This is a genomic window from Microbacterium sp. NPDC091676 (assembly GCF_044756645.1).
Lineage (GTDB): Bacteria > Actinomycetota > Actinomycetes > Actinomycetales > Microbacteriaceae > Microbacterium > Microbacterium paraoxydans_D.
On sequence record NZ_JBIVTI010000001.1, the window covers coordinates 1988586 to 2045572 of the forward strand.

49 protein-coding genes (2 of these 49 cut by a window edge) are annotated in these 56987 nt (G+C 71.8%); 22 read left to right on the forward strand and 27 right to left on the reverse strand.

From position 1 onward, the window contains the following. The 3 genes in view from ACIQID_RS09690 to ACIQID_RS09700 are tightly spaced (at most 24 nt apart) and all read left to right on the forward strand, a layout consistent with a single transcriptional unit that may run on beyond the window. On the forward strand, nt 1-377 hold the 3' portion of the coding sequence (locus ACIQID_RS09690) for a GntR family transcriptional regulator (protein ID WP_060922906.1). Its footprint begins 274 nt before the window's first position; only the last 377 of its 651 coding nucleotides appear in the window; its start codon lies beyond the left edge, outside the window; its stop codon occupies nt 375-377. Between the two features lie 8 nt (nt 378-385). Then, nucleotides 386-1228 (forward strand): SDR family NAD(P)-dependent oxidoreductase, encoded by an 843-nt coding sequence (locus ACIQID_RS09695; RefSeq protein ID WP_400284291.1) that lies wholly within the window; start codon nt 386-388, stop codon nt 1226-1228. 24 nt (nt 1229-1252) lie between these two features. Further along, on the forward strand, nt 1253-2164 hold the full coding sequence (locus ACIQID_RS09700) for a phosphotransferase (RefSeq protein WP_400284294.1): 912 nt from the start codon (nt 1253-1255) through the stop codon (nt 2162-2164). A 28-nt stretch (nt 2165-2192) separates the two neighbouring features. Here ACIQID_RS09700 and ACIQID_RS09705 read toward each other — a convergent pair whose 3' ends face one another. Next, nucleotides 2193-2780, reverse strand: coding sequence for a helix-turn-helix domain-containing protein (locus ACIQID_RS09705; protein WP_400284297.1), 588 nt, complete (start codon nt 2778-2780; stop codon nt 2193-2195). 77 nt (nt 2781-2857) lie between these two features. Here ACIQID_RS09705 and ACIQID_RS09710 point away from each other — a divergent pair, with 77 nt between their 5' ends. Genes ACIQID_RS09710 through ACIQID_RS09720 form a run of 3 tightly spaced genes read left to right on the forward strand, consistent with a single transcriptional unit; the run spans nt 2858 to nt 5572 of the window. Continuing rightward, entirely contained in the window at nt 2858-3772 is a 915-nt protein-coding gene (locus ACIQID_RS09710; RefSeq protein ID WP_400284300.1) for an NAD(P)/FAD-dependent oxidoreductase, read from the forward strand. A 25-nt stretch (nt 3773-3797) separates the two neighbouring features. Then, nucleotides 3798-4064: a hypothetical protein gene (locus tag ACIQID_RS09715; protein ID WP_400284302.1), complete on the forward strand. Its 267-nt coding sequence runs from the start codon at nt 3798-3800 to the stop codon at nt 4062-4064. A gap of 32 nt (nt 4065-4096) precedes the next feature. Further along, the gene (locus tag ACIQID_RS09720) at nt 4097-5572 is read left to right on the forward strand and encodes an APC family permease (protein ID WP_400284305.1); all 1476 of its coding nucleotides are present in this window, start codon (nt 4097-4099) and stop codon (nt 5570-5572) included. A 55-nt stretch (nt 5573-5627) separates the two neighbouring features. Here ACIQID_RS09720 and ACIQID_RS09725 read toward each other — a convergent pair whose 3' ends face one another. The 8 genes from ACIQID_RS09725 to ACIQID_RS09760 all read right to left on the reverse strand — a co-directional run bounded on the left by ACIQID_RS09725 (nt 5628) and on the right by ACIQID_RS09760 (nt 15076). After that, nucleotides 5628-7781, reverse strand: coding sequence for a peptidase C14 (locus ACIQID_RS09725; protein ID WP_400284308.1), 2154 nt, complete (start codon nt 7779-7781; stop codon nt 5628-5630). A gap of 104 nt (nt 7782-7885) precedes the next feature. Next, nucleotides 7886-8812 carry a GNAT family N-acetyltransferase gene (locus ACIQID_RS09730; RefSeq protein WP_400284311.1) on the reverse strand — a complete coding sequence of 309 codons (927 nt, stop codon included), beginning with the start codon at nt 8810-8812 and terminating at the stop codon, nt 7886-7888. Further along, nucleotides 8809-9822 carry a hydroxyacid dehydrogenase gene (locus ACIQID_RS09735; RefSeq protein ID WP_400284314.1) on the reverse strand — a complete coding sequence of 338 codons (1014 nt, stop codon included), beginning with the start codon at nt 9820-9822 and terminating at the stop codon, nt 8809-8811. The genes ACIQID_RS09730 and ACIQID_RS09735 overlap by 4 nt, the downstream gene beginning before the upstream one ends. Further along, nucleotides 9819-10904: a dihydrodipicolinate synthase family protein gene (locus ACIQID_RS09740; protein WP_312674198.1), complete on the reverse strand. Its 1086-nt coding sequence runs from the start codon at nt 10902-10904 to the stop codon at nt 9819-9821. Before ACIQID_RS09740 ends, ACIQID_RS09735 begins: the two co-directional genes overlap by 4 nt. After that, the gene (locus ACIQID_RS09745; RefSeq protein ID WP_400284317.1) at nt 10904-11938 is read right to left on the reverse strand and encodes an NAD-dependent epimerase/dehydratase family protein; all 1035 of its coding nucleotides are present in this window, start codon (nt 11936-11938) and stop codon (nt 10904-10906) included. The genes ACIQID_RS09740 and ACIQID_RS09745 overlap by 1 nt, the downstream gene beginning before the upstream one ends. 21 nt (nt 11939-11959) lie before the next feature. Beyond that, nucleotides 11960-12865 (reverse strand): carbohydrate ABC transporter permease, encoded by a 906-nt coding sequence (locus tag ACIQID_RS09750; protein WP_312674201.1) that lies wholly within the window; start codon nt 12863-12865, stop codon nt 11960-11962. Then, a complete protein-coding gene (locus tag ACIQID_RS09755) occupies nt 12862-13767 on the reverse strand; it encodes a carbohydrate ABC transporter permease (protein WP_101847765.1) in 906 nt (301 codons plus the stop codon). Before ACIQID_RS09755 ends, ACIQID_RS09750 begins: the two co-directional genes overlap by 4 nt. 67 nt (nt 13768-13834) lie before the next feature. After that, on the reverse strand, nt 13835-15076 hold the full coding sequence (locus ACIQID_RS09760; RefSeq protein WP_312674203.1) for an extracellular solute-binding protein: 1242 nt from the start codon (nt 15074-15076) through the stop codon (nt 13835-13837). 186 nt (nt 15077-15262) lie between these two features. On the opposite strand from ACIQID_RS09760, the gene ACIQID_RS09765 reads away from it, so the two are divergent. The 5 genes from ACIQID_RS09765 to corA all read left to right on the forward strand — a co-directional run bounded on the left by ACIQID_RS09765 (nt 15263) and on the right by corA (nt 20843). Next, nucleotides 15263-16432 (forward strand): ROK family protein, encoded by a 1170-nt coding sequence (locus tag ACIQID_RS09765; protein ID WP_400284322.1) that lies wholly within the window; start codon nt 15263-15265, stop codon nt 16430-16432. Beyond that, the gene (locus ACIQID_RS09770; RefSeq protein WP_312674205.1) at nt 16429-17448 is read left to right on the forward strand and encodes a Gfo/Idh/MocA family oxidoreductase; all 1020 of its coding nucleotides are present in this window, start codon (nt 16429-16431) and stop codon (nt 17446-17448) included. The genes ACIQID_RS09765 and ACIQID_RS09770 overlap by 4 nt, the downstream gene beginning before the upstream one ends. Further along, a complete protein-coding gene (locus tag ACIQID_RS09775; RefSeq protein ID WP_400284325.1) occupies nt 17445-18467 on the forward strand; it encodes a Gfo/Idh/MocA family protein in 1023 nt (340 codons plus the stop codon). Before ACIQID_RS09770 ends, ACIQID_RS09775 begins: the two co-directional genes overlap by 4 nt. A 290-nt stretch (nt 18468-18757) precedes the next feature. Next, complete coding sequence (locus ACIQID_RS09780; protein WP_400284328.1) at nt 18758-19552, forward strand: SDR family NAD(P)-dependent oxidoreductase; 795 nt, start codon at nt 18758-18760, stop codon at nt 19550-19552. A 289-nt stretch (nt 19553-19841) separates the two neighbouring features. After that, nucleotides 19842-20843: a magnesium/cobalt transporter CorA gene (gene corA / locus ACIQID_RS09785; RefSeq protein ID WP_025104158.1), complete on the forward strand. Its 1002-nt coding sequence runs from the start codon at nt 19842-19844 to the stop codon at nt 20841-20843. A 69-nt stretch (nt 20844-20912) separates the two neighbouring features. Here the strand turns inward: corA and ACIQID_RS09790 are convergent, their stop codons facing one another. Then, on the reverse strand, nt 20913-23096 hold the full coding sequence (locus ACIQID_RS09790; RefSeq protein WP_400284332.1) for a S8 family serine peptidase: 2184 nt from the start codon (nt 23094-23096) through the stop codon (nt 20913-20915). Between the two features lie 152 nt (nt 23097-23248). On the opposite strand from ACIQID_RS09790, the gene ACIQID_RS09795 reads away from it, so the two are divergent. Continuing rightward, on the forward strand, nt 23249-23776 hold the full coding sequence (locus ACIQID_RS09795; protein WP_400284335.1) for a cytochrome C5: 528 nt from the start codon (nt 23249-23251) through the stop codon (nt 23774-23776). 88 nt (nt 23777-23864) lie between these two features. On the opposite strand, the gene ACIQID_RS09800 is transcribed toward ACIQID_RS09795, so the two are convergent. The 9 genes from ACIQID_RS09800 to ACIQID_RS09840 all read right to left on the reverse strand — a co-directional run bounded on the left by ACIQID_RS09800 (nt 23865) and on the right by ACIQID_RS09840 (nt 35078). Further along, on the reverse strand, nt 23865-25607 hold the full coding sequence (locus tag ACIQID_RS09800; protein WP_400284338.1) for a DUF11 domain-containing protein: 1743 nt from the start codon (nt 25605-25607) through the stop codon (nt 23865-23867). 34 nt (nt 25608-25641) lie between these two features. Beyond that, nucleotides 25642-26313 carry a hypothetical protein gene (locus tag ACIQID_RS09805; RefSeq protein WP_312674213.1) on the reverse strand — a complete coding sequence of 224 codons (672 nt, stop codon included), beginning with the start codon at nt 26311-26313 and terminating at the stop codon, nt 25642-25644. 77 nt (nt 26314-26390) lie between these two features. Then, on the reverse strand, nt 26391-26984 hold the full coding sequence (locus ACIQID_RS09810) for an exosortase/archaeosortase family protein (protein ID WP_400284341.1): 594 nt from the start codon (nt 26982-26984) through the stop codon (nt 26391-26393). Next, nucleotides 26984-28342, reverse strand: coding sequence for a glycosyltransferase (locus ACIQID_RS09815; protein ID WP_400284344.1), 1359 nt, complete (start codon nt 28340-28342; stop codon nt 26984-26986). The genes ACIQID_RS09810 and ACIQID_RS09815 overlap by 1 nt, the downstream gene beginning before the upstream one ends. Further along, entirely contained in the window at nt 28342-28566 is a 225-nt protein-coding gene (locus ACIQID_RS09820; protein ID WP_400284347.1) for an LPXTG cell wall anchor domain-containing protein, read from the reverse strand. The genes ACIQID_RS09815 and ACIQID_RS09820 overlap by 1 nt, the downstream gene beginning before the upstream one ends. Further along, nucleotides 28566-29660 carry a non-hydrolyzing UDP-N-acetylglucosamine 2-epimerase gene (gene wecB, locus ACIQID_RS09825; RefSeq protein WP_400284350.1) on the reverse strand — a complete coding sequence of 365 codons (1095 nt, stop codon included), beginning with the start codon at nt 29658-29660 and terminating at the stop codon, nt 28566-28568. The genes ACIQID_RS09820 and wecB overlap by 1 nt, the downstream gene beginning before the upstream one ends. Nucleotides 29661-29770: 110 nt before the next feature. Further along, nucleotides 29771-31867 carry a DUF11 domain-containing protein gene (locus ACIQID_RS09830; RefSeq protein WP_400284353.1) on the reverse strand — a complete coding sequence of 699 codons (2097 nt, stop codon included), beginning with the start codon at nt 31865-31867 and terminating at the stop codon, nt 29771-29773. 103 nt (nt 31868-31970) lie between these two features. Then, a complete protein-coding gene (locus ACIQID_RS09835; RefSeq protein ID WP_400284356.1) occupies nt 31971-33392 on the reverse strand; it encodes a sigma-70 family RNA polymerase sigma factor in 1422 nt (473 codons plus the stop codon). A 117-nt stretch (nt 33393-33509) separates the two neighbouring features. Further along, nucleotides 33510-35078: a DUF5979 domain-containing protein gene (locus ACIQID_RS09840; protein ID WP_400284359.1), complete on the reverse strand. Its 1569-nt coding sequence runs from the start codon at nt 35076-35078 to the stop codon at nt 33510-33512. Between the two features lie 527 nt (nt 35079-35605). Here ACIQID_RS09840 and ACIQID_RS09845 point away from each other — a divergent pair. From ACIQID_RS09845 to ACIQID_RS09860, 4 genes are all read left to right on the forward strand, one after another. Further along, nucleotides 35606-36343 (forward strand): SGNH/GDSL hydrolase family protein, encoded by a 738-nt coding sequence (locus tag ACIQID_RS09845; protein ID WP_312674224.1) that lies wholly within the window; start codon nt 35606-35608, stop codon nt 36341-36343. 97 nt (nt 36344-36440) lie between these two features. After that, on the forward strand, nt 36441-37181 hold the full coding sequence (locus tag ACIQID_RS09850; RefSeq protein WP_400284362.1) for a Type 1 glutamine amidotransferase-like domain-containing protein: 741 nt from the start codon (nt 36441-36443) through the stop codon (nt 37179-37181). Next, on the forward strand, nt 37178-38533 hold the full coding sequence (locus tag ACIQID_RS09855; RefSeq protein ID WP_187662909.1) for an anaerobic C4-dicarboxylate transporter family protein: 1356 nt from the start codon (nt 37178-37180) through the stop codon (nt 38531-38533). Before ACIQID_RS09850 ends, ACIQID_RS09855 begins: the two co-directional genes overlap by 4 nt. 1 nt (nt 38534) lies before the next feature. Further along, nucleotides 38535-39869, forward strand: a complete 1335-nt coding sequence (locus ACIQID_RS09860) for a threonine/serine exporter family protein (protein WP_312674229.1) — start codon at nt 38535-38537, stop codon at nt 39867-39869. Here the strand turns inward: ACIQID_RS09860 and ACIQID_RS09865 are convergent. The 5 genes from ACIQID_RS09865 to ACIQID_RS09885 all read right to left on the reverse strand — a co-directional run bounded on the left by ACIQID_RS09865 (nt 39866) and on the right by ACIQID_RS09885 (nt 42132). After that, nucleotides 39866-40120 carry a type II toxin-antitoxin system RelE/ParE family toxin gene (locus tag ACIQID_RS09865; protein WP_315638288.1) on the reverse strand — a complete coding sequence of 85 codons (255 nt, stop codon included), beginning with the start codon at nt 40118-40120 and terminating at the stop codon, nt 39866-39868. The two genes, ACIQID_RS09860 and ACIQID_RS09865, sit on opposite strands and share 4 nt — an antisense overlap. Then, nucleotides 40117-40380 carry a type II toxin-antitoxin system Phd/YefM family antitoxin gene (locus ACIQID_RS09870; RefSeq protein WP_268777520.1) on the reverse strand — a complete coding sequence of 88 codons (264 nt, stop codon included), beginning with the start codon at nt 40378-40380 and terminating at the stop codon, nt 40117-40119. Before ACIQID_RS09870 ends, ACIQID_RS09865 begins: the two co-directional genes overlap by 4 nt. A 101-nt stretch (nt 40381-40481) precedes the next feature. Next, complete coding sequence (locus tag ACIQID_RS09875; RefSeq protein ID WP_400284368.1) at nt 40482-41075, reverse strand: DUF305 domain-containing protein; 594 nt, start codon at nt 41073-41075, stop codon at nt 40482-40484. A 66-nt stretch (nt 41076-41141) separates the two neighbouring features. Then, the gene (locus ACIQID_RS09880) at nt 41142-41537 is read right to left on the reverse strand and encodes a DUF6153 family protein (RefSeq protein WP_400284372.1); all 396 of its coding nucleotides are present in this window, start codon (nt 41535-41537) and stop codon (nt 41142-41144) included. Between the two features lie 40 nt (nt 41538-41577). After that, nucleotides 41578-42132 carry an ECF transporter S component gene (locus tag ACIQID_RS09885; RefSeq protein ID WP_400284375.1) on the reverse strand — a complete coding sequence of 185 codons (555 nt, stop codon included), beginning with the start codon at nt 42130-42132 and terminating at the stop codon, nt 41578-41580. Between the two features lie 132 nt (nt 42133-42264). Here ACIQID_RS09885 and ACIQID_RS09890 point away from each other — a divergent pair, with 132 nt between their 5' ends. Continuing rightward, nucleotides 42265-44772: a LuxR C-terminal-related transcriptional regulator gene (locus tag ACIQID_RS09890; protein ID WP_400284378.1), complete on the forward strand. Its 2508-nt coding sequence runs from the start codon at nt 42265-42267 to the stop codon at nt 44770-44772. A gap of 50 nt (nt 44773-44822) precedes the next feature. Here the strand turns inward: ACIQID_RS09890 and ACIQID_RS09895 are convergent, their stop codons facing one another. From ACIQID_RS09895 to ACIQID_RS09905, 3 genes are all read right to left on the reverse strand, one after another. Next, nucleotides 44823-50021 (reverse strand): isopeptide-forming domain-containing fimbrial protein, encoded by a 5199-nt coding sequence (locus ACIQID_RS09895; protein ID WP_400284381.1) that lies wholly within the window; start codon nt 50019-50021, stop codon nt 44823-44825. A gap of 238 nt (nt 50022-50259) precedes the next feature. Beyond that, nucleotides 50260-52764, reverse strand: a complete 2505-nt coding sequence (locus tag ACIQID_RS09900) for an ABC transporter permease (protein ID WP_400284384.1) — start codon at nt 52762-52764, stop codon at nt 50260-50262. Then, nucleotides 52764-53531 carry an ABC transporter ATP-binding protein gene (locus tag ACIQID_RS09905; RefSeq protein WP_400284387.1) on the reverse strand — a complete coding sequence of 256 codons (768 nt, stop codon included), beginning with the start codon at nt 53529-53531 and terminating at the stop codon, nt 52764-52766. The genes ACIQID_RS09900 and ACIQID_RS09905 overlap by 1 nt, the downstream gene beginning before the upstream one ends. A gap of 108 nt (nt 53532-53639) precedes the next feature. On the opposite strand from ACIQID_RS09905, the gene ACIQID_RS09910 reads away from it, so the two are divergent. The 5 genes from ACIQID_RS09910 to ACIQID_RS09930 all read left to right on the forward strand — a co-directional run. After that, a complete protein-coding gene (locus ACIQID_RS09910) occupies nt 53640-54884 on the forward strand; it encodes a sensor domain-containing protein (RefSeq protein ID WP_400284390.1) in 1245 nt (414 codons plus the stop codon). Then, complete coding sequence (locus tag ACIQID_RS09915) at nt 54872-55510, forward strand: response regulator transcription factor (protein WP_312674242.1); 639 nt, start codon at nt 54872-54874, stop codon at nt 55508-55510. The genes ACIQID_RS09910 and ACIQID_RS09915 overlap by 13 nt, the downstream gene beginning before the upstream one ends. Nucleotides 55511-55557: 47 nt before the next feature. Then, nucleotides 55558-56328: a LysM peptidoglycan-binding domain-containing protein gene (locus ACIQID_RS09920; RefSeq protein WP_400284394.1), complete on the forward strand. Its 771-nt coding sequence runs from the start codon at nt 55558-55560 to the stop codon at nt 56326-56328. Nucleotides 56329-56555: 227 nt separating this feature from the next. Further along, nucleotides 56556-56900, forward strand: a complete 345-nt coding sequence (locus ACIQID_RS09925; protein ID WP_312674244.1) for a PadR family transcriptional regulator — start codon at nt 56556-56558, stop codon at nt 56898-56900. 1 nt (nt 56901) lies between these two features. After that, nucleotides 56902-56987, forward strand: partial view of a DUF1048 domain-containing protein gene (locus ACIQID_RS09930; protein WP_071327951.1) — the start only. 283 nt of this gene lie beyond the right edge of the window; 86 of the gene's 369 nt are visible here — the first part of the coding sequence; its start codon is at nt 56902-56904; its stop codon lies off the right edge, out of view.

A 56987-nucleotide genomic window follows, 5' to 3' on the forward strand; every position in this document is an offset into this window, starting at 1 on the left:
TCATGGCGATCCGGGTGCAGGAGCGGTGGAACGACGAGTCGGCGGCGCGGCTGGAAGCCATCATCCAGGCCATGGCGGCGGCGGCTCCGGGCGATGTGGCCGAGGTCCTGCGCCAGGACCGCCTCTTCCACGAGACCCTCGCCGACCTCGCCGAGCACCGGTTCCTCGACGAGCTCAGCGCCCAGCTCCGCGGCCGGATCGCCGGGTTCATCCAGGCGGCCAACTCCGCCCTCGACCCCGCCGAGCAGGAGGAGCACGTGCGCAGCCACCAGCAGATCGTCGACGCCATCGCGACCGGCGATCCGGAGCAGGCGCGCGCGGTGATCGCCGAGCACGTGACCAGGGCCGTCCGCCGCATCACGCCGTCGGCCGAGTGAGCGCCGCCGTGGCCGCACGCACCATCGTGCTGACCGGAGCCTCGGACGGGATCGGCGCCGCCGCCGCCCGCCAGCTCGCCGGCTCCCCGCACCGCCTGTTCCTCGTGGGCCGCTCGCCCGACAAGATGCGGGCCGTGGCGGAGGAGACCGGCGCGGAGTGGTTCACCGCCGACTTCGCGCGTCTCGACGACGTGCGCGCCCTCGCCGCGCAGCTCGCGGACGCCGTGGGCGCAGAGGGCATCGACGTGCTGGCCAACAACGCCGGCGGCATCTTCGGCGACCGCACCCCCACGGTCGACGGGCACGAGAAGACGATGCAGGTGAACCACCTCGCCCCGTTCCTGCTGACGAACCTCCTGCTCCCGCAGCTGCTCACCGCCGGCGGCGCGGTCGTGAACACCTCCAGCGTCGCCCATCGCCTCTTCGGGCATCTCGACGTCGACGATCTCGACAACACCCGCCGGTACTCCCCGAACAAGGCCTACGGCGACGCCAAGCTCGCCAACGTCCTGATGGCGAAGAGCCTGCACGGGAAGTTCCCTGCGCAGGGGCTCAGCGCGGTGGCCTTCCACCCCGGCACCGTGGCGACGAACTTCGCCGCCGAGTCGTCGAGCATCATGCGCCTCGTCTACCGCACCCCGCTGCGCCGCCTCGTCCTCATCGGCAGCGACCGCGGTGGCGAGACGCTGCGCTGGTTCCTGGAGGGCACGCCGGGCGAGACCTGGATCTCCGGCGGCTACTACGACGAGCGCGTCCTCAGCACCCGCGTGAACCCCCAGGTGCACGACCCCGCTCTCGCCGAGGCCCTCTGGCGGCGCAGCGCCGAGCTCGTCGGCGTGGCCGGGGACTGAGCGCCGTCCGTCTACGCTGGGGCGATGGCGCGCCTCGACTGGACCCGACTCCCTCCCGCTCTCCGAGCCCGGATCGAGGAGTTCGCCGGTTCCCCGGTGACACGCGCGCAGTCGCAGGACGGCGGCTTCTCCGCGGGACTGGCCTCACGGCTGACCTTCGCCGACGGACGACGGCTGTTCGTCAAGGCGGTGCAGGAGTCCGCGGAAGGCACGTTCGCGCTCTACGTGCGGGAGGCCGAGGTGCTCGGCGCGATCCCCCGCTCCCTCCCCGCCGCGCACCTCGTCGACGCCTTCACCGCGGACGGGTGGGCGGTGCTTCTCATCGAAGACGTCGAGGGTCGTCATCCGGTTCGCTCGGCCACCGCGCCCGACACCGCGCACGTCCTGGACGCGATCGCCGCCCTCGCCACCGCCCCGGCGCCGCGCACGCTTCCCCGCCTCGCCGACGAGCTGTACGAGGACTCCGGATCCTGGCGACGGCTCGAGGAAGGAGGGCTCCTGGAGACGACCACCCCGTGGTGCGCGCAGAACGTCGACCTCCTCCGCACGGCGGCGGAGCGAGTGGGCACCGCCGTCGCGGGGGATCGGCTCCTGCACGGCGACCTCAGGGCCGACAACATCCTCATCGACGCCTCCGGGCGGGCGCGCCTGCTCGACTGGCCGTGGGCGGCCCGAGGTGCGGGGTGGGAGGACGCCCTCCTGTATCTGCTCGACCTCCGCGTCGAGGACGCCGCGGCCGAGGTCGGGCCCCTGCTCGATCACCCCGCCTTCGCCGGGTCCACCACGGAGGACCACATCGCCCTCCTGTCCGCCGCGGGCGGCGCCTGGTTCGAGAAGTGCCGTCTTCCCGCGCCGGACGGGATGACGACGCTCCGCGACTTCCAGCGCCGGGAGGCGGTCATCTCCACCGACTGGATCGCCGAGCTCCTCCGCTGATCCCCGCGGAGGCTCGGCGCGCCCGCCGTCATCCCTCCGGCTGTGCGCGCGCATCGCCCGCGTGGACGCGTTCGCCCTGTCGGCCGAACAGGCTGAGCACCTCGGCGGGTTCCCCGTCCGCGCTCCCGAACCAATGCGGCACGTGCGTGTCGAACTCGGCGACCTCTCCGGCTCCCATGCGCAGGTCGCGCGTGCCGAGGATCAACCGCATGGTGCCGCTGAGCACGTAGAGCCATTCGCGCCCCTCGTGCGCCCGGGGACGCGGAGTCACCTGGCTCCCCGGGATGAGGATCTTCCAGGCCTGGACCGGGCCGGCGTGCGGGGTCAGCGGCACGACGATCCGGCCGTGCACGCCGCGCGGCTTCAATCGCACGCGCGGATCGCCGACGTCGGGCGCCCCGACGAGGTCGTCCAACGGCACCCGGTGGGCGCGGGCGAGCGGGAGGAGAAGCTCGAGGCTCGGTCGGCGTTGCCCCGTCTCCAACCGTGAGAGCGTGCTCGTGGAGATCCCCGTCGCGTCGGCCAGGTCGGTCAGCGTCATCCCCCGCTGCTTCCGCAGCCACCGCAACCGCGGGCCCACGCCGTCGAGCGTCGCGTCGATCTCGTCCCCCTGCACGTCCTCAGTCTGGCCGCAGTTCCCGGAAGCGGCAAAGAAGTTTGCCGCTCCGGCACCTCCGGCGCGACTCTCGTGGCATGAAGAGATTCGATGTGCTCATCGTCGGCGGCGGTGCCGCCGGCCTCAGCGCCGCCCTGGTCCTGCTCCGTGCTCGACGCTCGGTCGCGGTCGTCGATGCCGGAGAGCCCCGCAACGCCCCTGCCGCGCACCTCCACGGCTTCCTCTCCCGCGACGGCGCCGCGCCCGCCGCGCTGCTCGCGAGCGGCCGCGACGAGGTCGCGGGCTACGGAGGCACGATCATCGACGGACGCGTCGCCGCTCTGTCCCCGGGCTTCACGGCCACCCTCGACGACGGGCGCCGGCTGGAGGCCCGGCGAGTACTGGTCACCACAGGCCTGCGCGACGAGATCCCCGACATCCCCCAGCTACGCGAGCGCTGGGGGCGTGATGTGCTGCACTGTCCGTACTGCCACGGCTACGAGGTGCGGGATCGCCCCCTCGGGGTGATCGGCGGCAGCGCCGCGTCCGTCGCGCACGCGCTCCTCATCGCCCAGTGGTCCGCCGACGTCGTCTACTTCCCCCACACCCGCTCGCTCACGGCCGACGAGCAGGAACGTCTCGATGCGCGCGGCGTCCGCGTGCATCCGGGGGTGGTCTCCGGCCTCATCGTCCGCGCCGACCGCCTCCAGAGCGTGGAGCTGAGCGACGGCACCCGCGTCGAGCGCGCCGCGGTGTTCGTCCGCCCCGAGATGCGCCCCCGCGACGCCCTCCTTCGCGCCCTCGGCTGCGAGACCGATGAGAACGGGTGGGTCCGGCACGATGCCGGCGGGCGCACGAGCGTGCCAGGGGTCTCCGTCGCCGGGAACGTCGCCGATCCGCGTGCGCAGCTCATCACCGCGGCCGGACAGGGCTCCGCCGCCGCGATCGCCCTCAACGCCGACCTCACCGACGACGACCTCGCCGCCCAGCTCGCCGCCCACCGCAATGCCTGAACCCCGAGAGAGAAGGGACACAGCAATGTCCGCAGCACCCGCCCCCACGCCGACCCCCGTTCCTCCGCCCACGCAGCACCAGCTCGCGCTGATGATCTGGATCGCCGTCTTCCCGACCCTCACGGTCTTGAACCTGGTCCTCGCCGCCCCGCTCTCCGGACTCCCGATCGTCGTGCGCACGCTGGTGCTCGTCACCATCGCCGTCCCCCTCGTGATCTACCTGGAGATGCCGCTGCTGCACCGCGTCCGCCGTCGGATCCACGGTCTTGTGACGGCGCGTCGGCGAAGGTAACGTTCTCCCGTTCCTGACGAGAGAAGGCGACGATGCCCCGGACAGATCGACCCCGTTCCACGACGTCCGTGTGGCGCCGCAAGCCCGTCAGCGACATGACGGAGGAGTCGGGCGGGAGCGGTCTGTTCCGGACGCTCGGGCTCTGGCAGCTCACCGCGATCGGCGTGGGCGGCATCGTCGGCGTCGGGATCTTCTCGCTCGCCGGGCTCGTCGCCCACGGCGATGCGACGACTCCCGCCGTGGGTCCCGCCGTCGTCCTCTCCTTCCTCATCGCCGGGCTCGCGTCGGCAGCGGCCGCGCTGTCGTACGCGGAGTTCGCCGGCATGATCCCGCGGGCCGGTTCCGCCTACAGCTACGGCTACGTCGCGCTCGGCGAGCTCGTCGGCTGGTTCATCGGCTGGGACCTCCTCCTGGAGTACGTCGCCATCGTGGCCGTCGTCGCGATCGGCATCTCCGGCTATCTCGACGCGTTCCTCTCCGGATTCGGGCTGGAGCTGCCGACCGCGATCACGGAGACCGCCGACCAGCCGGGCGGCGTGGTCAACATCCCGGCCATCCTCATCTGCCTGTTCGTGACGTTCCTGCTGAGCCGAGGCACCCGCACCTTCGGCCGCTTCGAGCTCGTCGCCGTCGCCATCAAGATCCTCCTCGTGGTGTTCATCGTCGTCCTCGGCGTCTTCTTCATCGACCCCGCCAACTACGACCCGTTCCTGCCGAACGGCTTCGGCCCCGTCTTCACCGGCGCCGCGACGGTGTTCTTCGCGGTGTTCGGCTACGACGCGATGAGCACGGCCGCCGAGGAGGCGAAGGACGGGCGTCGGCACATGCCGAAGGCGATCATCCTGTCCCTCGTCATCGCGATGGTGCTCTACGTCGCCGCGACGCTCGTGCTCACGGGCATGCAGAACTACCAGGACATCGATCCGAAGGCGGGCTTCGCCTCGGCGTTCACGGGTGTGGGGCTCCCGGTCGTCGCCTCCGTCATCTCGGTGTTCGCCGTCGTGTCGATCCTCACCGTGATGCTCACGTTCCTGCTCGGCGCCACTCGCGTGTGGTTCAGCATGAGCCGCGACGGACTGCTCCCCGGCTGGTTCGCGCGGGTCGACCGCCGCGGCGTCCCGCAGCGGGTCACCTGGATCGCGGGGCTGGGCGCGGCGTTCTTCGCGGGGGTGTTCCCCATCCGCGCCGTCGCCGACCTCACGAACATCGGCATCCTCGCCGCCTTCGTCGTCGTCTGCATCGCGGTGATCGTGTTCCGTTACACCAAGCCGGATGCGCCGCGGACGTTCCGGCTGCCGTTCATGCCCGTGGTCCCGATCGTCGGCGTGGGCTTCTCGCTCTTCCTCATCTCGCAGCTCCACCCGGAGACGTGGCTCCGGTTCGGGGTGTGGCTCGTGATCGGACTCGTCGTGTACTTCGCCTACAGCCGTCGGCACTCGCTCCTGAACCCGGACAGCCCCCGGCACCGCTCGGGCACGACTTCGGAGACCCCCGGCGACACGCCGTAGGTGGGGCCGGGGAGGCTGCGGGTCGCGCCGCAGCTCCGAAGTCGTGCCCGGCGGGTCAGCCGACGACGAGGTTGGCGGTGTCGACGACGCGGTCGCCCTCGCCGGGGAACGCCGTGCGGGTGACGCCGGCCTCCACGTTGCCGGTGTGCAGCAGCGTCGAGCCGGTGCCGAAGGCGTCGTCGCGGAGCTCCAGGGCGCCGCCCTCGAACCGGTTGCCGACCGCACGGTAGTGGGTCGCGCCGCTCGTCACGGCGACGTGCGTGGCCGCCCCCTCCGCCCGGAACGTGCTGTCGGCGAGCGTCAGGTGCAGCTCGCCCGCACCTGACCGCGACACCGTCGTCCCGCCCTTCGCCGACACCTCGGATCCCGCGATCTCGACGACCTGACGGTCCTTCCCCGCGGCCGCGATGCGGGCGTTGCGGAGCGTGGAGCCTTCGACCCGCAGCTTCGCCGTCGCCGAGGAGATGGGGGCGGCATCGTCCGCCGCGCTGAGGGTCGAGCCGCGGAAGGTGACCGCTCCAGGACCGTTGATCTTCATGCCGCCGACGCGGTCCAGCACCGTGTCGACGAAGGTCACGGGCGTCGTCACCGTGGCGTTGGTGAGCTCGCCGGGGGCCACGAACGTGAAGTGCGAGTCGGCGATGACGGTCGGCCGTGCCGAGTTGTCGGAGGCCTGGGTGATGACGAGCGTGTCGGACGCGGTGCAGCCGCGCAGCTGCGCACCGTCCGCGTTGATCCACAGCATGCCGGAGCCCGAGAGCGCGGGTTTGCCGATCACCTGCACGTCCTCCAGCGTCAGGTCGGTGATGCGCACCCGCGCGACGAACCACGAGCACACGTGCTTGCGGACGGTGATGCGCTTGGCCGCCGACCCCCAGGCGGCGCCGGAGTTCGCGAAGGTCATGAGACCGGAGTTGCCCGTGTAGGTGAGGTCGTGCTCGTACTGGCCGTGCGTGACGAAGGGACCCTGGTCGTCGCCGTCGCCGTGGCAGTTCTCCACGAGGCAGTAGGCGCTCGCGGTGAAGTCGTTGAGGTGCCGGGCGTTGGCGGTGTGGCAGTTGGCGACATACCCGTACAGGCAGTAGATCTGCTGCGTCAGGTAGCCCGCCCCGCCCCAGGTGACGGAGGTCGGGTTCTTCAGCGTGCAGCTCTCCGTGGTGAAGTACGTGTTCCACCGGCGCTGGATCAGCGGCCAGAAGGTCGCCGTGCCGTCGATGTGGTCCACGTCGCAGCGCACCGCGTACTCGAAGGCCAGCGGGTGTGACCCCGTGTACTCGTCCGTCCCCTTGCCGAGGAACTTCAGGTTCGACACCGTCACGTCCTGCACCGGCTTCACGTGCCGCCACGTCATCGTGCGGTCCTTGCCGAGCGGCCAGCCGTTCTTGTAGTTCACGCGGATGTGCCGGCCGTCGACGATCTGGGTCACCTGGACCAGCCGCTGCAGCTCGCGCTCCCAGCGACCAGACAGCGCGTTGACCTCGGCGGCGTACCACTCCCCGACCGCGAAGAACGACGAGTCGGCGACGGGGAAGATGTCGGCGAGGTCGGGCACGTCCTCACCGAGCTTCGCCTCCTGCACCGCGTCGGTCACCTCGCCGCGGAAGAACATGACGGCCGCGAAGGGGTCGTCCTTCCCGGCGTTCTCGATGCCCTCGGTCGTCATCAGGTGGTGCCCGAAGTCGAAGGCGATGTTCGACCGGGAGAACTTGTGACGACGCACGAAGTTGAGGTCGGTGTGCGCCTCCACGCGCCGGACCCGGGCGTCGCCCACCATCGCGTCGAGCGCGTCGTCCGCGGGGGCGGAGGCGTCCATGATGCCGAACTTCCGGAAGTCGACCGTCCCGTCGTGCACGAGCACCCAGGCGCCGCCCTTGGGACCCGCGAGCACCGTGCCGCCGTTGGCCGCAGGGGCGTCCTTCTTCACGAACCGGTAGAGCCCGTCGCCCCCGTCGCCGGGGGCCGCGTAGCCGCTCGTGCGCACGAGGTCGCCGTCCTTGCCCTTGCGCGTCGCGAGGGCGGTGGCGACGCCTCCGTGCGCGACGTTCTTCGAGCCCGACGACTCCTGCGGCACGGCGGGTCCCGCGGCCTGGGCGGCAGCGGGGGCGCCGATCGCGGCGACCCCGCCCAGGGCGGCGGCGCCGAAACCGGCGAGCAGCATCCGACGACTGCGCAGCGCCGCGGTCTCGGTGGTGGTGTCCAGCTGGGTCATGCTCATCCTCCTTGCGGCGTCCTCGCCGCGGTCAGGCGTCCGGCCCTCGGCCGGATCGCGGTCACCGATCAGTCCCCGATCCCCAGCGCTCTCCGAGCGGATGCTCAGAAGTAGTCGCCCGCCGTGAAGTGGCGGATGCCGTCCACCCGGGCCTCGCGGCGCAACGGGCGGATCATCCCGGTGCGGTCGTCCTGCCGCACGGCCGCCGGAGCGAACGCGCGGACGGCGCGCTCCTCTGCGGCGAGCGCGGGGACGGCCAGCTCGCAGGTGCGGACGCCCGCCGCGGCCCAGTCCGCGGCCACGGCGTCCAGCACGGCGCGACGCACCGCGTCCGGATCGGCCACGGTGGGATCGGTCGCGCTCTCGTGCAGCAGCCCGACGCCGTCGCGCACCTCCGCCACCGCGTAGCCGACGGTCGTATCCGCCTCGTCGAGCCGGTACAGCGTCGCGCCCCGCAGCCGCACCTCCGCCATCGTCCAGTCGCGGTCGCCGCGCACCGGGGCGAGCACGACCACACCGGTGCGGGAGCGCTCGTAGACCTCGCGCAGCCGGCCGAGGACACCGAGTCCCACGGACTCACGCGCGACCGAGGCGGGCTCCACGGCCGTCGCCGACGCCGCCCACGGCCCGGCCATCGTGCGGGGCATCGAGAAGGTCGTGAAGCCGCTCGACCGGTACACCTCGGGGGTTCCGGTGAACAGCAGGGCCCAGTCGGCGTCACCCGCCGCGTCCAGGGTGGCGGCCACGAGCCGGCGGGCCAGTCCCCGGCCACGAGCCCGCTCGGCGACCGCGACGCTGCCGATCGCGTGCACCTGCGCCACCCCGCCGTCCGACTCCCGCAGGCGCTTCGGCAGTCCGTAGATCGACCCGCACACGCCCTCGTCGTCTTCCGCGACGAGCGTGTGGCTCAGCCGCTCGTCGTCCACGAGCCACTGGTCCGGCGCGAGGGGCGGCGTGAAGGCGGTGGCCCACAGTGCCGCGAGGGCGGGCTGGTCCTCCGCACGCGCCGACCGCACGACCACGGCGCTCATGCCATCGAGGAGAGCTGGGCGCGGTCGACGGCGTGTTCGAGCGGCCGCCCCGCGGCGAAGGCGTCGAGCTCGTCGGCGACGATCCGCCCCTGTCGCAGCCGGCCCTCCCTGGTGCCGGCCGCGCGGTGCGGGGTGAGCAGCACGCGCGGTGCCGAGCGGAAGGGACTCTCCGCAGACAGCGGCTCCTCGTCGAACACGTCGATCGCGGCACTCAACCGGCCACGACGCAGTTCGGCGAGCAGGGCGGCCTCGTCCACCAGCCAGGAACGCGCCGTGTTGACCAGGCCCGCACCGTCCGGCATCAGCGCGAGTTCGCGTGCACCGATCAGGTGATGCGTCTCCGGCAGGGTCGGGGCGTGCACCGCGACGATCTGCGCACGGCGCAGCGCCTCGTCGAGCGTCACGAGCTCCGCCCCGAGGGACGACGCCTCGGCCGCGCCGAGCGTGGGATCGACGAGCAGCGGCTCGGCGCCCAGGGCACGGAGCAGGTCGAGGTACGCCCGCCCGGTCCGGGAGGCACCGATGACCGCGATGGGCGCGCCGAGGATCTCGTGCTGCACCCCGACGGCCTCCGCGTCCCACCAGCCGTCACCGGCGCGCAGCGCGTCGTGCATCTCCGGCACCCGGTGCAGCAGGGCGAGCGTGAACGTCAGCGACACCTCCGCCACCGACCGGGCCATCCCCGCCCCGGCCTGCGTCACCCGCACGCCGCGGTCGAAGAGCGCGTCGGTCGCGAACGGCTTGATCGTGGCCCCGGTGTGCGCGATGAGCTCGAGCTTCGGAAGCGTGGCGAGCACCGCGTGGTCGAAAGGACCCACGCCCCAGCTCGTCACCACGACGCGCGCCTCGTCGAGCACCGCATCCGCGAGCCGGTCCACCCGCGCGAACGTCCCGCCGAGCCGCGCCGCGACGGTCTCCAGCCGGGCCGCGTCCTCGGGCGAGAAGAACTCGGCGAACAGCTCCGCGGAGACGACCGCGACCACGGTCGGAGCGCTCGTCCCGGCGGTCATCGCAGCCAGGCCTCGAGGTTCTCGGCGATGAACGCGTCGTCGTTGAGCTCCGGATACGCCTGCCGGACGCGGGCGATCTCCTCCGCCTGCCCCGGGGAGAGGCCCTCGGCCGGGTCGAGGCACCAGATGCCTTCCAGGAGGCCCTGCTGGCGGAGCATCTCGTGCACCCCGGCGATGACCCCGTGGAAGTCGTTGCCCGGGTCGAACACGGCCTGGTTCACGTCCACCATGTCCGAGGCACGGCGTCCCACCTCGCGGTAGGCCTCCGCGTCTCCCGCCAGGGCGCGGTGCACACGCTCCAGCAGCGCGACCGCCGCGTGCGTGCCGACCGCCCACTGGCCGAGCAGCCCGCCGACGAACCGGAGGGTGCGCCGCCCGGACGGGGAGTCCACGTGGAACTCGGAGAGCAGGTCGGCGACGATCGCGTCGTCGTTGCCGGTGTACAGCGCGATCTCGTCGGCGCGCCCCGAGGCGGCCACGCCCCGCACGAGCTCGAGGGTGCGGTAGCGGTCGAAGGGCGCCGCCTTCACGGCGACGACGGACGGGATCGCGGCGAACTCCCGCCAGAACTCGCGGTCGAGCACGGGTCCGCCGATCGCGGTCTGCAGGTAGAAGCCGACCAGCGGCAGCACCTCGCCGACGGCGCGGGCGCGGTCGAGCAGGGCACGCTCGTCCGCACCCGCGACGCGGGGACTCACCAGCACGGCGTCGTAGCCGAGGGAGCGGGCGAGCTCCGCCTCGGCGACCGCCTGGGCCGTGTCGCCCGCCACGCCGGCGATGCGCACGAGGGTCGCGTCGTCGCGGGCGTCCATCTCCTCCGCGGCCAGCGCGAGCACCGGCTCGAAGAGCGCGTGCTCCGGGTCGCGGATCTCGAACTGCGTCGTGTGCACGCCGACGGCGAGGCCGCCGGCTCCGGCGTCGAGGTAGTAGCGGGAGAGCGCCCGCTGCCGCCGCTCGTCGAGCGTGCGCGCGGCGGTGAGGGCGAGCGGATGGGCCGGGATCACAGCACCGCGGGCGAGGGTCGCGGCGGCCTCAGGGCGCAGCGACGGCACGGTCGCCGTGTGCGCAGCGGCGTCGGTCATCAGAACTTCCCGTCCCGCACGGCCCACTTCGTGGGCTTGGCGATCATCGGCAGCCCGTCGCGGATCCAGCCGGCCTGCATGCGGATGAGCTCCTCGGCGGAGACGGACGGATAGCCGAACAGGGCCATGCAGCGGCGGGCGTCGCTGAGCAGCGCGGTCGGCTGCGGCTCGTCGACGATCTCGACCTCCCGCTCGAACAGTTCGCCGAAGCGATGGGCGATGGAGGAGACGCTCAGCAGCTCCGGACCGGTGAGGTTGATCACGAACGGGTCGGTGGAGGCATGCACGAGGCTGCGCAGCACGACCTCGTTCGCGTAGCCCTGCCAGATCACGTTGACGTTGGCGGTGGCGACCGAGACCGGCTCCCCCGCGTGCACGGCGCTGCCGATGTCGGCGAGCACCCCGTAGCGGAGGTCGACGGCGTAGTTCAGACGGATGATCGCGACCTTGGTGCCGCGTTCCTGCGCCCCGAACTCGAACACGCGCTCCCGACCGAGGCAGGACTGCGCGTACTCGCCGATCGGCGCGGGCGTGGTCTCCTCCGCGGCGCCGCCCGAGGCGGCCGGGACGAACGGGTACACGTTCCCGGTGGAGAGCACCGAGATCGCGCTGTCGCGGTAGCGGCGGGCGATGCGGTCGGGAAGGGCCGCGTTGACCTCCCACGCCCAGGAGGCGTTGGTCGCGGCGCCGAACTTCGCGCCCACCATGAACACCACGTTCGGCGCGTCGGGGAGACCGGCGAGGTCGTCGTTCTCGATGAGGTCGAACGGCACGACGCGGACCCCCGAGGCTTCCAGGCGCTCGCGGATGGCGGCGTCGCCGAAGCGGGAGACCGCGTACACGGCGTCGTCCGTGCGGCCGGCGGCGTCCAGGCCGCGCCGGGCGAGCATCGCCAGGGTCGGTCCCATCTTGCCGCCGGCGCCGAGGATCACGAGGTCTCCGGACGCCTGGGCGAGGTCGGCCACGAGCCCGTCGCTCGGGGTGGCCAGCGCCTCCTCGAGTTCGGCCTCGGAGGCGAATGCGTACTGCGTCATTGTGGTGCGGTTCCCTTCTTCTCAGCCCTTGATCCCGGTGCCGGTGACGCCCTCCTGCACGTACCGCTGAGCGATGAGGTACGCGAGGAAGATCGGCAGCAGCGCCACGACGGAGCCGGCGAGCATGGTGCTGAGCGGCACATCCTGCTGCTGCAGCGACGAGATGCCCACGGTGAGGGTGAACATCGAGTTGGACTTGGCGATGATGAGCGGCCAGAGGAAGTCGTTCCAGTGCCAGAGGAAGACGAAGATCCCGAGCGTCGCGAGGATCGGCTTGCACAGCGGCAGCACGATCCGCAGGAAGATGCGGAACTCGCCGGCGCCGTCGATGCGGGCGGCCTCGAAGAGCTCGTCCGGAAGGCCCTGGATGAACTGGCGCATGAGGAAGACCGCCTGCGCGTTCGCGAGCGTCGGCAGGATGAGCCCCCAGTACGTGTCGATGCCGCCGAGATTCGCCATGAGGATGAACGTCGGGATCAGCGTCACGTGGAACGGCACCATGACCATCGCCAGGAACGACCAGAACATGACCTCCTTGCCGCGGAAGCGCTTCTTGGCGAAGGCGTAGCCGGCGAGCGCGGAGAGGAACAGCACCGCCACGACCGAGACGAGCGAGTAGACGAGCGTGTTGAACAGCCAGACGAGGATGTTCTGCCCGCCGAGCACCTGCTCGTACGCCTCGAAGGAGATGTCGTTCCACGGGAGCAGCGAGCCGGGGAGCTCGACGAGCATGCCCGGCTTCAGGCTCAGCACGACCATGGCGTAGAAGGGGAAGAAGCTGAGGATCCCGGCGAGGCTCAGCCAGATCCAGCGGACGGCGATGCCCCAGCCGGTCGGCTCGAGCGCGCGGAACGAGCGGCGTTTCCGCGCGGCGGGACGCGTCGCGGGCGGCGTCGTCTGCGTCGGCGGCTGCAGGAGGGCGGTCATTTCTGCTTTCCGATCACGAGGCGCTGGATGAGGGCGACCACGAGGGTCATGATGAACAGGGCCACGCCCACCGCGGCCGCGTAGCCGTAGTCGAAGTAGCGGAAGCCCTGGTCGTAGAGCATGTAGACGAGCGAGTAGCTCGCGTTCGCCGGCCCGCCCTGGGTCATCACGTAGATGACGTCGAAGACCTGGAAGGCGGCCGTCGTCTCGATCACCGCGAGGAAGAAGAACGTCGGGCGCAGGTGCGGGAGGATGATCCAGCGGAAACGCTGCCAGGCGTTCGCGCCGTCGACCAGCGCCGCCTCCTCCAGCTCGCGCGGCACGTCCTGCAGGGCGGCGATGAGGATCATCATCCCGTAGCCGAACCGGGACCAGACGCCCACGACGACGATCGCGGGGATCACCAGCACGGTGCTGCCGAGCCAGGAGCCGCCGAGGCCGAGCGGCGTCATCAGGGCGGACCAGGGACCGTTGGCGGAGAAGATCCAGACGAAGATCGAGCCGGCCAGCACGAGCGAGGTGATGACCGGGAGGAAGAAGATCGAGCGGAAGAACCGGGCGCCGCGGAAGGCGCGGCGCACGCCGAGGGCCATGATCGTCGACAGCACGAGCGCGATCGGCACCGCGAAGACCGTGTAGATGAGGGTGGTCCCCAGCGCCCGCCAGAACAGCGGGTCGGCGACGAGGCGCTGGAAGTGGTCGAGGCCGCGCCAGGCGATCTCGCCGGAGATGTCGTAGTCGAAGAAGCTCAGCGCCACACCCGCGATGCTCGGGCCGAAGCGGAAGGCGATGAACAGCAGGAAGGCGGGGAGCACGAACAGGAACGCGACGCGCGCTTCCCGTCGGGCGAGCACCCGGGCGACCCGTCCTGCGGGCTTCGGCGCCGTGGTGGCCGTCGTCATTGTCGATTCCTCACGTGGGGGGCGGAGAGAGGGGGCGTACGGCGGGTACCCGCACGCCCCCGGGGTGTCACTTCTGCAGCAGCGGGGCTGCGGCGGCCGCGGCGTCCTTCAGGGCGTCGGCCGGGGACTTCTGGCCCAGCAGGGCGGCCTGGATCTCCGGCGAGAGCACGCCCATGAGCGCACGGGAGCTGGCGTCGAGCTCGCCCACCGTGGTGTCGGGGACGTACTTCTCGACCTCGCCGAGGAGCGGGTCGTCGGCGTACAGCGGCTCGGTGGTGCTGAGCGCGGAGAAGTAGCCGGCGGCCTTGAGGTACGGCTCGACGACGTCGGCGCCGGTCGCGAACTCGGCGAACGCGGCTGCGGCCTCGGGGGCCTTCGAGCCCTTGAGCACGGACAGCGAGCCGACGGTGCCGTAGGCCACGGACTCCTTGTCGGTCAGCGGTGCGAGGACCTTGACGTTCTCCTCGCCCCAGAACGGCGCGACCTCGGTCACGGCGTTGTTCCAGGTGCAGGCGACCTTGCCCTGCGCGATGGCGGTCTGCTCCAGCGGGACGTTGGTGGTGAGGGCCTCCGGGTCGAGCGCGCCCTCCTCGGCCAGGTCGGCCAGGAAGGTGAGCGCCTCTTCGCCGGCCTTGCTGTCGAAGCCGACCTCGCCGTCCTCGGTGTAGACCTCGCCGCCGGCCTGCCAGAGCAGCGGGTAGTAGGTGAGGTTGAGGGTGTTCTCGGCCGACGCCGGGTAGTTGAGGGCGTACATGCCCTTGTCGATGAACGCCGGAGCCATCTCGGCGATGTCGTCCCATGTCTCCGGGTACTCGGTCACCCCGGCGGCCTCGAACGCGGCCGCGTTGCAGATCAGCGGCTGCGCGCTGGTGAGGATCGGGGCGCCGAGGATGTCGCCGCCGAGCGTGACCGACTCCTTGACGTTGGGGAGCAGGTCGCCCTGGCGCTCCTCGCTGAGCAGGTCGTTCAGCGGGGCGATCGACTTCTGGTACGCCGCGAGCTGGTCGGGGATGAGGTAGACGACGTCCGGTCCCTTGCCGGCGGCGATCGCCGTCTGCAGGGCCTCGTCACGGTTCGCCCACGGGAAGATCTCGTACTTCACGTTGACGTTCTCGTTCTCCTTCTCGAACGCCTCGATGGTCGAGTCCCAGAAGTCCTTGTGCACCGCCTCGTCGGCGATGACGGGGTAGAGCCAGACCGTGATGTCCTGCTCGCCCTCTGCGGTGTTGCCTCCGCCGGCCGAACATCCGGCCAACAGGGTGGCGGCCGCGACTCCCGCGACGACGCCGGTGATCTTGCTGACGCGCATGGTGCTCCTTTGCGTAAACCGTGCTGAGTACGGTTCATTATGACATTGGCTTTGGATAATTCGTCAAGCACAAGTTCTCAGAGCCTTGTTTCGACCGTGTTTCTCGGCCATGAACAACAATCCCCGATCTGAGAATCGGGTGTGCTAATTTGATCGCACCAACGGCGGAGACGAAGGAGGGACCCGATGGGCGCGACCAGTCCGCTCTCGATCGTGGCGCGGTCCGCACTCCGGCTGCGCGACGCCGGACCGGCGACCGTCAGCGACCTCTCCCGGTCGCTCGAGGTCTCCCGGACCTCCGTCGAGAACGCCGTGGCGGTGCTCTCCGACTCCGGACTCCTCGTCGACGCCCCGGCGCAGAACGGCGGCGGCGCGGGGCGCCCGGCCCGCCGCTACTCCTTCCACGCCGCCGCCGGCGTGGTGGTGGGCGTGGACATCGGCGTCGCGAGCGTGCGCGTCGTCGTCGCGGATCTCGCGGGCGTGGTCATCGCCCAGCGCACGTTCCCCGGCGTCGCGGAGCAGCCCGACGGCCCGGCCAAGCTCGCCGCCGTGATCGACGACGTGCGACGCACGCTCGCCCGGCTCTCGCTGCCGCGCACCGGTCTGCGGGCGATCGGCGTCTCCCTGCCCGGCATCGTCGACGACGACGGGCCGGTCACCACCTCGGTCGTCATCCCGGAGTGGTCCGGCATCGACATCGGCTCGCAGCTGCGCCAGGCGTTCGGCTGCCCCGTGGCGGTCGACAACGGTGTGCGGCTCGCGGCCGTCGCGGAACATCACCTCGGCGTCGCGCAGCTCGTCGACGACGTGATCTATCTGTCGGTCGGCAACCGCATCGCCATGGGCCTCATCCTCGGCGGCCGTCCGCGGCGCGGCATCCACAACGCGGCGGGAGACATCGGCCGCCTCGCGTTCCGGGGCCTGAACACCGAGACCGGGCAGATCTCGTGGCGCACCGCCCCGACGGCCGCCGAGGTGTTCGCCCTGGCGCGCAGCGGAGAGCAGGCCGCCCGGGAGGAGCTCGACGGCTTCATCGACGAGCTCGCCCACGGGATCGCGACGCTGATCATGACGGTCGACCCCGCCATGGTCGTGATCGGCGGCGGACTCTCGGCCGCGCACGAGCAGCTGCTCGACCCCCTGCGCGCCGCCCTGCCCGGCCATCTCGGTCTGCCGTTCCAGGTGCCCGTCGCGGAGGCGCGGCTGGGAGCGGAGGCCGCCGCCCACGGCGCCGTCGTGCATGCGTTCCAGCGGCATCCGGGCGACATCTACGGCATCGAGGACATGCCCGCCCCACCGATCACCCCCCTGCCGCACGACCCCGCGGCCGGCGACGACCCCGAGGAGAAGCAGTGAGCACGTTGAAGGTCGGACTCATCGGCGCGGGCGGGATCTCCCGCGTGCACGCCGATGCCTGGCGCGCGCTCGGCGTGCAGGGCTTCGTCACCTCGAAGGAGGGCGCGGAGGAGATCGCCGCCGAGTACGGCTTCGAGGTCGTGGCCGACGTCGATGCGCTCCTGGAGCTGGTCGACGTCGTCGACATCGTCACGCCGAGCAGCACCCACGCCGACTTCGCCCTGCGCGCGATCGCCCGCGGGCTCGACGTGATCTGCGAGAAGCCCCTCGCCGCGACCGCGGAGGCCGCCGCCGAGGTGACCGCCGCCGCAGCGGCCGCGGGAGTGCGGCTGTTCCCCGCCCACGTCGTGCGCTACATGGGGGAGTACGCCCGGATCAAGGCCGGCATCGACGCCGGGCAGATCGGCACCCCCGCCGTGCAGCGCTTCCGTCGTCTGGGCGCCGCGCCCCAGGCCCCCTGGTTCTTCTCGGAGCGGGCGGGCGGCGGCGTCATCCGCGACCTCATGATCCACGACATCGATCAGGCGCTGTGGTTCGCCGGGCCGGTCGACAGCGTCTACGCGGTGCAGAACCCGCCGACGGTCGACGACCGCGTTCCGGCCCCGGTCACGGCGCATGTCGTGCTCACCCACCGCAACGGGGTCATCAGCCACGTGCACGCGAGCTGGGTGCAGCCCGGCATGCCGTTCCGCACGAGCGTCGAGGTCGCCGGATCCGAGGGGCGCCTGCGCTACGACAGCGCCGAGGACCACACGCTGCGCACCGACGCCGTGCTCGTCGAGGGCGCGACCGACTACCTCCCGCCGATGTCACCGGAGGAGAGCCCGTACTACGCGGAGATCGCCGACTTCGTGGCCGCCATCGCGGAGGGACGCGAGGCCGCCGTCACCCCGGAGGACGGGATCCGGGCGGTCGCGGTCGCCGAGGCCGCCTACGCCTCGATCGCCTCCGGAGCCCCGGTCGCCCTCCCCGCTTCGTCCCCCGCCGTCGCCGTCGCCGAGGAGGCCACCCGATGACCGCTCCCCGCCCGCTGCGGATCGCCGTGCTGTCCTTCGCGCACACGCACGCCCTCAGCTACGTGCACGCGCTGCAGCAGATGCCCGGCATCGAGCTGATCGCCGCCGACCCCGACGGCGCCTCCGCCCCGGACGACGCTCCGCGCGGTGCCGCCCTGGCCGCGGAGCTCGGGGTCGCGTACGTCGAGACCTACGACGAGGCCTTCGCCTGGGGTCCGGACGCGGTGGTGGTGGCCGCCGAGAACTCCCGTCACCGTGCGCTCGTCGAGCAGGCCGCCGCGGCCGGCGTGCACGTGCTGTGCGAGAAGCCGCTGGCGACGACGGTCGAGGACGCGATCGCGATGCGCGACGCCTGCGACCGGGCGGGCGTGATGCTCATGGTGGCGTACCCGGTGCGCTTCTCCCCCGCGGTGCGCGACGCCCTCGCCGAGCTGCGCAGCGGACGCCTCGGCAAGATCCTCGGCGTCACCGGCATCAACAACGGCAAGCTCCCGCAGGACCGGGCCTGGTTCACCGATCCCGCGCTCGCCGGCGGCGGTGCCCTGGTCGACCACGTCGTGCACTGCGCCGACCTCCTCGACGATCTCCTGGGTGAGCGGGCGCAGACCGTCCGCGCGGTGTCGAACAGCATCCTGCACGGGGAGCGCGACCTCGCGGTCGAGACCGGGGGCCTCGTGACGATCCAGTACCCGAGCGGCGTGATCGCCACGATCGACTGCTCGTGGAGCTGGCCGCTGAGCTCGCCGACCTGGGGCGGCCTCACCCTCGAGGTCGTGGCCGAGCGCGGGACCGTGACCGTGAGCCCCTTCGCGAAGGGCGTGGCCGGACACGATGCCCGCGGCGAGACCTGGACCCCGGTCGGGGCCGACCTCGACGCCCTGCTGCTCGAGGAGTTCGTGCAGGCCGTGCGCGCGGGCCGTCAGCCTCAGCCCGACGCCGGTGTCGGCATCCGGACCGTCGAGATCGTGAAGGCCGCGCAGGAGTCCGCCTCCCGCGCCGGCACCCCCATCCCCCTCTGACCCGGGCACCCCTCGCCCCCGCGTCCGCGCCGGACCCCCACCTCGCGGGATCAAAAACGCTCCCACCTCCGTCCCCCCAGGCGCGTTTCCCGTCCCGCACGTGCCGCGTCCCGCCGTGCGGGATCAAAACCGCGCCTTCCACTCCCGTCCCGGGTGCGATTCCCGTCCCGCACGGAGACTGCGCAGGCATACCCGCCTCCCAACCCCTCCCGCGGCGAAGAGAGCGCGCGGGCATGAATCTGGCGCGGCGGGCGTTGTACTCGACGCCGCAGCGACACGGAGGAGACATCATGCGCATCGACCTCGCCGGGAAGACCGCCCTCGTCACGGGTTCCACCCAGGGCATCGGACTCGCCATCGCCACGACTCTGGCCGACGCGGGAGCGCGGGTCGCGGTCAACGGCCGGAACCCCGAGACCGTATCGTCGGTCATCGCCGCGCTGCAGGAGGAGAATCCGGACCGGAGCCTCGTCGCCGCGCCGGGAGACGTCACCACGAAGGACGGCGCCGCCCGCGTCCTCGCCGCCACCGGAGACGTCGACATCCTCGTGAACAACCTCGGCATCTTCGGGGCGACCCCCGCGCTCGACATCTCCGACGACGAGTGGCGCCGGTACTTCGACGTGAACGTGCTCGCCGCCGTCCGGCTCATCCGCGCGACCCTGCCCCGCATGAAGGAGCGCGGCTGGGGTCGGGTGCTCGACATCGCGAGCGACTCCGCGGTCGTGATCCCGGCGGAGATGATCCACTACGGGATGTCGAAGACCGCGCTGCTCGCCGTGTCCCGGGGCTTCGCGAAGGAGGCGGCCGGCACGGGTGTGACGGTGAACTCGGTGCTCGCGGGCCCGACCCACACCGGCGGCGTGGAGGGCTTCGTGTACTCGCTCGTGGATCCGCAGCTGCCGTGGGAGGAGGCCCAGCGCGAGTTCATGCGCGTGCACCGCCCCCAGTCCCTGCTGCAGCGGCTCATCGAGCCGGAGGAGATCGCGAACATGGTCGCGTACCTCGCGTCCCCGCTCGCCTCGGCGACGACGGGCGCCGCCGTCCGGGTCGACGGCGGCTACATCGACGCGATCGTCCCCTGACCCTTCGAATCGCGCACTTGGCGGCATCTTCGGCCGGAATGGGGCCATTCGGGCGATTCGAAACGGAGGGGTAAGCTGGCCCCCGGAGAAGCACGGAAAGGCGGTGATGGCGATGTCCGACGATAGTAACGACGCCGCCCTCGCTGCGTCGCGCTTCCCCGCACACACGCGTTGAGCTCCTGCTCCGCGTCCGTGCCTCTCGCCTCGCAGTCATCGGCGGCGTCTCCCGCCCCCTGACGAATCCGCACGGACCCTCGCGCCCGTGCGCCCGCGAGAACGGAGCCGCATCATGGCGCTCATCGACAACGGCGTGTACGTCCACGGACGTCGCGTGGAAACCCCCAAGAACCTGGACGAGACCTACCGGATGCTGGATGCCGCCGGCGGGATCGCGTGGATCGGCCTGTACCGGCCGAGTCCGGAGGAGGTCGCGTCCGTCGCCCGCGAGTTCGATCTGCATCCACTCGCCGTCGAGGACGCGCTCTCGGGGCATCAGCGCTCCAAGGTGGAACGCTACGGCGACACCCTCTTCGCCGTGCTGCGCCCCGCCCGTTACCGCGACAAGGAGGAGTCGATCGAGTTCGGTGAGCTGCACCTGTTCATCGGCCCCGACTTCGTGGTGACGATCCGCCACGCGGAGTCGCCGAACCTCGCCGCGGTCCGCCGCCGGATGGAGGCGAACCCGGAGCTGCTCGCGATGGGACCGGAGGCGGTCTTCTACGCGATCCTCGACGAGGTCGTGGACGAGTACGAGCCCGTCGTGGCGGGCCTGGAGAACGACATCGACGAGATCGAGGACCAGCTCTTCGGCGACAGCGACGACGACGCCCTCTCCCGCCGCATCTACGAGCTCTCCCGGGAGGTCATCAACTTCCAGCGCGCGGTGCACCCCCTGAGCGGCATGCTGGAATGGCTGCGTCGCGGATCGGAGAAGTACCGCATCGACGAGGAGCTGCAGCGCTCCCTCCGCGATGTGCTCGACCACACGATCCGCGTGAACGAGCGGGTCGACTCGTTCCGCGCGATCCTGGAGAACGCCCTGACGGTGCAGTCGGCGCTGGTCGCCCGGCGGCACTCGGAGGCGGGTCTGGCCCAGAACGACGAGATCAAGAAGATCTCCTCGTGGGCGGCCATCATCTTCGCACCCACGCTCGTCGGCACGGTCTACGGCATGAACTTCGACGTGATGCCCGAGCTGCACTGGGCGTTCGGGTATCCGATGGCGATCGGGGCGATGGCCGCGTTCGCGGTCGGGCTGTATGGGGTGTTCAAGTACAAGAGGTGGCTCTGACACGCAGGCCGTCACGCCGGTTCAGGCCATCGCTTCCAGAAAGCGCCTGAACCGGCGTGGCGGCCTGTCTCAGCGAACAGCGATCACCGGGAAGGCGGGCTCGTCGCCGGAGGTCGCGGGGATCTGCAGCTGGGCCTTCTGCGCCGAATCCAGCGTGAGGGTCCATCGCAGCCCGCGGGCCGTCCGCTCGACCTCGCCCACCGTCGGCACCGGGATCTCGGCATCCGCGAACGCCGTCAGATCGACGTCCACGACCGCCCGTCCGCCCGCCGCCCCGGCGTTGGCGAGGTCGAGGAGGATGATCGTGTCGTGCGCCGCCCCCGGCTGCGGGGAGAGCTCGACCGAGTAGCCGATCGCCGACTTCGTGTGCACCGTGAACGGAACCGGTGCGGTGGTGGCCGAGGTGTCGCCACCCACGATCGTCCGGGCCACCACGTCGTACGTCCCCTGGGTCAGCGGTGCCCCCACGGTCCAGGTGCCGTCGTCGCGCACGGTCACGAACCGCAGGAACGGGGTGAGCTCCCCGTCGCGGACGTGTACCCGGACCCGGGAGCCCGGGACGCCGGTGCCCGAGATCGTGGTGGTGGTCGCGGCGACGGTGGACCCGGCCTTCGGAGTGAGGATGGTCGGCGTCGGCGGAGAGGCACGGATGACGAGGGGAGCCCTGGCCTCGCCGGCGATCAGGGTGCTCGGCCCGGCCGGAGCATCCGCGGGGAGGGGGAACACGGTCGCGAACCGTCCCTGCGCATCGGTCTGCACCGGCATGGTGGCGGTGCCCACGCGGAGCTCCACGGTGCTCCGCGGCGGATGGCCGCTGCCGGTCACCCGGAACGACTGTCCGGTGAGGGCGATGCGGGAGTAGACCCCGACGGCCGGGACCGAGGTGCCGACGTCGGCGTCCATGAGTCCGGCACCCACCCGGTCCGGTCCTTCGTCGGCGACCCCGTCGGCCGTGGCCGTGATGCGTCGCGTGATCTCGTCCGGGGTGAGTGCCGGACCCGCCGCGAGCAGTCGGGCGGCGAGCCCGGCGACGTGCGGCGAGGCCATCGACGTACCGGGGAACAGGGCGTAGATCGAGCCGTCGTCCTGACGGGTCACCGCGGACCAGACGACTCCGGGGGCGGTGACGGTCACCTTGCCCGCGCCGTAGTTCGAGAACCCGGCCCTGACGACGGCGCCGCTGGTCTCGTCCTGATCGGCGGCGGCGACGGAGATCACGTCCGGCAGCCCGGCCGGGGCCTTCAGGCAGGAGGAGTCGACCGGGCGCGGCTCCGGTGAACCGTCGTCCGGGCTGAGGACGTCGGTGGTCATGGTGGCGAGATCCTGGCTCTCGTTCCCCACGGCGGCGACGTTGACGACGCCCTGCGCGTGCGCGTAGGCGTAGGTGCGGCGCAGGGCTTCGAGCGCGGCGGACTGCGTCTCCTCATCGGCGCACCAGACGTACCAGGGGTCGACGTAGTAGCTGTGGTTCACGACGGGGATGTCGTGCCGGACCGCCCACATCGTCGCGCAGATGCTGGCCTCCGGGTAGATGTGGCCCGTCTGGTTGTCGACCTTGATGGCGGCGACCCGCGCGTCCGGGGCGATGCCTCTGATCCCGGAGCCGTCGGCCGCGCCCGCGATGCTCCCCGCCACATGGGTCCCGTGGGCGCCGACGAGCCCGGCGGCCGGCTGCCACGCGACGGGGCGGGTGTCCGGGACGCCGTTGATGCCGCAGCCGACGGAGAGCGCGGGGTCGATGCGGTCGGCGAGGTCGGGGTGTCCCGCGTCGACGCCGTTGTCCGCGACCCCGACGACCACGCGCGCGCCACCCGGGGTCGTCGCGCCGACGGCGACCGTGTCCCACGCGGTGCCCTCGGCCGGCATCGCCTCGGGCTCCTCCGTCACCCCCGCCGCGGACTCGGCGGGCTCGGGAAGGCGATCCGGCGCGGTCGACGTGCGGGTGGGGCCGACGGACTGCACCCACGGCTGGGCGCGGAGCTGCGCCGCGAACTCCCCCTCGGGCGCTCGGACGACGGTGACGCCGATCTCCGGGTACGAGATCAGGAACGTGCCCCCCGCATCGGCGACGGCGGCACGCAGCGTCTCCTCGCTCGGCGCACCGGGGGCGGTGTTCACCACCCAGTTCAGAGCGGGCGCGTCAGGGGCGACCTCGGCGGCCGCCGGAAGCGGGGAGGACGGGATCGCCAGGGCGAGAGCGGCGCCGACGGCGAGCGCGACGCCGATGCCGCGGGAGAGGGGACGACGGATCACAGCAGCCTGCCTTTCGAACGCGGCCGGGGGCCGTCGAGTCGGGATGGTCCAGTGAACAAGAGGCGGGCGCGGGCGATCGGTTACGCGCGTCCGTGATCCGGGTCGCGGAAGAACCAGGGGCCACGGCGGGCGAGATGCGCGAGACTGGAAGCATGGCGCTCGATATCCTCCTGTCCCGCATCGTCGAGAGCGGTCTGCTCGAAGACCCCGTCTCCGAGAACGGTCTCGTCTACGGGCGGGCGAGTCTGGATGCGGCCGGCACCGTCGTCAACGTCAACGTCGACCCCGAGCTGGAGGGCGACGAGAGCGCGGAGGACCTGGATCCGGACGAGCTCGTCGCAGCCATCGCGCGCGTGCTCTCGATGAGCGAGAAGCGCTGGCGGGCGATCGTCGAGGAGGTCGCGCTCGACATCGAGGATGCGGTGGAGGACGAGCCCGTCGTCGAGCAGATCGACCTGCGGGACGACCTCGAGGCCACGTCGGTCGTCGTGTTCGCGGATGCCGTGCTGCTCGCGTTCGTCGCCCCCAAGCAGTTCCCGGAGTCGCGCATCCTGGTGCAGCTCGATGAGGAGCTGGAGGTCGACGGCATCGAGGTGCGCGAGCCCGACGGCACCGAGGTCATCGACGTCGACACGCTCGACGAGCTGATGGACCTCATCAGTCGCGCGGACCGCGACTGACCCGCCCACGCGCGAGAACAGGCGAACGCGCGAGCACAGGCCACCTCCAGAAGAGGGGCCTGCACCCGCGCGTCCGCCTGAGTTCCGGCTAGCGCGCGCTGCCGTAGTAGGTGACGTCGGGGAAGGCGAAGCCGTCGCCGTTCCCGTTCCAGACACCGGTGAAGGTGATCACGACCGTCTCACCCGAGGCGAGGGGTCCCTTCCAGTCGATGCTGTCGCCGCTCACGGTGACGGTGCCGCGGTTGGCGGTCACGCTCGACGCGTTCCAGCTGGAGTCGTCGAGGATGCCGGCCAGCGTGTACGCGATCTCCGCGTTCGCCGAGTCGACGTTGCCGTTGTTGCCGAACTCCATCCGGTACGTCACGGCCTGACCCGGCGTCGGGTCGGTCGGGTTCGAGTTGAACGTGTACTGGAAGAACTCGCGCTTGACGGTGTCGGTGTCGGTCGCGCAGACGTTCGCCGCGTTCCCGGCGACCGCGCAGGCCTGGTTGGTCAGCGCCCCGGGAGGAGCCGACTGGTTGACCTTGGCGTTCACCTTCAGCGTGACCGACTGCCCGGGTGCCAGCGTGCCGAGGTTGGCGGTCACGGTGCGCCCGGAGGCACTCACCGTCACTCCCGACGGGCCGCTGCCCGAGACGAAGTCGAGACCGGCCGGGAGCGGGTCGCTGACCACGACGTTCGTGGCTGCGCCGTCTCCGGTGTTCCGCACGACGATGTCGTACGTGAGGTCCTGGCCGAGCTTCACATCACCCTGGCCGTCGTTCTTGCTGATGGTCAGCACCGGCGTCGTCTTCTTGGTGATGGTGGTGTCATCCCAGTCGCACGCCTGGTTCGTGGAGGTTCCCACGGCGCACGCGTTGTTGCGCAGGTTCCCGATCGGCGTCGCATCGCCGACCGTGGCCTTCACGGTGATCGTCGAGGATGCCCCGGGAGCGAGCGACGGGATGGTCCCCTGGACGCGCTGCCCGGTGATCGAGACCGTCCCGGTCGTGCCGGCGGTGTACGCCGCGGTGATCCCGGTGAGCCCAGCCGGCAGGTCGTCGCTGACGACGACGTTGCTCGCCGCACCGGTACCGGTGTTGCGCACGACGATGTCGTACGAGAGCTGGTCGCCGATCACAGCGGTGTCGCGGTGGTCGTTCTTGTCCACCGTGAGCGCGGGCGCCGTGGGCTTGTCCACGTCGATGTCGATGCTGTGCAGGTCGCTCGGCACCTTCGTCCAGGTCGGCACGAGCCCGAGGAACGCGCCCTTCGAGCGCATGCTGAGCTGGAACTCGACCTTCGAGACGGTGCCGTTGACCTGCACCGTTCCGGTCTTGGCGGCGAAGGAGGTCGAGGTGATCGTGTTCGACGTCACATCGAGGTTCCCGCTCACGGTGCTCAGGCTCACCCCGGAGGTCTTCAGCGTGTACTTCGCCGAGGACTGCACGACGCCGCCGATGGAGTAGACGTCACCGCCGAGGTTGCCGAGGGTGATCTTCGGGTTCGTCACCTGCTGGCCGAAGTCGATCACGACGTTCCCGCGAACGCACTCGATGCCGTTCTTGCAGGGGTACCCCTCGTTGAGGCCGATGACGTTCAGGCCCAGTTCCCCGCCGTCGCGGACGGTGGCGAGGTTGACGACATCGCCGGAGCTCTTGATCTGCACCTTGTCGGTGGTGGTGATGCGGGCCGTCGCGCCGGCGGCCGACGCGGTGCGGGTGTCTCCCGATCCGCTCCAGCCGTTGACGTCGGCCGCCGAGGCGGCGGGGGCACCCGCGAGGGCGCCCGCCGCCAGAGCGGTGAGCACCCCCACGGTCAGCGCACCCCGAAGGAAGGATGTCTTCTTCACAGGTCTCTCGTCCTCCGTCTCTGTCCGGCGCCCGTCACCGGGTCGCCGAGGGACGACGGCGCAGCGCGAAAGCGCCCGCGGCTCCGACGGCGATCACACCGGCGCCGGCCAGCCCGACGGCCGGATCCGCCACCGGCACCGGGGGACGCTCGGCGAAGGTGTGGCCGTAGTTGTAGGTGAAGCGGTGGTCGTCGGTGAAGACGCCCCCGGTGTAGAGCACCTTGGCGCTGTTGGTGATCTGCGGACCCCAGTAGTCGGCGTCGACGGTGAACGTCGCCATCGGGGTCACGATGCTGGTGCCGCCGTCGTGCGTGACGTTGAAGGTCCAGACGACGTTCCCGCCGACGAGCTGACCGCCGCTGGTCGCCGACGCGAAGGTCGTGTGCGCGGGCACGGGCAGGATCACCTTGTAGACGCCGTCGATCTGCTCGTCGTTGACGAGCTGCACGATGGCGCCCTCCTTGATCTCCGATCCCGGCGTCACGCCCGTCGCAGCCGTCTGCGTGGCTCGGCCCAGGTAGCCCCGCGTCGAGGCCTGACCGTCGACGTCTTCCGTGCTGCGGACCGAGGAGACCCCGCCGCTCGACGTGGTGCTCGGGGAGTCCGGCTCGTCGGCGGCCATGGCCCCCTGGGCGCCGAGGAGCGAGCCCCCGACGATCAGCAGGCCGACACCGGCGCTGCACGCGGTCTTGAGGATGCTCTTCATGATGAAGCCTCTTTCTTGATGTGGACACGACGAGCAGAGTGCTTCGCCGCGAATGAGACAGAGGGGGCGATGGTCGATTACGCCCGCGGACGACGGGTATACCGGCGCTGCGGGGCACGGACGCCGATGATCAGGAGCATGACGACGAGTCCGACGACGTAGCCGAGCACGCCGACGAGCGACCCCACGAAGACATGGCTCACCTTGTACCCCGGATCGAGACCCCAGGTCTGCGTGGCCCAGCCGATCAGCACGAGCCGCACCAGGTTGACCGCGAAGACGATGCCCCACATCGCCGCGAGCCCACCGAAGAGCCGGCTCCACCGCACGCGGGTGAAGGCGAGGATCACCGCGGCGACCACGGTGAGGGGGAGGCCGATCAGGAGCGCCGTGCACTCGACCGTGATCTGCAGGGCGATCAGGTCTCCGGTCGGGGTCCACACGAGGTAGTGCTCGCCGATCGCTGCGCGCTGGCCCTCGACGAACGGCGAGAGCAGCCATGTCGCGACCACCGCCTCGACCGCGCGGAAGGAGGCGTTGACCGCCAGGAGCGCTCCGCCCGCGGCGAGCATCAGCAGCGCCACGACCACGCGCGCGGCGCGGTTCGGTAGCGATATCCGATCCAGTCGGCGGGCGCGGAGGGCGGGCAGGGTTTCGGTGACGGTGCTCATCAGACCTCCACGGCGACGGATCCGTTGACGACGACGTGGGCCTCCGCGTTGCGGCGCGTCTTGGCCCAGCCGTTCTTGCCCCGGACGATGCGCAGGAACGCCCGCGCGATGCAGATGTACATGTAGTAGACGTAGAGCCACACGCCGAGACCCCACCCCAGTGCCGACAGCCAGCTCGCCTGGGGTTCGCAGCGGATCTTGTACACGAACCCCCAGACCGCGAACGGCGCGACGGAGAACGCGAACAGCAGTCCGAGGACGCCGACGATGTCGCCGAGGGCGACCTGGAAGAGCTCGGGCTCCCGCACCCACCAGCCGATCTGCGCGCTGAAGAGGATGAGGAAGGACAGACCGCCGAGCATCTGGAGGAACGGCAGCACGAGGTAGTACATGGTCTCGATGACGCCGGCGTTGTCGACGTACGGCGACTTCACCACCTCGCGGATGTACTTGACGCACTGGATGTTCCCCTGCGCCCACCGGGTGCGCTGCGTGAGCAGACGACGGATCGAGGGCAGTGCCTCCTGGTTCACATGCGTGTCGTAGACGTGCCGGACCTGGTACCCGGCGAGGACGACGTGGACGCCCAGCTCGTAGTCCTCGAGCAGGGCGCCGTGCCACGGTTCGCCGAACGTGTCGCCGATCGCGTCGAGGACGGAGAGCCGCGTGAACTGTCCGTTGCCGCCCAGCCCCACCGTCCCCGTCTTGGCCCGAAGCGACTGCATCCCGGCGATCGTGGTGCGGAACTCGAGATCCTGCATCCGCAGCAGGAACCGGGCGAACATGTTGGCGAACCGGCCACCGTGCGGGTAGGGCTTCGGGTCGTCCCGGTTCTTCATCCAGACCGCGATCTGCGCCGCCCCCACGCTCTCATCGCCGAAGATGTCGTCGGCCGCGCAGATCTCCAACGCGTTGGGCTCCATCTCGCCGTCCGCGTCGATGACGACGATGACGATCCGGTCGTGGTCGGCATCGGCGGGGAGCCATTCGAGCAGTTGATGGTAGGCGGCGTTGAGCGCGTCGCCCTTGCCCGTCCGCGCCTGGGGCCGGCGCCGCTGGATGAGGTGCACGTGCTCGTCGGCGTCGGCCCATCGGGTGACGATCGCCGCCGTGGCGTCCTCGCTGTCGTCGTCGATCACCCAGACGTGGGCGCCGGGGAAATCCCGTCGCGCCCGGGAGACGGTGATGTCGATCACGGCCTCCTCGTCGCGGCACGGGATGAAGAAGTGCCACTCGAAGTGCGCGGGGTCGCCGGGGACGGTGTGCGGATAGCGGAGGTAGGGGATGAGGATGAAGAGGACGTACGTGACGAAGGCGACCCCCAGCAGCACCGTGAACGCGTTCAGGACCGGGAGCATCAGGGCGTCCTCCCCCGCACGGGGTCCTCTTCCGGGGCCGCGCTCCGACGGATCGGACGACGGAGCGGCGCCGATCGGCGCAGCAGCCGGGTGCGCAGGAGGAGGCCTGCGCCCACGGTCACGGCGATACCCGCCGCCATCACCCAGGTGGTCATCGACTCCGGTCCGGTGACGGCAAGCATGCCGACCGTGGCGAGCGGAGTGGTCAGGGCGTTGCTGTACATCAGGACTCCTCGGGACGCGACGAGACGGTGGCGCGGATGTGCGCCGCGATCCGCGCGGTGGCGTGACCGTCCCCGAAAGGTGACGGCAGAGCGGACAACCGGGCGAGGGTGGGCTCGATCGCGCCGAGCAGGGCGGACGCGGCGGGAGCGAGCTCCTGCGGGGTGACGAGCTCGGTGAAGGACCCCAGGGCCTCGGGCCGCTCCGTCGAATCCCGCACGACGAGGACGGGGCGGCCGATCACGGTGGCCTCCTCCTGGATGCCGCCGGAGTCGGAGACGAGGAGCGCCGCGTGCGCGGCGAGCGCGAGGAACCGCTCGTAGGGGAGCGGCTCCTCGGCGATCAGCGCGTCCAGGAGATGCGTGGCGTCCAGCGCGGTGAGCATCGCCCTCGTGCGGGGGTGCACCGGGAACACGACGGGCCACCCCGATGCCGCGATGGCGTTGAACGCGCGGAGGGTGGCCAGGAGGTTCTCCGGGGTGTCGACGTTCTCCTGGCGGTGCAGCGTGGCGAGCACGTAGCCGGCGGGGGCGAGCCCGAGCTCGGCGAGCACCTCGGCATCGCCGTCGGCCCCCGCGCGCTGCGCACGCACCGCCTCCACCACCGGGTTGCCGGTGACGAGGATGCGCTCGTCGTCGATGCCCTCGGCGAGGAGGTTGGCGCGGTTCGCCTCGGTCGCCGCGAACAGGTCGTCGGCGATGTGGTCGACCATCACCCTGTTGTGCTCCTCGGGCATCCGGCGGTCGTTCGCCCGCAGCCCCGCCTCGACGTGCCCGAGGCGCACCCCCGCGGCGTTCGCGGCGAGGGCGGCCGCGAACGTCGCGTTCGTGTCTCCCTGGACCACGACGTACCGCGGCTCGAAGCGGGTGATGGCCTCGGCGATCTGCTCGGCGGCGCGCCCGATCTGGGCGGCTCGCGGGAGGCCTCCGACGTGCAGCTGGAGGTCGACGCGCTCGATCCCGCAGGACCGCAGGAACACCCGCGACATCCCCGGGTCGTAGTGCTGACCGGTGTGGACGACGAACGCGGCGTCGCCCAGTTCGCGGACGAGGGGGGCGAGCTTGATGATCTCGGGACGGGTCCCGAAGACGATCATGACGGAGCCTTTCGGCAGCGGAACAGACGGAGTGGACGGTGTGGAGTGCACTTCTGGGTACCTCGATCAGCCCCCGGAGGGAGGTCCCCCGTGGCTGACGCGATCAGTTGTTATCGGTGGGTCGCGCGGCGCGCGGCGACGACGAGGAGCAGAGCCCCACCCGCCAGCAGCGCGATCGCGGGGAGGAGGGAGAGCGGCGTGCCGCCGGTCTGAGCGAGACCCGCGGCGGCCGGAGCACGGACGACGGTCGCCGCGCACGACCACTGCCCGTCGTCCGCGCAGGCGTGCGTCGCCGTCAGCGGAGGCAGCGCGGGAAGGCCGGAGAGGTCATCCGGGACGGCGATCCCGGCCTGGACCGCGGCCGCGCGGAGACCGGCGATCATGGACTCGTCGTAGGCGACGGTGGCGCGATTGACGACGGTGCCGTCCGCGTCGCGCGGCAGCTGCGCACGGAGGGTCATCGTCGCCGATTCCCCGGGGCCGAGCTCCGGCACCACCCAGCCCACGCGGTCCTGCACGGCGACCCCGCCCGTCGACGCGGCGATGAACCGCGCGCCGTCCGGGAGATCGTCGACGACCGGGATCTGCGTCGCGGTGCCGGGTCCGACGTTCGACACGGTGATCGTGTAGTCCAGGATGGAGCCGGCGACCGCCGTGGACTGGGCCACGGTCTTGTCGATCTCCAGCGAGGCGAGCGCGGCCACCGCGGTGAGGGCGCACGCCTGCTGCGGGTCGTCAGGACACGGGGTGGTCACCGTCGGCGCCGGGGTTCCGGCAGGCGCATCCGCAGGGTTCTGCACGGTGGCGCGGTTGAGGAGCTGCGCCTCGTCCAGCCCTCCCGGTGTGGTTCCGGTCACGTGCAGCGCGACCTCACCCCCGGCGGGCACCTCGGGGAGCGTCCAGCGCACGGCGCCGTCGGCGACCACACCGCCCTGATCGGCGGAGACCGCGGTCAGGGCCGGCGGCAGGAGGTCGGTCACCGGGACGTCGGTCGCCGGACCCGTGCCGGCGTTGGCGACGACGAGGGTGTACGACAGCACCTCGTCGTGACCGGCGACCTGCTTGTCGACCGTCTTCGCGAGCGACAACGCCGGCAGGGCGGCGACCGTCGTGGCGGCGCACGCGGCACCCGCGTCGTCCGCACACGGCGTCGCGGACGTGGGTGCGGGCGTCTCGGCGGGGACGCCGGCGGGATTCTGCACCGTGGCGCGATTGACGAGCGTGCTGCCCGCACCCGCGCGATCGACCGTCCCGAGGACGTGCAGGGTGCTCGTGCCGCCGGCGGGGAGGTCGTCGATCGTCCACGTGACCGTGCCGCCCGCGACGACGCCGCCCTGATCGGCCGTCACGTCACGCAGCCCGGCGGGCAGGGCGTCGGTCACGGGCACCTGCCGGGCGTCCGCCTCGCCGGTGTTCCGGACGGTGATGGTGTAGTCGAGGGCGTCGCCGGGCGCGGCTGCCGCCTTGTCGACGACCTTCGCGATCGAGAGACCGGCGAGCTTCGGGTCCGGTGTGGCGGTCGCCGTGATCCCGAGGGCGTAGCCGTCGATCGCCGCCGTCTGCGCGCCACCGAGGGCGAAGCGGGCGACGTCGAAGACGATGCGCGTGATCTTGCTGCCAGGGACGGTGAAGCTCCCGCAGCCGCCGGGGCGCGAGGCCGCGGTGCAGGAGATGCGGAGGTCGCCGCGGACGTACCCGTCGCCGCCCTCCACGAAGGTCGCGCCGTCGGAGACGACCGCGCGGGTGGCGCCGCCGTCGGCGGAGGCGAAGCGCATGCCGTCCGCGATGGAGATCCCGCCGAGCCCGGTACCGCCGGTCCCGGCGCCGAACTCGGCGATGTGGATGGCGGGATCGTCGACGGGGCGGTCGAACGAGATCGTGAGCTGTCCCTCGCCGCACCGCGACGCCGTGGCGCAGTTCGCCTTCGAGTGCACGTCGAGCGTCGCGAGGTCCTTCGCCGAGACGCCGGGGGCGTACATCGCGTCGGTGCCGCTCCATGAGCTCAGCGTCTTCCCCTCGCCGCCGAAGATGCGGGAGCCTCCCGACAGCGTGGCGGTGGCGATCGTGCCGTCCGGCAGGGTGAACCTGCCGGTGTTCGCGTCGACGATGGTCGCCGCCCCCGTGGCGGCGGTGGCGGGAGCGGCGGCGGCGACGGCCCCGAGGGCGAGCAGCAATCCGAGCACGAAGGCGCCCGATCGTTTCCTCATGGCGATGTGGTTCCAATCTCGATCTCTTCATCCGCCGGTTTCCGGAGAGGGCGGACTCCTACAGGACAGCGATGCGCAGGGGTGATTACGCGCGGTCACGAAATCAATCCACGATGATCACCTCGGCCGTCGCCGCCCCGGAGATCCCGGCGACGTTGGACTGCGCGAAGCTCAGGGTCACCGCGGTCCCCGCGGGGACCGGGTACGCGTCGACCTGGAAGCTCGCGTGCCACCGCTCGTCCGCCGCGCACGTCCCGGCCGCCAGGGTCGCGCCGTACGCGGACACGGTCAGGTCGGCACCCACCTCGCACGCCACGGTGACCGAGAGCAGTTCCGTGCGCGCGACCTGGCCGGGCACGGCGATGAGGACCGGCGGGCTCGGCACGGTCGCCTCGGGGGCCGGGTCCGGTGCCGGTTCCGCCGGGGGCGCCGCCGGCGCCGGCGGTTCGGATTCGGCTGGAGGCGGCGCGGTCTCGACGGGGGTCGCCTCCGGGGCGGGGGCCGCCGAGGGCGATGCCGTCGGGGTCGGCACGGTCCACGTCACGATCTGGCTGGCGGCCGGGGCGGCGACCACCGCGGTGCCCCCCACCACCGTGGCGGCGACGGTCGCGGCGAGGGTGGTCGCGGCGACCGCGGTCACGATGGCGACGGTGGCCTTCGCTGCGGCGATCCCCGCGACCGGAGCGGCGATCGCCGGGGGCAGCGGCGCGGCGCTGGCGGAGAGTCCCGCCGAGGTCAGCGACTGCCAGATCTGCGCGCCCGCCCCCACGGCGATACCCGCGGGGAACAGGACCGACAGCATGCGCGAACTGGCATGCCGCGCCTCCTCGGCCTTCGCGCGGCAGTCAGCGCACTCGTCGAGGTGGGCGTGCACGCGGGCGGTGTCCCGCGGCGTGAGCCGCTGACGGGCATGCGCCCCCAGCTTCCCCATCGTCCACTGGCACTCCCGCGACGCCGGCGGACGGGCGGCGACATGCGCCGTGATCCAGGCCTGCCGGAGCCCCTCTCTGGCGCGGAACGCGAGGACTGCGGCCGCGCGCTCGCTGATGTCGAGGCGCTTGCCGATCTCGTGCATGGAGAGGTGCTCGACCTCGCCGAACCACAGCACGTCCTGCCAGCGCTCCGGCAGGGCCAGGATGGCCTGGGAGACGAGGGACGCGTCGAAATCGGCATCCGCCGCGGCATCCGTGCTGTTCGGGTCCTCCACCGCCTCGATGTACTCGATGGGCACCTCGCGACGGGCGCGGCCCCAGCTGATGGCGAGGTTGCGCATCGTGGCGAACAGGTACGGCTTGAACGCGGCCGTCGGCCCCTTCCCGGCCTGGATCGCCTGATAGATGCGGGTGAAGGACTCCGCGACGAGATCGTCCGCATCGGCCGACCACCAGTAGCTGCGGGCCACGGCCGCGGCGGCGGGGGCGTATCGCTCCCAGAGCTCCGCATAGGCCTGATCGTCGCCTCCCCGGACGCGGCCCAGCAGGTCGGCGTCCCTCTCCCTCTCGTCGTCTCTGCGTTCGTCGCTCATGGTGTTCCCTTCCCCCAGGGCATCTGTCGGCGAGGTGACGGACCTCGCCCGTGCGTTGTCACGCCGACGCGGGGCGCGGCCGACAGACGTCGGCAGCACCCCGCCCGGCGCGTGCGATCAGCGGTTCTCCCGGCGAGCGCGTCGCGCGGCCGCCAGCACACCTCCCATCCCCAGCAGCAGCACCCCGGCGAGTGCTCCTGCGGTCGCGATCTCCCCGCCGGTCGAGGCGAGCGAATGTCCCGGAGTTCCCGGCGTCGACGGCGTCACGGGTGTGCCCGGCGTCGGCGGCGTGGACGGCACCCCCGGCGTCGGCGGCGTGGACGGCACCGGCGGGGGCACGACGGACACCGGGTTCTGCACGCTCACGACGACGGTCTCGTCGCTCACCGTGAACCGCTCCGGGCTGATCACGGGCGTGCCCCAGGTGGTCCCGGCCACGGGCTCCGGCGCGCGTTCCCGGGCGGTGACCTCCGCGCCGACCGGCAGCTTCGGGCTCGAGACCGGAGATCCCGCCTCCAGCGTGAGCACTCCCGAGCCCGCCGGGAAGCCCGGGCCGGCCGGGTACGTGTACTCCAGCACGTAGCGGGTCGTCGCAGGCACCCGTCCGATCGCGGCCTCCGGGCCGATGAGGGTCTTCAGCGCCGAGAAGCTGCCGACGCGCGTGCCGTTCCCCGTCCCCGAACCGCCGTACCGGGTGACCGTCGACGTGACCGTCGACGAGGTCTCCGTGCCGACGCGGATCTCGGCGGCGTTGCGGTAGGTGCCGGCCGCCCCGTCGTCCGTCACCCGCGAGAGGTAGTGCACGTTGTAGAAGGCCCCCTCCCGGGCGGTGAAGGTGACCGTGGCGCCGTCCGCGGAGACGGTGTAGTCGGCCGCGGGGACCTCCGTGATCGGCCCCGGGACGACCAGCCCGCTGGCGAGCGTCTGCAGACCGGTGGCCACCCAGAGCGACGGGTAGCGCGCGCCGGAGGCGGATTCGCGCAGGAGCTCCTGATCGGGACCGATGACGTCGGTGACGACCACCTCCTGACCCGCCGCCATGCCCTTCGCCCCGGCGCCGACGGCGACGTCCCACGCGATGGTGTCGGAGCCGTTCTGGTACTCCCCGCTCTTGAAGTCGGTCCGTCCGCGGAAGTCGCAGTCGGTCGTGCAGAGGAAGGGGTCCGGCTTCACGTCGACCGAGGCCGTGACGTCGCCGAAGTCGTAGGTGACCGTGGTGGTCTCCGTCACCTCGGTGGTCACGGTCGCCCAGAACGAGAAGCCCCCGGAGAGACCGACGGGGTGCCCCTGCACGTAGGCGGTGTCGATGTCGCAGACGAGCTGGGTGGCGGTCGTCACACAGCGCCCCGCCTCCTCGCCCTCGGCGTCGAGCAGCGGGAAGGTGTCCGGCAGCCCGCGCAGACCCTCGGGGAGTTCGACGACGAACCCGGCGGGCGCCACGGGGTTGTCCGGCAGGGACCAGGTGCCGGTGAGTTCGGCCTTCGTACCGCTCGCGACGGCCTGCTCCGTGAAGGCGAGCGACGACACCGTCGCGCTGGTCGTGTAGGGCGGTGCCGCGGTCGCGGCGAAAGGGGCGAGCAGGGCCCCGGCGAGTCCGCCGACGATCACGGCGACGGCGGCGACGCGGCGGGCGACGCGGCTCCTCCGTCCCGAGCGGAGTCGGACGGGTGGCGAATGGGTCAGCATGTGTTCCTCCGGTGACAGCCGCGCACACGCGACGTGGCACGGTCGAAGATGAGACACGGCGGGGCCCGACGTACTACGCGGGCACCGCAGGATTGCGGAACCCGACGACGCGCACCGCGCGCGGTTCCACGCCGTGCGGCGTCGCATCCTCTGCTCGCGGCGCAGCCGCGGAGCTCTCCCCCGGCCTGCAAGGTTCCCCTCCCTCGAACAGGCCGCCCACGACGGTACTCCCCGCGCGGCCCATCACACGCCTCAGCGGCCACGTGTATATCGGCGTTCCGGAATGGGTCCGCTGAGCGCGGACGACGACACGGGAGGTGCGGCGGGCCGGGGGAGCAGCCCGCCGCACGAGGGACTCGATTTCTCCACGCCATCGAGTTGGGGATCCGACGACGTCCTGGACCACGGATCGCCGTCCGCGCTCGCGCGTCCAGCCGCGCCCCTCGGGAACAGGACGGGAACCGCCCTCGCGCATTACGCGGCCCTCCCGCGGGAGTGCGGTCGCGCCGACGGATATGCTCTGAGGCGTGCCGATCGCCCCCTCCGCCTCCCCCGCCACCGCCTCCGACGACCTGGGCCGCCTCGCCGCCGCCCTCCGCGACCCCGCGCCGCTGAACTGGGTCATCACCGGCGACTCGATCACCCACGGCCTGGTGCACACCCAGGGCGGGCGCAGCTACCCGGAGCACCTCCACGAGCTGATCAGGGGCGAGCTCGAGCGCGTCAGGGACATCGTCCTCAACACCGCGATCAGCGGCAACCGGATCGTCGACATCCTCGACGACTGGGAGCGTCGGGTCGCGGGCTGGCGGCCGGATGTCGTCACCCTCATGGTCGGCACCAACGACGCCTCCGACGGCGGACCGCGACCGGTCATCTCGCCGGACGACTACGCCGCCTCCCTGCACGACTTCGTGCGCCGGGTGCGCGAGCTCGGCGCCATCCCGGTGCTCCAGACGCCGCCCGCCATCGACGTCCGCAACGCGCCGGAGCGGGCGCGGATCGCCGACTTCGCCGAGGCCGTCCGTGGAGTCGCGTCCGCCGAGGACGTGATCCTCGTCGACCAGCACGCCCACTTCGCGGAGCTGGGCGGCGGCGGCGTGCCGTGGGGCCTCATGAACGACCCGTTCCACCCCAGTGCGGTCGGACACGCCGCCCTCGCTCTGGAGCTCGCCCGCGTGCTCGGCATCGCGCCGGAGGGTCCGCGCGCCCGCACGGCCGCCCTCCTGGAAGGCATGGTCGGCACGGCCCGCATCGTCGGCTGACGCGCCCGGATTCACCCGGCCGGGGTGACCGCTCTGGACGGCGGTCACGACGCGACGCTAGGTTGAGCCCATTCACACTCGACAGTGAGGTGGGGGCATGTCGCACGTCGTCGCAACAGGGGCCGGCAAGGCCATGATGGAACGTCGGAACGATCCGACGCACGAGTACATCCTGAAGCTCACCGGCAAGGAGCGGCCCCGGGTCCTCTTCGTCGGCACCGCGACCGGCGACGACACCGCCTACATCGTGAGCTTCTACTCGACGTATGACGCGGACCGCTGCGCTCCGCACCACCTGCCCCTCTTCCATCGAGCGGTCGACGACCTCGCCGGCTTCGTGAAGGGCTTCGACGTCATCCACGTCGGCGGCGGGAACACCGCGAACATGCTCGACGTCTGGAAGCGTCAGGGCCTCGACGAGATCATGCGCGAGATGTGGGAGGACCCCTCCTCGAACGTCGTGTTCACGGGAGGCAGTGCGGGCGGCATCTGCTGGTTCGAGGGCGGCACGACCGACAGCTACGGCCCGACGCTGCAGGTGCTCCCCGAGGGCCTCGGGTTCCTGCACGGCAGCTTCTGTCCGCACTACGACGCCGAGGACCAGCGCCGGCCGCTCTTCCACGCCTCGCTCCTCAGCGGCGAGCTGTCGACCGGGTACGCGGTGGGCAATCTGCAGTCGCTCCACTTCGAGAACGGCGAGTTCGTCACCGCGGTCAGCCCGGTCGAGAACGCGCTGGCGCTGAAGGTCGAGGCGGTCGACGGGAAGATCGTCGAGACCGAGCTGCCGGTGCAGGTCCTCACCGGATCCGCGCCGATCCTGAAGGGGCCGTCGTCGTGAACGACAGCGTCTGGATCCTCGTCGCGGAGCTCATCGTCGTCGTCCTGGCGATCTTCATGGGCACCCGCACGAGCGGGATCGGCCTGGGCGTGTGGGGCCTCGTCGGCGTCGCGGTGCTCGTGTTCGTGTTCGGGGAGGCCCCGGGCAACGCCCCGGTCGACGCCGTGTTCATCGTCATCACGGTCATCACCGCCGCCTCGACCATGCAGGCCGCTGGCGGCATCGACTGGATGGTGTCGGTGGCGGCGAAGGTCATCCGCAAACGGCCGAAGTCCGTCGTCTTCCTCGCGCCGGCGATGTCGTTCCTCTTCACGGTCGGCGCGGGCACCGGCAACATCTTCTACCCGCTGCTGCCGGTGATCTACGACGTCTCCTATCAGCAGAAGATCCGGCCGGAGCGGGCGCTGTCGGTCTCGGCCGTCGCCTCGCAGGTCGGCATCCTCTGCTCGCCGGTCTCCGCGGCCACCGCATCGATGGTCGTGTTGCTGGCCCCGCAGGGCGTCGACCTCGGCGGTCTGCTCCTCATCATGTGGCCGGCGTCCATCGCCGGTCTGCTCGTGGCCGCGCTGGTCATGATGCGTCACGGCAAGGACCTCGAGGACGACCCGGAGTACCAGAAGCGCCTGGCGGAGGGACAGATCAAGCCGCCCACCGTCGATGCGCACGAGAACAAGCTCCCCCCGACCGCCGTGCTCTCGGCCTCGCTGTTCCTCGCCGGCGTCGCGGTGATCGTGTTCTTCGGCCTGTTCGAGAACCTCCGTCCGGTCATCGGCACCGACGACGACGGCGATCCGCTGCGCCTGAGCGTCACCGTGATCATCGAGGTCGTCATGGGCATCATCGCCGCGCTGATCTTCGTGTTCTGCAAGGTGAAGGCCGCGGACGTGCCCAAGCAGTCCACCTTCCCGGCCGGCATCGTCGGTGCCATCGCCCTGTTCGGCATCGCCTGGCTCGCCAACACGTTCGTCGCCGCGAACCAGACCCTCATCGTCGACGGGCTGGGCTCGGTCGTCTCCGGCTCCTCCGCCTTCCTCGGGGCCCTGCTGTTCGCACTGGCGCTCTTCGCGGTCGCCATGCTCACGACCAGCCAATCGAGCGCCACGAACGCGATCGTCCCGATCGGCATCACGATCGGTCTGCCCGCCTCCCTGCTGGTGGGGCTGTGGCCGGCGGCGATGGGCATCTACACGCTGCCCGCCAACGGCAGCCAGGTGGCGACCGTCGCGTTCGACCAGACCGGGACGACGAAGATGGGCAAGTTCGTCATCGACCACTCGTTCCAGCTGCCGAACCTCGTCTACGTCGGGACGGCCATCGTCGTCGGGGTGGCGCTGTCGTTCCTGTTCACCTGACATGACCGACGTCGTCGACCGGTCGGCGCTGCGGCAGTTCCTGCTGGGGCTGGCTCAGGGCATGAACGCGTCGGCGGAGTCCGTCGACCGCATCCGGGACACGATCGCCGAGGTCGCCACGGCGTCGGGCGGCGACGGCGCCGACTTCGTCGTCCTGCCGACCATCATCATCGTGGAGACGGGGGACGCGGAGGAGCAGCGGGTCGCGTTCCGCTCGGCCACGAACGCCTCGTTCCGCTTCGACCAGATCGCCGCGCTGTACGACCTCATCGCACAGGCGAAGACCGGCGAGGTCGACCCGCTCGACGGCATCCGGCGGCTCAACGAGATCGGCGCGATGCGTCCGCGCCTCGGCTGGTTCACCCGGACGCTCGGCCACGCCATCCTCACGACCGGCCTGGCCCTCCTGCTCGCACCGACCTGGCAGGGGGCCCTCGTCGCCTTCGTGCTGGGATTCGGGATCGGCCTGCTCAAGCTCGTGCGCTCCCCCACCCTGCAGCTCGTGATGCCCATCGCCGCGGCCTTCGTGTGCGCGGCCGCGGTGTTCCTCCTCGCGGAGGTCATCGAGATCGGCGACCCGATCCGGCTGCTGATCGCCCCGCTGGTCACCTTCCTCCCCGGCGGCGTGCTCACCACGGCGACGGTCGAGCTCGCAGCGGGACAGATGATCTCCGGCGCGTCCCGCCTCATCTACGGGTTCGTGCAGCTCGCGCTCCTCGCCTTCGGCATCCTCGCCGCGGGCGCCGTGGTGGGCGTCTCGAGCGATTCGTACGAGGCTCTCGACGCCTCCTCGTCGTATCTGCCCTGGTGGGTGCCGCTGTTGGGCATCCTCGTGTTCGCACTCGGCAACTACCTGCACTTCTCCTCCCCGCCGTCCACGTTCGGGTGGGTGCTGCTCGCCCTGGTCGTCGCGTACCTCGGCCAGTGGGCGGGGACGGAGTTCATCGATCCGGCGGTCGGCGGGTTCGTCGGTGCAGTCGCCGTCACGCCGGTCGTGTTCTGGATCGCCGGGCTGCGTCACGGAGCCCCGTCGCAGCTCACGTTCCTCCCGGCCTTCTGGCTGCTGGTGCCCGGAGCCGCCGGCCTGGTGGGCCTCACCGAGGCCGTGGCGACCGACAACGGCCTCGCCGACTTCACCGCGGCCCTCGTCTCCGTCATGTCGATCGCGCTCGGAGTGCTCATCGGCACGGCGCTCTACCGCGTCGTGCACCATGGCGCGGAGGAGTTCGTCGAGTTCGCCGTCGCCCCACCTCCCACCGAGGACGAAGAGCCGGCGCCGACGCTCTGGCACCGTCTGTCCGCTCCGCTGCGCCGCCTGCGGCGCCGCGATCGCTAGCGGTAGACCTCGCGACGGTGGCCGGCGTGCACGACGACGACCGTCAGGATCCCATCCTCGATCCGGTAGAGCACCCGGTAGTCCCCCGTCCGCACCCGCCACTCCGGTCGGCCGGTGAGCTTGCGTGCCGCGGGGGGCCGTGGGTCTTCGGAGAGGAGCTCGATGACGGCCTGGATACGTCGCCTCGCCTCGGGAGGGAGCTTGCGGATCGCCCGCACGGCGACAGGCAGGACCTGGACGTCGTAGGTCACGGCACGAGCCCGAGGTCCCGCTTCACCTCCTCCCACGGGATCGGCGTCTCGGCGAGTCGCGCGGTCTCCTCCCAGGCGGCATCGACCGCGCGGATGTCGGCCAGCTCCTCCGCGTCTTCGAGGAGTCGCTCCAGCAGGCTGGCATCGACGACAGCCGCCACCGGGAGGTTTCGTCGGGTGAGGTAGACGGGCTCCTTGCGCGCCTCGTCGATGATGGACGCCAGCCGCCCCCGGGCTTCCGTGATCGCGATCTCGCTCATGAGTCCATAGTAGTGCGAAACGTACAGAACAGCGCGGAAAGGACAGGTCACAGAAGGGCGACGGGCCCCGCGCCGCGGAGGCGACGCGGGGCCCGTGCGGGTCAGAGCGTGGCGAGGATCTCCTTCATCTCCGCGATCTCGGCGGTCTGCGCATCGACGACGTCCTGTGCGAGGGCGACCGCGTCCGCATTCTCACCGTCCGCGACCTCCGCCTCGGCCATCTCGACCGCGCCCTCGTGGTGCGCGATCATCTGCTCCAGGAACAGCCGGGACACCTCCGGGCCCGCGGCGGCCTCCAGCGCGGCGAGGTCGTCGTCGCTCATCATGCCGTCGCCGTGGTCCATCTCGGCCGGGTCACCCGCCTCGGCCCCCCAGTCGTCGAGCCAGCCCTGCATCTTCTCGATCTCCGGGCCCTGAGCGGCCTTGATACGTTCCGCGAGGTCGGCGACCCGGGGGTCGACGTCGTCCTTCGCGAGCACGATGTCGGACATCTCGACGGCCTGCTCGTGGTGGACGATCATCATGGATGCGAACATCGCGTCGGCCTCGTTCGCTCCGGTCAGCGGGGCGTCCGAGGGGGAGTGCCCCATGCCGGAATGGTCGGCCGGCCCGGCAGGTGCGGTCGAGGCGCACCCGGCGAGGGCGAGGGTTCCGGCCAGCACGAGGGCAGCGGCGGCAGTGGTTCGATTCGTCATTTCTCTCTCATCTGTGTCTGTCGGAAGGGCGTCCGCGGACGCGGCGCCCGGGCGCATCGGCGCCGATCAGGTCCGACTGATGCAGAGGACGTGGAGTGAGGGAGGGCGAAGCGGAGCGGCGGCCGCGTCCGCGGACGAGCGGAGAGCGCGCAGCAGAGGTCCGGTCAGGAGATGGCGAGAGGGGCGCAGCAGCAGGAGCAGCCCGCCGAGCAGCGCAAGGACGCAGGCCGCGCCGCCATCACCCGCGGGGTCCCCGGGCGCGATCGTCGTCTCGGCGCCACCTGCGGCGTGCGCTGACGACACCGACGGGTGCTCGGGGGCCGTGACCGCGTGGCCTGCCATCGCGTGTGCTCCGGCCGTGCCGTGCGTGTCGAGCGCATGCATGCCGAGGAGTCCGAACACGATTCCGCCCACGAGGACGACGACGAGCAACGCCCCCTGGAGCACGCGACGGCCGACCATGCGCCTACTATACCCGGTGGGGGTATCGGGAGGACTCCGCTCAGCGGGCGACGCCGGCGCGCCGCAGCAGTCGGCGCACGGCGAGGACGGCACCGGCCACCGCGACCTCGCCGGCCACCCGGCCCAGCAGTGTGCCGATGAGCACCGGGGGAACGAGGTGCTCCGGGGAGAAGACGGGGAGGGCGACGACGAAGAGAACCACGCCGGTCACGCCACCGGCGAGCAGGACGCGACCCGGGCGGACCTCCGCGACGCGCCGCAACGGCAGCACGAGGTCGAGGACCACGCCGCCGAGGACCAGCGGCACCACTCCGAGCAGGCCGATGGGGGACACCGCGACGGTCAGCACCCCGGATACGAAGGCCGCGAGCGTCGCCATGCCCGGGACGCGGGTGACGACGCGCGCGAGGAACGGCAGTGCGGTGTGCACGGCCGCGACCAGGGCATACGCGGGAGGGGAGGCAGCGGCCAGCACGCTCGTGACCGGCACGACGGCCAGGAAGACGAGGGCCTGGACGGCGCCGAGTGCGGCACTCACGAGCAGGGCACTGGTCGGCACGCGGCGCGCGGACACGGGCGACAGCGGTCCACTCACCCTCCGAGCCTAGAACCTCCGGCTCCCTCGCTCCGCGGAGCCCGCCGCCGAGCGGGGTTGGCTATCGTAGGGGTGGGGATGCGTACCTGGGGAGGGACGATGCCGGCTTTCGGCGCGCAAGGGGACAAGAGGTTGCCGCGGGTTTCCGCGCACGTCATCGGACGGCCGCGGGTGAACGCGGCGCTGGACGCCGGAGCTCCGCTCACGGTGCTGCGCGGCGCCGCCGGCTCGGGGAAGACCACCGCGCTGGTCGGCTGGGCCTTCACGGTCGCCGCACGCATCGTGTGGCTGACGGCGTCATCGGCGCTGGCGACGAGCCCGGCACTCGCCACCGCCCTGCTGCGGGAACTGCGCGGTGCGGGGGACGCGGTGGAGCTTCGCGACCCGGATCCGGCCGCCGGAGATCTCTGGCCCGCCGTCGCGCAGCACCTCTGCAACCACGAGGAGCCTGTCGTCATCGTCCTCGATGACGCCGCCGCCCTCGACCACGACGCGGTCTTCGACCTCTGCCGCACGGTCGCCGTCCTGCCGCACGTCCGTCTGGTCGTGGCCACGAACCGCCCCAGCCCCTTCGACAGCGACGGCGTCGACCTCGTGATCGACACCACGCTGATCTCCCCGGAGGACCTCGCGTTCGACACGGACGAGATCCGTCGCGCGCTCGACGTGGACGAGGACACCGCCGTCGCCGTACGGACCGCGACCGAGGGGTTCGCGGCGGTCATCCGCGCCGTCGCCCTCCGCGGCCATGCCGCCGGCGACACGACGATCGTGGAGATGGCGACCACGGCGGTCGACGACTACCTCCGCAGTCGCATGGAGGAGGGCACGTTCGGCGCCGGCGTCCTCGAGGGACTGATCCGGATCAGCATCACGGACACCGTCGACCTCCCGCTGGCCCAGGCCCTCAGCAGCGATCCGGACATCGGCGCCGCCCTCGACCAGGCCGAGGCGTTCGGCTTCGGGCGGTGGTCGACGGAGACCATCCCCCGGACATTCTCGATCGCGCCACCGGCCCGCACCCTGCTGCGACGGGACCTCCTGCAGCGCTTCCCGGCCGAGATCCGCCTGCTCCGCCGCCTCGCGATCGAGGGCGCCCTCCGGCGCGGTGCCCCCTTCGAGGGGCTCCGCCTCGCGATGGAGGAGGACGACCTCCACCTCGCAGCCCACGTCATCATGTCCGGGTGGAGCCACCTCCTGGACCACGACGGCCGCCGAGTCGTGGCGCTGCTGGGCGACCTGCCCCTGGCCCGGCTGAAGCAGGAGCCCCTGGTGGCGATGCTGCTGGGGATCTGCCTCAACGCCAACCGGCTCCGGCGGGTGCGCGGCCTGCAGCTGCTGCGCATGGCGATCTCCGCGGCGAACGCCCGTCGAAGCGCCCTCTCGCCGACGGAGCGCCTGTTCATCTGGACCGCCGAGAGCGCGGCCCTGCGCGTGATCGGGATGCCCGAGCGGGCCGGGCAGGTCGCGGCGCGCGCGCTCGCGCTGTACACGGAGACCTCGGAGTCGCAGTGGCAGCAGTACGCGATCGAGATGCCCCTGCTGTGCACGCACCTGGGGATCTCGCTGTACTACGGCGGCCGCCGCGAACAGGCCCTGCGACTCTTCGACGAGGCGGCCGCGCTCGCCGCGTCCCAGGGCACGGGCAACGCCTTCCACGCCGTGAGCCTGCTCAGCGGGATCCACGCCCTGGGCGGCGACCTCCCGGAGGCGCGGCACTACGTCGAGATCATCCGGGACGGCTCGTGGGACGCGGCGCTGCTGGACGGATACCGCGGCACGTTCTATCGCGTCGCGGAAGCGATGCTCGCGGTCGAGGACGGCGACCTGACCGCGGCCAAGCAGCACGTGCGCGCCTTCGAGCCGCACCGCGCGACGAGCGAGCACTGGACGACGATGGCGGCGGTGGAAGCATGGATCGCGCTGCATGACGGCGATGCCGCCGGCGGGCTGGAGCGCCTGGAGTCGTTCGCCCGGATGCGCGGGCGCGAGGCCGGATCGACGTCGGCCCGCCAGACGCTGAGCCGCCCCCGGATCCTGCTGCACCTCGCCCTCGGCGACGTCCGTGCCGCGCGCGGCGTCAAACAGCGCGACGCCGGGACGGACCGGTTCGGCACCCTTCTGGAACGGGCCCGGATCGCTCTGATCGACGGTCGTGCTCCGGATGCGGTGCGACTGCTCACCGCGACGCGCCTCGAACCGACGACCTCGCGCGAGCGCGCCGAGGCCGCCGCGGTGCAGAGCGCCGCCCTCCACCGGGTCAGCCCCGCCGCCGCGCAGGCCGTGACCGAGGCCTTGCACGCCCAGCTCGCCGATCGAGGCCTGCGCACTCCGCCGGCCCTGCTCGGCGCCGAGGACTTCGCCGCCGTCCGGGCCGACCTCGCTCCGGTGGGCGACCCGCCGCTGCCCACCCGCTCGGCGTTGCCGTCGTTCGCCGCGCGCCCGAAGCTCTCCTCGCGGGAGCAGGTGGTGCTGCACGCGCTCACGACGGGGGCGCCGCTGCCCGAGATCGCCGCGGAGCTGCGGGTCTCGCCGAACACCCTGAAGACCCAGCTCCGCAGCATCTACCGCAAGCTCGACGCGGCCAACCGCACCGAAGCCCTCGAGCAGGCCGCACGGCACGGCCTCCTCCCCGGATGACGAAGGCCCCACCCGTCGGAGACGACGGGCGGGGCCTTCTGCCGGGACCGCTAGCTCTGCATGCGGCGTCGGCGCACCAGCAGCAGCACCGCACCGCCGATCAGCAGGGCGATCGCGAGCCCGAGGATCCACGGAGCCAGCTGTCCGCCGGTGAGGGCGAGCGGCGTCAGCACCCGGTTCTCGGTCGTGCTCGTCGGCGGGGTGATCGTCTCCCCGCCGGGAGGCGTGGCCGAGGCGGTGGCCACGTTCCGCAGCGTCGCCCCCGCCGCGTCGGCGTGCACGGTCACCGCGTAGGTGATCACGACACGCTCCCCTTCGGCGAGGCTGCCCGTCCAGTGCAGCGTCGTGCCGTCGATGATCGGCGCGGCCACCGCACGGTCACCCACCGTGGCGGTCGCCGTGCCGCGGAGGTCGGCATGCCGCAGCACTCCGGCCAGGTCGTCCGTGACGACGACCTCGTCCAGACCCGTCTCGCCGGTGTTGGTGCCGGTGAGCGTGTAGGTCACGACGCTGCCCGTCGCGACGGCGGAGCCGGACGCGGGGTCGGAGGACTTGACGAACGTGAAGCCCGGGGTGCCGACGGGGTTCTCCGTCGTCACCGGCGGCGGGGTCAGCTCGGCACCGCCGGGAGGGGTGGCCGTGCCCTCGACGGTGTTCGCGATGATCGCACCGCCGGCGTCGCCGTGCACGGTCACCGAGTAGGTGATCGTGACGCGCTGGCCGACCGCGAGGTCACCGGCCCAGGTGAGCTCGTCGCCCGCGACGACGGGCTCAGGCGCGGTGCCGTCGCTCAGGGTCGCCGTCGCGTCGCCGTTGTAGGCGGCGTGGGCGAGCACGCCCGACAGGTCGTCGACGATGCGGACCGGAGCCAGAGCCGTCTCCCCCGTGTTCACGCCGGTCACCGTATAGATGACGACGCTGCCCGGGTCGACCCGGGTGCCGGACGCGGGATCGGCGAACTTGCGCAGCTCGAAGCCGGGCTTGTTCACGGGATTCTCGGTCGTCGCCGGCGGCGTCTCGATCGGCGGCACCCCACCCGGCGGGGTCGCCGAGCCGGAGGCCGTGTTCTCGAGGACGGCGCCTCCCGCATCCGCGCGCACGGTCACCGAGTACGTGATCGTGACGCTCTCGCCGACCTGCAGCGCCCCCGTCCACGACAGCCGGTCCGCGGCCACCGTCGGCGCGGTCGTCGCCGTGCCGCCGATCGTCGCCGTCGCGTCGTCGTTGAACTCCGCGTGCGCCAGGACACCGGAGAGGTCGTCGGCGATGGTGACGGGGTCGAGGGCCGTCTCCCCCGTGTTCACGCCGGTCACCGTGTAGGTGAGGACGCTGCCCGGGTCGACCGCCGTGCCCGCAGCCGGGTCGACGCTCTTCGAGACGGAGAATCCGGGCTCGTTGACCGGGTTGGTCGTGACACCGGGCGGCGGGGTGATCGTCGATCCTCCCGGCGGGGTCGCCGTCGCGGACGCCGCGTTCTCGATCACGGTGCCGACGCCCTCGGCGCTCACGGTCACGGAGTAGGTGACGGTCACGGTCTGACCGACCGCGAGCGCCCCCGTCCACGACAGCTCCGTGCCGTCCAGGGTCGCCGGAGCCGCTGCGGCACCCGCGATGCTCGCCACGGCGTCCGCGTTGAAGGTCGCGTACGGCAGCACAGCCGACAGGTCGTCGGTGATCGTCACCGGGTCGAGCACCGTCTGACCGGTGTTGACCGCGGTCAGCGTGTAGGTGAGCACGTCACCGGGGTCGACAGCGGTACCGGCGGCGGGGTCCACGGTCTTGGCGAACGTGAAGCCGGGCTCGTTCACGGGGTGCTCCGTGCTCGACGGCGGCGGCGTGATCGGCGTGCCGGGAGTCGTGGGGCTCTCGGGGTCGCTCGGGTCGGCGGGGATCAGCGGGGTCGCCTCTCCGGTCGCCGTGTTCGCGATGGTCTCGCCGCCGGCGGTGGCGTCGACGGTCACCGAGTAGGTGATCACGACGTCCTGGCCGGGGCGCAGCACGCCGTTCCACGAGAGGGCGCCGTCGGCCACGCGGACGTCGCCGCGGGTGGCGGACACGTCGTCGTTGTACGACGCGTGGGCCAGCGCCGCGCGCAGGTCGTCGCCGATCTCGACGGGGTCGAGGACGGTGTCGCCCGTGTTGCGGCCGGTCACGGTGTAGGTGATCACGCTGCCGGGGTCGACGCGCGTGCCCGTCGCCGGGTCGGCCGTCTTGGTTACGGTGAACCCGGGGGTCGCGACGGGGTGCTCCGTCGTGGCCGGCGGGGTCTCGACCGGGGTGCCCGGCGTGGTCGGGCTCTCCGGGTCGGTCGGGTCGGTCGGGATCAGCGGGGTGCCCTCACCGGACACCGTGTTGCGGAGCAGCACGCCGGTCGCCTCCTCGTCCACGGTCACCGTGTAGGTGATGTCGACGCGGTCGCCGGGAGCGAGCGTCCCGGTCCAGGTGAGGGTGGTGCCGGAGAGCGCGACGGATCCGGACGAGGCCTTCACGTCGCCGCCGTACTCCGCGTTCGCGAGGACGGCCGAGAGGTCGTCGACGATCGTCGCGGGGTCGAGGACCGTGTTGCCGGTGTTGACGCCCGAGACCGTGTAGGTGAGGGTGTCGCCCGCGCGGACGGCGGTGCCGGAGGCCGGGTCGGCCGACTTCGAGACCTCGAAGCCCGTGTCGACGACGGGGTGCTCCGTCTCCGCCGCCGGCGGGACGATCGGGGTCCCCGGGGTCTTCGCACCGGAGGGGTCGGCGGGGTCGGTCGGGATCTGCGGCGTGGCCGATCCGGTGACGACGTTGTGCAGCAGGGCCTTCTCGACACCCGCGTCCACCGTCACCGTGTAGCGGATGACGACCGCTTCCCCGCGCGGGATGGCGCCAGTCCAGGTGAGGGTGGCGTCAGCGACCCGCACGGAGCCGCGGTCGGCCGTGACGTCGTCGTTGTAGCCGGAGGAGCCGAGCACTCCCGACAGGTCGTCGACGATCTCCGCGGGATCGAGGTCGGTGTCACCCGTGTTGGTGCCGGTGATCGTGTAGGTGATCGTGTCACCGGCGGACACGGCCGTGCCGGAGGCGGGGTCGGCCGACTTCGAGATCGTGAAGCCGGAGCCGATCACGGGGTGCTCGGTGGTGACCGTCGGCGGGACGATCGGCTCACCGGGAACCTGCGGCCCGGTCGGGTCGCCCGGGTTCGGAGTGGTCGGCGTACCCGATCCGGTCACGCTGTTGCGCAGGATCTCGCCGGAGGTGTCGTCGCCCACGGTCACCGAGTACGTGATCGTCACGGTCTGCCCGGGCTGAAGCGCTCCGGTCCAGGCGAGGGTGTTCCCGGTCAGGGTCGCGCCGCCTGTGGTGACGGCGGTGCCGCCGACCATGGTCGTGATGTCGTCGTTGAAGGCGGCGTTCGCGAGCACGCCGGAGAGGTCGTCGGTGACGGTCGCCGGGTCGAGGACGGTCGCCCCGGTGTTCGTGCCGGTGACGGTGTACTCGATGGTCTGACCCGGCTCCACCACGGTGCCCGATGCGGGATCGGAGGTCTTCGCGACCTCGAAGCCGGCGACCGGGTGCTCGGTGGTGACGGCCGGAGGGGTGGTCGGAGGCAGCCCCCCGGGCGGCGTGCCGGATGCGGTGACGCGGTTGGCGATGCGCTCGCCCTCCACCCCCTCGTCGACGACGACAGAGTAGGTGATCGTGAGCACCTGCCCGGGCTCGAGGGCGCCGGTCCAGGCGAGGTCGTCGCCCGTGACGGTGGCGGCGCCGGACGACACCGGGTCGCCGTCGATCGCCGTGGCCACGTCGCCCTGGTACTCGGCGTTGGCGAGCACACCCGACAGGTCGTCGGCCACGGTGACCGGGTCGAGGCGGGTGTTGCCGGTGTTCTCGGCCTGCAGCGTGTAGGTGAGACGCTGACCGGCCTGCACCGCGGTGCCGTCGGCGGGGTCGGAGGTCTTGCGGAGCGCGAGGTCCGGCGCGAGGCGGACGTTCGTGTAGGTGCACGTGACGTCGGTGCCGAGCGGGCCGGCCGGCTGGGTGACCTGTCCGTCGGCGGTGACGGCCACCGGGGTGGTCGAGCCGTCGGCGTTCACCTGCAGGCAGACGAGGGAGGCGTCGTACTTCGTGAGGTCGGTCGAGCCCGCCGCCGATTCGGACAGCCGGAAGGTGTCCCCCTGGTTGGTGAAGACGGGGCCGGCGTAGTCCGGCTGCAGACCGGAGCGGTCGCCACGGGTGACGGCGTCGGTCTGCGCGACCTGGTAGCCGGCCGGCGACTGCACGCGCAGCCCGAACTGGTCGGTCCCGGCGTGACGGCCTTCGGGGAGATCCTTCTTCAGCGTCAGCGTGTTCGGGAACGTGCAGCTCGCCATGTCGGTGGGCGAGAAGGTGCCGAGCGGGGTCGTGTTGACCGTCTGCCCGCGCGGCAGGTCGACCTCCACGATGTACGGGTTGGTGCCCCCGACAGAGACGAAGATGTGGCCGAGGTTTCCGAACGCGATGCCGTTGCCCTGCACCCCCGCGCCCATGTCGTGCACCTGCTTGGCGTCGATCGTCGCGGTGCTCGGTTCGAGCGTGGCCGGGAGGTCGGAGGAGTAGATGTACCGGTCGGCGACGAGCACGAGCTGACCGGAGGCACTGAAGGCCATGTCGCCGTTGGCGCCGAAGGCGCTGCTGCCGGCGGTCGGACGCAGCTTGCCGACCTGCACGTAGGTCTGCGGCGTGACGCTCTCGTTCCACGCATAGAGGTTGATGGCACCATCGAGCGTGCCGCTGGCGAAGTAGTAGACACCCGTGACAGGATGCACGGCTCCTCGCAGCACAGAGGAGTCCGTGCGGCTGGTTCCCAGCGTGAAGGGCGTTCGGGTCGTCGTTCCCTCGCCCCGACGGTCGTGCTTGGCCAGCACCTTGTCCGTGCCGACGTTGGTCACCGTGTACGCGTACGTTCCGTCCGCCGACAGGCCGAGCCCGTTGTCGGAGTGGCCGAGGCCGATACTCGTGGCGCCGAGGGTGCCGCCCTGCTCGTTCACGGCGAACTCGCGCACCTCGGTGGCGCTCTGCACGTACACCGCTCCGGGCGTGCAGAGGAACGGCTCCGCCGCGGCGGCCGGTGCGGCGGTCAGCGCCCCGCCGATGACGACCATCGACGACGCGACGAGCGCCGTGCTCACGGCACCGCCGATCAGCTTCCTCATCCGGCCCCGCCGGCGGCTGCGCCGCTCCAGCGGAAGACCCTCGGACGTGCGGTCCTTGCGGGCAACACGGAATCCCATGACTGCTCTCCCCATTCATCGCGTTCCGGCACGCATCCGCGCACACGGAAGCCCCCGCCCCCTCAGGCGACCGCCGAGCACCCTTCGGGCAGGGTGGACTCGGTCCGGGCCTCCGCCAGCCTGCCCGGCCGCCGCGGAGCCCTCCGGCCACCCCCGGGGAATTCACCCCTCCTTTTCACCCCGGGCGCACGCCGGAGGGCGCACCGGGATCCCGATGCGCCCTCACGTGGTCGCGGGCCTACTCGCGAGAGCCGATCTCCTCGATCGGGCGGCGGCGCAGCGCGGCCCCTGTCGCGACCCGCAGCGCGACGAGGGCGAGTGCGCCCATGCCCCCGACGATCGCAAGGGAGCCCAGCACGGGCATCGCCGGGAGCGGCTGCCCGGAGATGCCGTAGCTCATGCCCATCAGCGGCGGGATCGCCACCAGCACGCCGAAGACCATCGAGAGGACGGCGATCATGATCGCCTCGGTGCGCATCGTGGCGCGCACCTGACCCCGGGAGGCGCCGATGAGCTGCAGCAGGGCGAACTCCCGGGATCGCTCCCCCGTCGCCATCACGAGGGTGTTCACGACGGCGATCGCGATGTACCCGAGGATGACCAGGAGGCCGATGAGGCTCACCCATCCCTGCTGCGAGACGGCACCGGTCGTGCTCGCCTTCTGCCCGGCCCCCGGGACCACCTGCAGACCGTCGGCGGCGAGGGCGTCGGCCGCGCCGGAAGCGTCCACCGACACGAGCGCGAACGAGTCGAGTCCTGCGGAGGTGTGTGCGCGGACGTGGTCGGCGGCCATGGTGAGATCGCCGAAGCCGAGACCGCGTCGGTAGATGCCGACCACGGTGGCTTCCAGGGGTGAGCCGTCGCCGAGCACCCCCGTCACCGGGTCGCCGACGTCGAGGCCGAGCGTGTGGGCCATGTCGGCGCTGACGGCGACGGTCGCACCGCCGTCGAGGGCAGCGAGGGAGCCCTCCTGCACCCGCAGGTCGAGCAGGCCGTCCACCGTCGCCGGGTCGACGCCCTGCAGCACGTACTCCGTGCGTTCGACCTTGCCTTCGATGTCGAGTGAGTCGATCACCGCGGTGCTGACGACCACGCCGGTCGCGGCGGTCACCCCCGGCTCGCCGCGCAGCCCGCCGACGACCTCGGGGGAGAGCCCGGCCGGGGTCGCCACCCGCAGGTCGGCGATGACCCCGGCCCGCGCCTGGGTCGCCGCCTCGTCGGCGACGATCGCCGGCCCGCCGATCTGCACGAGACCCAGCCCGATGCCGAGGGCGATCGGGAGGATCGCGGCTGCCATGCGCCGGCTGCCCGCGGTCGTGTGGGCGGCGGCGAGGAAGCCCGCGGCCGACGAACGGCGCAGCACGGGGCCGACGAGGCGCACGCACAGGGCGACGAGCCACGGCCCCAGCAGCGCGAGGGCGACGATGAGCAGGATCGCCGCACCGGCCGAGGCCCCGACGGCGGCGTCTCCGCGGACGGTCAGAGGGACGGTGGAGATCGAGACGCCGGCGGCGGCGCACACGATCCCGGCGATGACGCGGGGCAGGCCGATCGGACCCGGCCCCGTCGACGACTCGCGCAGCGCCTCGATGGGATCGAGGCGGGCAGGACGCCGCGCGGCGATGCGCGCCGCACCCCAGGCCGCACCGAGCACCAGCACCGCGGCGGCCAGTGCCGGGAACGGGCTCAGCGCGAGGGCGAAGTCGCCGGGGATGACCCCACCGGCCACGAACGCCGACTGCAGCGCGGAGGACAGCAGGTACCCCGGAGCGATCCCGAGCAGCGCGGCGACGACCGCGACGACGAGCGTCTCCCGCGCGATGAGGGCGTGCACCTGCGACGGCGTCGCCCCCACCGCGCGGAGCAGGGCGTGCTCACGCCGACGGGCCTGCACGGACAGCGACAGCGTCCCCGCGACGATGAAGAGGGCGACGAGGATGCAGGTGCCCACGAACGCGCTGCCGAGCGCGATGAGCAGGGTGCGCGCCGCCGCCGAGTCGAGGAACTCCACGTCGCCGCGGGCGTCACCGGTCCGGGCGACCAGATCGGGGAACGCGTCCCGGATCGCGGTCGCCGTGCGCTCGGGGTCGCCGTCGACGAATACGCCCAGCGCCTGCGGGGCGCCGCCGTGCGGGTCGAGGTCGCGGACGCGCTCGTCCGTCAGGAACACCGGCACCGCGCGCTCCGGCATGCTCTCCGCAGACACCAGACCGACGACCGCGTACGTCGCCGCGGTGCCGCCGTGGGCGAGCGGAAGGGTCTCGCCCACGCTGTGGCCGGCACCGGCGAGCATCACGACCTCGTCACCGGCAGCGGGTTCCCGGCCCTCGGCGAGCGTGAAGCCGGTGAGTGCCGTCGCGGACCAGGGGTGCGCCTCGACCACGGCATCCGTCGTCCCGCCCCGGAGCGCCAGGGGCACGGTCACGTCGGCGACCACGGCCTCGACTCCGGGCAACGCGGCGATCTCCCGCGCGGCGTCGTCGGGAACGGGGGCGCGCTCGCGCAGCGGCACCGGCAGGTCCTCCGGCACGTCGACCTGCTGCGCGGCACCGACGACCACCTCGGCGGCGGTGTAGCGCTGCGGCGCGAGGCCGCCGCGGATACCCGACTCGACGAGCACGCCGAGCCCGGTGACGAGCGCGCTCGCGACGAAGATGGCCACGAAGACCCCGGCGAGACTGCGCCGATGATGACGGAGGTCGGCGCGGACGATCCGTCCGAGCCCGAGCGGCGCCGCGGACATCACCACTCCCCCAGCGTGCTCATGCGATCCGTGATCTGCTGCGGGGTGCCGCCGTCGAGGTGTCCGGCGAACGCCCCGTCGGCGAGGAAGATGACCCGGTCGGCGTGGGAGGCCACCACCGGGTCGTGGGTGACGACGACCACGGTCTGGTGCAGCTCCTTCGCGGTGTGCGCGAGGAGGTCGAGCACCTGCTTCCCGGTGCGGGAGTCCAGGGCCCCGGTGGGCTCGTCGCCGAACACGACGTGCGGTCGGGTGATGAGGGCCCGGGCGATCGCGACGCGCTGCTGCTGTCCGCCGGAGAGCTCGGCGGGGCGGCGGTGGCGGCGGTCGGTGAGGCCCACCGCGTCGAGCAGGGTCTCCAGCCGGCCGTGGTCGAGGGGCCGGCGGCCGAGGCGCAGCGGGAGGGTGATGTTGTCCTCCACGCTCAGCGCCGGCAGCAGGTTGTACGCCTGGAAGACGAACCCCACGTGGTCGCGGCGGAAGGCGGTGAGCTGTCGGGGCTTGAGCGCGGAGATCTCGGTGCCGCCCAGATGCACCGTGCCGCTGGTCGGGCGGTCGAGCCCTGCGGCACTGTGCAGCAGCGTGCTCTTGCCCGAGCCGGACGGCCCCATGATCGCGGTGAACGAGCCCCGTGCGATGGCGAGGTCGATGCCTCGGAGCGCGGTCACCCGGGCGCTGCCGGAACCGTAGGTCTTGACGAGGCCGCTGAGGCGCAGCGCCTCGGCCGGGGCCGCTTCGACGAGCGGCGCAGAGGAAAGGAAGGTCATGCTTCGACGGTAGGAACGCCGGGCGCCCGCCCCCATCCCGCACGGTCCCGCATCGATGGTGGAGCTGGCTCTACCGCGGGCGTCGGGACGCTCGGGCAGACTTGCAGGGTGAAGGACGGATGGATGCGCCGCTGGCTGCGCGGTTGGCTGCCCGATGCGCGGTTCCTCGCCGTCGAGCTCGGCGCCTCCGTCGTGTCCCTCGCATTGTTCTGCGTCATCCTCGTGCTGCTGCCGCTCATGCTCATCACGGGCGGGGTGCTGCTGCTCCCGCAGGTCGTGCAGGTGCTGCATGCCTGGAGCGACCGGGCGCGCCGCCGGATCGGGCGCCGGCGCGGGGAGGACCTGCCCCCGCTCATGCGCACGCTGCCCCGCGGCGCGACGATCGACGAGCGGCTCCGCTTCGCCTTCTCCCGCACCACCGCCCGCGACGCCCTGTGGCTCACGGTGCACGCCTTCCCGGTGATGTGGCTGTCGCTGCTGACGCTCGCGCTGCCGCTGGCCGCCGTCAACAGCCTCGCCGTCACCGGGTACTGGCAGTTCGCGCCCGCCGACGACCCCGTCGGCTCGCCGTACCCGGTCACGTCGTGGGAGCTCGCGTGGACCATGCCGCTCGTCGCCCTGGCCTATGCGGTGGCCGCGCTGTTCCTCGTGCCGGTGGTCGCCCGACTGGTGGCCTTCGTCTCGGCGAGGCTTCTCGCGACGCCGCAGAAGTCGCGCCTCGCCGCCCGCGTCGACGCGCTGACGCTCAGCCGCGCAGCTGCCCTCGACGCCCATGCCGCCGAACTCCGTCGCATCGAGCGCGACCTGCACGACGACGCCCAGAACCGCCTGGTGAACGTCGTGATGATGCTGGGGATCGCGGAGCGGGCCCAGGAGACGGGCGGCGACGTGCTCGCGCCGCTGCGGCGCGCGCAGGATGCGGCGACCGATGCCCTCGCCGGCCTCCGCCGCACGGTGCACGACATCTATCCGCCGATCCTCGACGAACTCGGGCTCGAGGGCGCGCTGGCCTCGCTCGCCGGGCGCAGCGTCATCCCGTGCACGCTCGAGGCCGCAGACGTCGGCCGGGTGCCGGCGGCGGTCGAGTCGGCGTCGTACTTCGTGGTCGCGGAGGCGCTGACCAACGTGAACAAGTACAGCGCCGCCGCGCGTGCCGCCGTGCGCGTGGAGCGGGAGGGCGAGCTGCTCCTCATCGCGGTGGAGGACGACGGGGTCGGCGGCGCGATCGAGCGTCCGGCCGGGGGTCTCGCGGGGATCCGGCGCCGTGTCGAGGCGTTCGAGGGCACGATGGAACTGTCGAGTCCCGCCGGGGGACCCACCATCCTGCGGACGGAGCTGCCATGCGGATCGTGATCGCGGAGGACGACACCCTGCTGCGGGAGGGCCTCGCGCTCCTGTTGCGCAGCGAGGGCTTCGACGTGATCGGGGCGGTGCCGGACGCCGATGGATTCCTCGCCCTCCTCGACGAGGCCGACGCCGCGGTGGTCGACGTACGGATGCCCCCGACCTTCACCAGCGAAGGGCTCAAGGCCGCGGCCGAGGCGAGAGCCCGCCGCCCGGGCTTCCCCGTGCTCGTGCTCTCGGCGTACGTGGAGGACCGCTATGCGGGCGAGCTCCTGGCGGCCGGGGCGAACGGCCTCGGATACCTGCTGAAGGAGCGGGTGGGCAAGGTCGCCGCGTTCGTCGACGCCTTGCGCCGGGTGGCCGCCGGGGGGACCGTGATGGACCCCGAGGTCATCTCGCAGCTCATGAGCCGGCGTCGCGCCGACGACCCCGTGCAGACCCTCACTCCGCGGGAGCGGGAGGTGCTCGGGCTCATGGCCGAGGGCCTTGACAACACCACCATCGCCGCACGCCTGTTCGTGACGGAGACCGCGGTGAGCAAGCACATCGGCAACATCTTCGCCAAGCTCGGCCTGGCCGCCACCGACAGCGGCCACCGTCGGGTCCTCGCCGTCCTCGCCTATCTCCGCAGCTGACGCCTCCGCTCTGGCGCTCGGCACGCTTCGATGCCATGCTGACCGGGATGAAGCGCTCCACCACGATCACCGCCGCCGTCGTCGCCGTCGCCGTCGCCGGCCTGGTCGTCGCGGCCGCTCCCGTCGTGGTCAGCGCCGCGTCCGCCGCGTTCGACGTCACCTCGTGGGCGTCGGAGCGCTTCGCCGCCGAACCGTCACCGACCCCCACCCCGGCGGCCCTGAAAGCCGAGGACACGGCCGAGGACGAACTCGTCGACCTGGGTGACGGCATCAGCGTTCCCGCCGGCGGCCCGGGGGACTGCTCCACCAACGCGTTCATCAGCATCGGCAGCGACGACGGCTCCGCGCATCATGCGAAGCTTCTCGGCGAGCTCGTCGACATGGGCACGTCGGAGCTGGCGCGCGGTCCCGTCACCCGGGATGCGGACGGGCGGATCTTCTCCTACGAGGTCCAGTCCGGCGACAGTCTGATCGCGATCGGCGAGCGCTTCTGCGTCGACTACGTCACTGTCGGCAGCTTCAACCATGTGCGCGGCTTCGAGCCGATCGCACCCGGCGACGTCCTCTACCTCCGCCCGGACCCGGCTCTTCCGTTCGTCGACATCTACTCGCCGTACAACGCCCCGCCCGGCTCGTCCACCATCCCGTACTACGACGGCGTCGCCGCGTTCTCGACCGCCGTCGCCACCGCCGACCTGGGTGCCGCGCGGTGGCTCTGGCAGCGCCTGGAGAAGGACATGCCCCCGGAGACCGCTGCCGTGATCACGCAGGCGCTCCACGACGACGACCTCCCCCTGCTCCGCCGCCTCTTCCCCTAGCTCCCCGCTCCCCTCCCCCCTCCTCTTCCGCTGAGACCCCGGGTTGTCGTCGACACCCCGGGGTCTTCGCGTCGCCACCCGGGGGTCTCGCCGCGTACCCGGGGGCTCGGCGAAAAGAGGGATGAGGAAGTTCAGTATTCGGTGTTGCTAAGTACCGGTACTCAGTGTTACTTTGTACCGGTACCCAGCAACACTGAGTACCTAACCGAGAACGAGAGGAGGGGACGATGGGCAAGCAGATGACCGAGATGCTCAAGGGCACCCTGGAGGGCATCGTGCTGGCCCTCCTCGCCGAGCAGCCGGCCTACGGATACGAGATCACCACCCGGCTGCGCGAGCACGGCTTCACCGACACCGCCGAGGGCACCGTCTACGCCCTGCTGGTCAGGATCGAGCAGAAGAAGCTCGTCGACGTCGAGAAGGTGCCGAGCGAGAAGGGCCCGCCCCGCAAGGTGTACACCCTCAACCCGCAGGGCCGCCAGGAGCTGGAGGAGTTCTGGACGACCTGGGACTTCCTCCGCACGCACATCGAACGACTGCACACCACGAACACCACGAACAAGGAGAACTGACATGGCCGCCAAGTGGATCGAAGCGCTCACCGGATCGCTCGAGCAGAAGAAGCAGTACAAGCAGGCGAAGGCGCGGATCGAGGCTCT

Excerpts from the sequence above, each read along its gene's own strand:
- ACIQID_RS09700 (WP_400284294.1), top strand. The coding sequence starts at position 1,253 with ATGGCGCGCCTCGACTGGACCCGACTCCCTCCCGCTCTCCGAGCCCGG.
- ACIQID_RS09710 (WP_400284300.1), top strand. The coding sequence starts at position 2,858 with ATGAAGAGATTCGATGTGCTCATCGTCGGCGGCGGTGCCGCCGGCCTC.
- ACIQID_RS09715 (WP_400284302.1), top strand. The coding sequence starts at position 3,798 with ATGTCCGCAGCACCCGCCCCCACGCCGACCCCCGTTCCTCCGCCCACG.
- ACIQID_RS09720 (WP_400284305.1), top strand. The coding sequence starts at position 4,097 with ATGCCCCGGACAGATCGACCCCGTTCCACGACGTCCGTGTGGCGCCGC.
- ACIQID_RS09725 (WP_400284308.1), bottom strand. The coding sequence starts at position 7,781 with ATGACCCAGCTGGACACCACCACCGAGACCGCGGCGCTGCGCAGTCGT.
- ACIQID_RS09730 (WP_400284311.1), bottom strand. The coding sequence starts at position 8,812 with ATGAGCGCCGTGGTCGTGCGGTCGGCGCGTGCGGAGGACCAGCCCGCC.
- ACIQID_RS09735 (WP_400284314.1), bottom strand. The coding sequence starts at position 9,822 with ATGACCGCCGGGACGAGCGCTCCGACCGTGGTCGCGGTCGTCTCCGCG.
- ACIQID_RS09740 (WP_312674198.1), bottom strand. The coding sequence starts at position 10,904 with ATGACCGACGCCGCTGCGCACACGGCGACCGTGCCGTCGCTGCGCCCT.
- ACIQID_RS09745 (WP_400284317.1), bottom strand. The coding sequence starts at position 11,938 with ATGACGCAGTACGCATTCGCCTCCGAGGCCGAACTCGAGGAGGCGCTG.
- ACIQID_RS09750 (WP_312674201.1), bottom strand. The coding sequence starts at position 12,865 with ATGACCGCCCTCCTGCAGCCGCCGACGCAGACGACGCCGCCCGCGACG.
- ACIQID_RS09755 (WP_101847765.1), bottom strand. The coding sequence starts at position 13,767 with ATGACGACGGCCACCACGGCGCCGAAGCCCGCAGGACGGGTCGCCCGG.
- ACIQID_RS09760 (WP_312674203.1), bottom strand. The coding sequence starts at position 15,076 with ATGCGCGTCAGCAAGATCACCGGCGTCGTCGCGGGAGTCGCGGCCGCC.
- ACIQID_RS09765 (WP_400284322.1), top strand. The coding sequence starts at position 15,263 with ATGGGCGCGACCAGTCCGCTCTCGATCGTGGCGCGGTCCGCACTCCGG.
- ACIQID_RS09775 (WP_400284325.1), top strand. The coding sequence starts at position 17,445 with ATGACCGCTCCCCGCCCGCTGCGGATCGCCGTGCTGTCCTTCGCGCAC.
- ACIQID_RS09780 (WP_400284328.1), top strand. The coding sequence starts at position 18,758 with ATGCGCATCGACCTCGCCGGGAAGACCGCCCTCGTCACGGGTTCCACC.
- corA (WP_025104158.1), top strand. The coding sequence starts at position 19,842 with ATGGCGCTCATCGACAACGGCGTGTACGTCCACGGACGTCGCGTGGAA.
- ACIQID_RS09795 (WP_400284335.1), top strand. The coding sequence starts at position 23,249 with ATGGCGCTCGATATCCTCCTGTCCCGCATCGTCGAGAGCGGTCTGCTC.
- ACIQID_RS09805 (WP_312674213.1), bottom strand. The coding sequence starts at position 26,313 with ATGAAGAGCATCCTCAAGACCGCGTGCAGCGCCGGTGTCGGCCTGCTG.
- ACIQID_RS09810 (WP_400284341.1), bottom strand. The coding sequence starts at position 26,984 with ATGAGCACCGTCACCGAAACCCTGCCCGCCCTCCGCGCCCGCCGACTG.
- ACIQID_RS09815 (WP_400284344.1), bottom strand. The coding sequence starts at position 28,342 with ATGCTCCCGGTCCTGAACGCGTTCACGGTGCTGCTGGGGGTCGCCTTC.
- ACIQID_RS09820 (WP_400284347.1), bottom strand. The coding sequence starts at position 28,566 with ATGTACAGCAACGCCCTGACCACTCCGCTCGCCACGGTCGGCATGCTT.
- wecB (WP_400284350.1), bottom strand. The coding sequence starts at position 29,660 with ATGATCGTCTTCGGGACCCGTCCCGAGATCATCAAGCTCGCCCCCCTC.
- ACIQID_RS09830 (WP_400284353.1), bottom strand. The coding sequence starts at position 31,867 with ATGAGGAAACGATCGGGCGCCTTCGTGCTCGGATTGCTGCTCGCCCTC.
- ACIQID_RS09835 (WP_400284356.1), bottom strand. The coding sequence starts at position 33,392 with ATGAGCGACGAACGCAGAGACGACGAGAGGGAGAGGGACGCCGACCTG.
- ACIQID_RS09840 (WP_400284359.1), bottom strand. The coding sequence starts at position 35,078 with ATGCTGACCCATTCGCCACCCGTCCGACTCCGCTCGGGACGGAGGAGC.
- ACIQID_RS09850 (WP_400284362.1), top strand. The coding sequence starts at position 36,441 with ATGTCGCACGTCGTCGCAACAGGGGCCGGCAAGGCCATGATGGAACGT.
- ACIQID_RS09860 (WP_312674229.1), top strand. The coding sequence starts at position 38,535 with ATGACCGACGTCGTCGACCGGTCGGCGCTGCGGCAGTTCCTGCTGGGG.
- ACIQID_RS09870 (WP_268777520.1), bottom strand. The coding sequence starts at position 40,380 with ATGAGCGAGATCGCGATCACGGAAGCCCGGGGGCGGCTGGCGTCCATC.
- ACIQID_RS09875 (WP_400284368.1), bottom strand. The coding sequence starts at position 41,075 with ATGACGAATCGAACCACTGCCGCCGCTGCCCTCGTGCTGGCCGGAACC.
- ACIQID_RS09880 (WP_400284372.1), bottom strand. The coding sequence starts at position 41,537 with ATGGTCGGCCGTCGCGTGCTCCAGGGGGCGTTGCTCGTCGTCGTCCTC.
- ACIQID_RS09895 (WP_400284381.1), bottom strand. The coding sequence starts at position 50,021 with ATGGGATTCCGTGTTGCCCGCAAGGACCGCACGTCCGAGGGTCTTCCG.
- ACIQID_RS09900 (WP_400284384.1), bottom strand. The coding sequence starts at position 52,764 with ATGTCCGCGGCGCCGCTCGGGCTCGGACGGATCGTCCGCGCCGACCTC.
- ACIQID_RS09905 (WP_400284387.1), bottom strand. The coding sequence starts at position 53,531 with ATGACCTTCCTTTCCTCTGCGCCGCTCGTCGAAGCGGCCCCGGCCGAG.
- ACIQID_RS09915 (WP_312674242.1), top strand. The coding sequence starts at position 54,872 with ATGCGGATCGTGATCGCGGAGGACGACACCCTGCTGCGGGAGGGCCTC.
- ACIQID_RS09920 (WP_400284394.1), top strand. The coding sequence starts at position 55,558 with ATGAAGCGCTCCACCACGATCACCGCCGCCGTCGTCGCCGTCGCCGTC.
- ACIQID_RS09925 (WP_312674244.1), top strand. The coding sequence starts at position 56,556 with ATGGGCAAGCAGATGACCGAGATGCTCAAGGGCACCCTGGAGGGCATC.